The sequence below is a fragment of the Streptomyces sp. NPDC006385 genome (assembly GCF_040612485.1).
Taxonomy (GTDB): Bacteria; Actinomycetota; Actinomycetes; order Streptomycetales; family Streptomycetaceae; genus Streptomyces.
This window is the reverse complement of record NZ_JBEXQG010000073.1, coordinates 1-45,639: the sequence shown is the minus strand read 5'-3', so window position 1 is coordinate 45,639 and position 45,639 is coordinate 1. Positions and strand designations below refer to the sequence as shown.

Here is a 45,639-nt window from a genome sequence, read left to right as displayed (position 1 = left end):
CTGGCGTTGACTTTTGGCACGCTGTTGAGTTCTCAAGGAACGGACGCTTCCTTCGTACTCACCCTCTCGGGCTTTCCTCCGGGCGCTTCCCTTCGGTCTTGCGTTTCCGACTCTATCAGATCCTTTTCCGATCCGATTTTCCTCGGTGCTTTCCAGGTTCCCGCTCTCGCGTTTCCCTTTCCAGCGGCTCCGACTTTATCAGATCCTTTCGGGCCTGACTCCCCGTCAGCGGGGCTTGTCTTCGCGGCCGTTGGGCCGTTCCGACGAGTGAGACTTTAGCGGATTCCTCGCTCCCGACCTAATCGGGGGCTGCGCTCTTTCGAACGCGGATTCCTCATTACGCGAATACGCATGCCAATGAGACGACGGCAGACAGAACGACTGTCGTCGAATAGTGGTTGGTACTGCGGAATGGCTGTCCGGGGACCGACCGGAGTCGGTGCTCACGTCGGACAACTCGGAGAACAGTACGGATCGGTCCGGGGCGTGTCAACTCCGCACCGGACGACACCCTGGGGGCGTACCCTGGGTCGCATGACAACGCGTACGTGCACCCAGCTGTGGTGGGCCGCCTGACGGCGGCCGTACTCGCGTATGCACTCAACGGCCGCCGCCTCGGCGGCCGTTTTCGTATCTCCCTCCAGAGCTCCTGAGGGCGGCCGGCCGGGACGGCGGCCTCGACCAGGAGGTGGACAAGGGATGACTCGGGTTTTCAGCGGGGTCAAGCCGACGGGGCATCTGACGCTGGGGAACTACCTGGGGGCCATGCAGCGGTGGGCTGCCGTGGACCAGCACCAGGCCGACGCGTTGTTCTGCGTCGTCGATCTCCACGCGCTGACCGTGGACCACGACCCGGCGCGGGTGCGCCGGCTCAGTCGGCAGGCGGCGACGTTGCTGTTGGCGTCAGGGCTGGATCCGCAGTTGTGCACCGTCTTCGTCCAGAGCCATGTGGATGAGCACGCGCGGCTGTCGTATGTGCTGGAGTGCGTGGCCACGGACGGCGAGATGCGGCGGATGATCCAGTACAAGGAGAAGGCCGCGCGGGAGCGGGTGCGGGGCGGGAGCGTGCGGTTGTCGCTGCTGACGTATCCCGTGCTGATGGCGGCGGACATCCTGGCGTACGGGGCCGAGGAGGTGCCGGTCGGGGACGATCAGACGCAGCATGTGGAGCTCGCGCGGGATCTCGCGGTGCGGTTCAACCAGCGGTACGGGCATACGTTCGTGGTGCCGCGGGCCACGCCTCCGCAGATCGCGGCCCGGGTGATGAACCTCCAGGATCCGACGTCGAAGATGGGCAAGAGCGACGATTCGGGGCCGGGGATCGTCTATCTGCTCGATGAGCCGGACGTGGTGCGGAAGAAGGTCATGCGGGCCGTGACCGACAGCGGGCGGGAGGTCGTGTACGACCGGGAGGCGCGGCCGGGGCTGGCGAATCTGCTGGAGATCCTGGCGGCCTGCACGGGTGGGAACCCATCGGAGCTGAGCGGTGTATATGAGTCGTACGGCGCCTTGAAGAAGGACACCGCAGAGGCCGTGGTCGAGCTCCTCAGGCCCGTACAGGAGAGGCACAGGGAGCTGTGCGCGGATCCGGGCTATGTGGAGGGGGTGCTGCGGGATGGTGCGGAGAAGGCTCGGGCGATGGCCCGGCCGACCGTGGATGCCGCGTATCGGGCGATCGGGTTGCTGCCGGCGACTGCTGGTGCGGATATCGCGGTGACCGCTTAGGGGCGCCTGCTCAGGCGTGCGCTGGGCCGCCCCCGGGTGGGGGCGGCCGGGCGTCAGCTGTTGTTGCCGGAAGCCAGTTGGCGGCTACGGTCGCGGGCGGCTTCGAGAGCGGCGATGAGGGCGGCTCGTACGCCGTGGTTCTCGAGTTCGCGGATGGCGTTGATGGTGGTGCCGGCGGGGGACGTCACGTTCTCGCGGAGCTTGACGGGGTGTTCGCCGCTGTCGCGGAGCATCGTCGCTGCGCCGATCGCCGACTGGACGATGAGGTCGTGGGCCTTGTCGCGGGGCAGGCCGAGCAGGATGCCGGCGTCGGTCATGGCTTCGACCAGGTAGAAGAAGTACGCCGGGCCGGAGCCGGAGAGGGCGGTGCAGGCGTCCTGCTGGGACTCGGGGACGCGGAGTGTCTTGCCGACGGCGCCGAAGATCTCCTCGGCGTGGGCGAGGTCGGCTTCGCTGGCGTGGCTGCCGGCGGAGATGACGGACATGGCCTCGTCGACGAGGGCGGGGGTGTTCGTCATGACACGGACGACCGGGGTGCCGGCGGCGAGCCGGGCCTCGAAGAAGGAGGTGGGGATACCGGCGGCTCCGCTGATGACCAGGCGGTCGGCGGGGACGTGCGGGGCGAGTTCGTCGAGGAGGGTGCCCATGTCCTGCGGCTTGACCGTGAGGATCAGGGTGTCGGCGGTCTTGGCGGCTTCCGCGTTGGTGACCGGGGTGACTCCGTAGCGGGTGCGGAGTTCTTCGGCTCGTTCCGCGCGGCGGGCCGTCACCAGGAGGTCGGCCGGGGCCCAGCCGCCGCGGATCATTCCGCTGAGCAGGGCTTCACCGATCTTGCCGGTGCCGAGGACTGCGACTTTCTGGGTCATGGCTGGGGTGCCCTCCGGGGGTTGCGTCGTCCGGGTTCATCCTCGCACCCGGGGGCGTCTTTCGAGGCGGTGTGTCCGGTGGGCGGGACGAGGGGGGCGCTGGGGGCGGTCATGCCGTCCTGCGTCGCAGGGTCGCCGCGCCCAGGCCCAGGACGAGGAGGGCACAGCCCGCCACGATCAGGGCGTCGCGTACGAAGTTGGCGGTCATGTCGGTGTGCTTGAGGACTTCGTTCATGCCGTCGACCGCGTAGGACATGGGGAGGACGTTGGAGATGGCCTCGAGGGCGGGGTGCATGTTGTCGCGGGGAGTGAACAGGCCGCAGAGGAGGAGCTGGGGGAAGATCACGGCTGGCATGAACTGGACGGCCTGGAACTCGGAGGCCGCGAAGGCTGAGACGAAGAGGCCGAGAGCGGTGCCGAGCAGAGCGTCGAGCAGGGCCACGAGCAGCAGGAGCCAGGGGCTGCCGGTGACGTCCAGGCCGAGGAACCAGAGAGCGAGTCCGGTCGCCAGGGCGGACTGGATGACCGCGAGGGTGCCGAAGGCGAGGGCGTAACCGGCGATCAGGTCGGCCTTGCCCAGGGGCATCGCGAGGAGGCGTTCGAGGGTGCCCGAGGTGCGTTCGCGCAGGGTGGCGATGGAGGTGACCAGGAACATCGTGATCAGCGGGAAGATCCCGAGCAGGGAGGCGCCGATGTTGTCGAAGGTGCGCGGGCTGCCGTCGAAGACATAGCGCAGCAGGAACAGCATCACGCAGGGGATCAGGATCATCAGCGCGATGGTGCGCGGGTCGTGGCGGAGCTGACGCAGGACCCGGGCGGCGGTGGCGGTGGTGCGGGCGAGGTTCAGGGCGCCTGCGGGTGCGGGCCGGGGTGCCGTGGTCGTCCTCGTCGTGGTGGTCATCGCGTCGTCTCCTTCGCGCGGGCGGCCGCGGTCGCCTTGTCGACCAGGTGCAGGAAGGCTGCTTCGACCGTCTCGGCGTGCGTACGGGCGCGCAGGGCGTCCGGGGTGTCGTCGGCGAGGATCCGGCCCTCGCGCATGAGGAGGAGGCGGCGGCAGCGCTCGGCCTCGTCCATGACGTGGGAGGAGATGAGGAGGGTGGCGCCGCGGGAGGCGGCGATGTGGTGGAAGAGGTTCCAGAGATCGCGGCGCAGGACCGGGTCCAGGCCGACCGTCGGTTCGTCCAGGACGAGGAGTTCGGGGGTGCCGAGGAGGGCGACGGCCAGGGAGACGCGGCTGCGCTGGCCGCCGGAGAGGTTGCCGGCCAGGGCGTCGGCGTGGCTGGTGAGGTCGACGTCGGCGATGGCGCGGGTGACGTTCTCGTGGCGCCGGTCGGCGGCCGCGTGGCCGGGGTCGAGGATCGCGGCGAAGTAAGCGAGGTTCTGGCTGATCGTCAGGTCGTCGTAGACGGAGGGAGCTTGGGTGACGTAGCCGATGCGGGTGCGCAGGGTGGGGTGGCCGGCGGGGTGGCTGAGGACGTCGAGGGTGCCGGTGACCTTGGCCTGAGTGCCGACGATCGCTCGCATGAGAGTCGACTTGCCGCAGCCCGACGGGCCGAGGAGGCCGGTGATCTGGCCGCGCGGGACGGTGAAGTCGAGGTCGCGGAGTACGTGGCGGGTGCCGCGTATGACGTTCAGAGTCTGGGCTCGGACTGCGGGGGCGTCGGGGGGGTCGTCGGAGCGGACGGGAGAGTAATTCATCATGTGATGAATAATCCTCCGGTGGGTCCCGGCCGTCAAGCGCCGAGGTGGGCAGCCGGGCTGCCGTCAGGTCGGGTGGATCCACGGGAGGCTGGGGCGGCGGTGCGGGAGAACCGGTGCGGGGTGAAGGAGGTCAGGAGGTGGTGGCGACGAGGAGGTCCACGTCGTAGGTCTCTTCGACGATTCCGTCCGGGAAGGTGGTGAGGAGGAGTCGCCTCTCCTCAGTGAGGAAGGCGGCGCTCGCCTCCTTGCCGTGGACCAGGAAGATCGAGTGGCTGCCGATGTTCGCCAGGTGGGTGTCGATGGGGACGCGGCGGCTCCAGCGGACCTTGCGGCCGGTGAACGCGAGGCGGCCGGTGGGGGCGGCCAGGGCGGCTCGGGCGCCGTTGTCGTGCTGTTCGACGGCGGGGTCGACGCCGAAGCGGCGCTCGATACGGACCGCCTGCGCCGCGTGCCAGGGGATGTCGAGGGGAGTGGTGTTCCACCACAGGGCCAGCGCGCCGCCGGGGCGCAGCACGCGGAGGGCCTCGGGTGCCGAGTGGGCGGGGTCGGTCCAGTGCCAGGCCTGGGCATAGGTGACGAAGTCGGCGGAGGCGGTGGCGACGGGGAGGGCGTTGCCGTTGCCGCGGACGATCGGGATGTCGGGGTGAGTGCGGCGGAACTGGGCCGCCATGCCGTCGCCGGGTTCCACGGCCAGGACGTGGGCGCCGCGCCCGTGGAGGAGGGCGGTGGCTATGCCCGTGCCCGCGCCCACGTCGATGACGCGCGCGCCGGTGAGGGGGCGGCCGGCGAGGTCCTCGATGGCGTCGAAGAGGGCGGGTGGGTAGGAGGGCCGGTTCGCGGCGTACTGGGCTGCGGCGGCGTTGAAGGAACGGGCTCGGTCGGTGCGGGAAGGGGCCGTCATACGGCCATGGTGACCGGGGTGGGTGCGGTGTGCACCGGGTTTGGCGGGAGGTGGGGCCGGCGCGGCGGTCCGGCGTGCCCTGTGGACGCCCATCGCCGATCTCGTCGGGTGCCTGGCCTTCATGGCGGCGCACTCGGCGGGCTTCGACTGCTTCGGCTCAGCCGTGGCTCGGCTGCATGTCTCGTCGGGGGTGGAGGTGTCGGTGCGGTGGCTCCGCCCGGTGCGGGGGCGGGCGCTGGCTCCTACCGGAGCGGAGGCAAGGTGCGATGGCTCCGCCTCGCACGGAGAGGTAGACGCGGCGGCTCCCCCGGGCGCGGAAGCTGAGTCTGACAGCTCCCTCAGACACGGAGAGCCAGACAGGCAACTCCGCGAGGGGGGAGACCAGTTGCGGCGGCGCCCCAGCACGAGGGCCAGACCCGCCAGACCCCGCAAGTTCCCCAACACCCGGCGGCTGGTGCTCTGACCGCATCGGTTCGCCGGGGCGGTGTGACGGCCGGGGGTCTGCGGCGGTGGATGTCAGGCAGGTCAACAAGGTCGCGCCATGGCCTGTGAGTTCCCTGGTCTAGGGTCGCCCGCATGGCCGAGCCCTCCTTTCTGACCGCAGTCCGGGAGTCGTACGACACGGTCGCCGCCGAGTACGTCGAACGCGTCCCGCCTCCAGCGGAGATGGACCCGTTGTCCCGCGCGATGCTGGCGGGGTTTGCTGAACTCGTGCGGACGGCCGGTCTGGGACCAGTCGCAGACTTGGGGTGCGGCCCCGGCCGCATAACGGCGCACCTGGCCGGGCTGGGGGTGTCCGCCTTCGGCGTCGATCTGTCACCGAAGATGATCGGGCTGGCCCGCCGCGCCTATCCGGACCTGCGGTTCACCGAGGGCTCGATGACGGCCTTGGAGACGGGAGACGACGAACTCGGCGGCATCCTGGCCTGGTATTCCACCCACCACACGCCCCCGCAGTGGCTGCCGGCGGTGTTCGCTGAATTCCAGCGCACGCTCGCGCCCGGCGGCTTCCTGCTCTGGGGAGACTACGTCGGCAATGAACGGCTGCAGCCAACCCACGGCTATGGCCGTCCCGTGTCCTATGAGTCGCACCTTCTGCCCCTGGGCCACCTGGTCGGCCTGCTGGGCCAGGCCGGACTCGTCGTCACCGCGCGACTGGAGCAGGAGCCCGGCGGACGGGTGAACAGACCGCACGCCTGCCTCCTGGCCCGCAAGCCCGAAAGGCCCTGACGGGACGGGTTCCTGCGGCGAGGCCGCCCCAGCGGATGCCTTTCTCGCGGCGGACACGGGCGAGTTCACGACGTTGGGCGGCCGGGACGTCGGGATGGCGGGCGTTCTGGTTGCGCCAGTACGGGTAGCGGTGCAACGCGCGGGTCTGGACCGTGGGGTTGGGGTGGTTCGAGTTGGCGAGGGTGAAGTGCCGCAGCGGCCCGAAGTGCGCCTCGATCGGGTCGGCCCAGGACGCGTTCGTCGGCGTGAAGCAGAGCTGGACCTTGTTCCTGGCCGCCCACCGGCGGATCCCGCGGCGGGCGAGAAGGCGGCGCAGGGTCTCCCGTCCGATCCGGGTCGGATGGAGACGTTGCGCCGCAGGTGATCGGCGAGTTTCCGGATCGACCAGCGGGTGAAGGGCTTGCCGAGCCTGGTCGGGCGGGTGGTGGCCGTCTGGACAACGAGATCCTCGTCGTCATCGCTCAGCAGGCGGGGACGGCCTCCCGCCCACCGAGGGTCCGGGCAGGCCAGGCCGATCTCGTTGAACTTGTGGATCACGTCGCGGACGGTCCAACCGGCACAAGAGCCGTGAGCACCGACTCGGCGAACCCATGCGGTCACAGCACTGGACGCGGCGGCTCCTCCAGCGCGCGCGGCTACGTGTGGCGGCGCTTCTTTGCTGGGTTGCCTGTGCGGCGGGTGGTGCGGGACTCGTGTTGCTTGCGGGCCGCGTCGTATTCCTCGCGGTGGAGTTTCTCGCCGGGGGCCTCGGTGAGGGAGCGGAAGAAGTAGGCGAGGAGGGAGCCGACGAAGCCGATGGCGAGCAGGCCGCGGAGGCTGGCCTGGCGGTCGGGGTCGGGGCGCTTGGTGAAGCCGTCCCAGGTGTGGCGGAAGGCGAGGGCGCTGCACACCGCGAACATCACGACCATCAAGATCGTGACGAAGCCGCCGATGGCGGCGATCTGGATCCCCTCGTAGGCGAAGCGCAGGACCAGGCAGGAGGCGGCCGCGGTGGCGAGGGAGCCGACGGACACCGCGATGCGGCGGGCGGTGTAGCCGTTGTCGTGGTCGACCCAGGTCGTGCCGAAGAAGCGGAGGGGCTCGGGGCGGGGGCCCGTGGAGCCCGCGGGGGTGTCCGGAGTGCCGTTCTTCTCGCTCACACGTCGATTATGGCTCCGGGGTGGCCGCGGGCTCCGTAGGGGTTCCGGCGAACCTGGATCAGAGAGCGGTGCGCAAGGGGCAGCGGGAGCCGGCCTGGCCTGCGCTGCCGCTGTTCCCGTGCACCGTTCTGTGTTCCGCCGGTTCGGTCACGAGGAGCAGCGGGGGCGGATGTAGCCGTCGCTGCCGGTCTTCACGTAGGCGTCCGAGACGTACTCGCCGCTGGCGATGTTGTCCCAGATGTTCGACGCGCCGTACGGGCCCTCCACCCACGTGCCGGACCGCTGGCAGTAGATCGCGACCCGGGAGCCCTCGGGCAGGACCTTGACGATCGGGTAGCTGGTGCCGGGGCCGCTGCGGACGTTGAGTCGGACGCCCGGTGCGACCGGGTAGTAGGGCACGGACGCGGTCGTGGCCGCCGTCGTGACGGCCTCTTCCTCGCCGTCGGCCACTCTTTCGGCACGGTCAACAGACATGTAGATCCTCCCCCGTGAGCCCCACGACCATCGCGGGGCCCCATTGATTCCCCTAAATCACACCATGAAACAGATGTACTGAACTCGAACGCGGAGACTAGCAAGTCGCCTCTGTCCCGGACGAGTCTTCGACTAGGCTCCGTGCGTCGCGCGCGCGGACGAACAGCACGGGGGTGGTCCCATGGCGCCACAGCAGAACGCCGGAGCGGGCGCGGAAGCGGAACTTCCCGAGTACGCCGGTCACTACCGTCTGGAGTCGCGCCTGGGGTCCGGCGGCATGGGCGTCGTGCATCTGGCGCGGAGCACATCCGGCATGCAGCTCGCGGTGAAGGTCGTGCATGCCGAGTTCGCGAAGGATCCCGAGTTCAGGGGGCGGTTCCGGCAGGAGGTGGGAGCTGCTCGCAGGGTGAGCGGGGCCTTCACCGCGCCCGTCGTGGACGCCGATCCGGAGGCTGAACGGCCCTGGATGGCCACGCTGTTCATCCCCGGGCCGACGCTCTCCGACCAGGTGAAGCGGAACGGGCCCATGGAACCGGCCCGGTTGCGGCGGCTGATGGCCGGGCTGGCGGAGGCGCTGCGGGACATACACCGGGTCGGCGTTGTGCACCGGGACCTGAAGCCGAGCAATGTGCTGCTCGCCGAGGACGGACCGAAGGTCATCGACTTCGGCATTTCCCGGCCCAAGGACAGCGAGTTGCGGACCGAGACGGGGAAGTTGATCGGTACGCCGCCGTTCATGGCGCCGGAGCAGTTCCGTCGGCCCCGGGAGGTCGGACCGGCCGCGGACATCTTCGCACTCGGGTCCGTGATGGTGCATGCGGCCACGGGGCGAGGTCCCTTCGACTCCGACAGCCCGTACGTCGTCGCCTACCAGGTCGTCCACGACGAGCCCGATCTGACGGGCGTACCGGGGAATCTCGCGCCGCTGATCGGTCGGTGTCTCGCCAAGGAGCCCGAGGACCGTCCCACGCCGGACGAGCTGATGAGGGAGCTGCGCTCGGTCGCGGCCTCGTACGACACACAGGCGTTCATACCGGCGCAGCGGAGGGGGGACGCGCCGGAGCCGGAGCCGAGTCCCACCGAGCCGCGGCCGGAGCCGGCATCGGCGTCGGCGTCGGCGTCGGCGTCGGCGAGGGGGCGTCTTCTCAAGCGGGCCGTCCTCGTGGCCGCGGCCTTGGTTGTGGTCGTGGCCGGCGGAGTCGCCTCCGTGCGGCTCATGGGCGACGGCGAGGCGGCACGTCCGAACGGGAGCGACGCGCCCCGCTCCGCGCCGGGGCGGTTCAGCCCGTGGGCCGTCGAGCCGGCGCGGAAGGGGAACGGGAACGGCTTTCCCCGGTGCTCCTACGAGACGCGGCGGCTGCTGTGTGCACAGCCGGGGCTGGTCACCGCGCTCGATCCGGCAGACGGCAGGGTGCTGTGGCGGCATGCCCTCGGCCAGGGCGACTCCCCCGGCGCGCCGCCGGTTCTCTCGGGAGGACTGGCGCATGTGCTGACGCACGCCGGGAGGCGTCTGGAGGCGCTCGATCCGTCGTCGGGCGAGGCCCGGTGGACGCTGGACGTCTCCTCGTACCGTGGATTCCGGTACGCGGGCGGCATGCTGCTGCTGATCGGTGCGGACGGCCGGGTGACCGGCGTCGACAGCGCGTCGGGCGAGACGCGATGGGCTCGGCGGATACCCGGCCTGAGCGAGGGGTACGTCGTCTCGTTCGCCGAGAGCCCTTGGGTCTTCGTGGCGAGTACGTCCGCCGACGGGTCCCGGACGCGGGTCATGGCGGTCGATCCGAACACGGGGGACGTGCGCTGGGACGCACGGCTCGACGGCGCGCTGACACCCGTCGGCGCCTTTGACGGCGATGTCTTCTTCCTCTCGGGCGGCGGTGACTACGGCGAGGCGAAGGCCGTGGTCCGCTACACCCCGGAGTCCGGGGCCACCCGGCGTGTCGCCCTGCCCGTCCCGGTCAGTCAGGCGCAGGCCACCGTGCACGCGGGGGTGGTCCACCTGCTGGGCACCGGCGGGTCCCTGGTGGCGGTCGACACGCGCGCGGGGAAGCAGGTGTGGTCCGTGCAGACCAGTGTGAGCCAGGGCTCGGCGCCGGTGTCCGACGGTCGGCGCGTGTACTTCTTGGCCGCCGACGGACGGCTGCTCGCCGTCGACGCCGCCGAGGGAAAGCTGATCGGCCAGACACCACCACGGCTCAGCGCGAATTCCGCGGAGGCGACAGCGGCCTTGCCCGTACCGGGAATCGGCGACGGCGGCATCTACGCCACCGCCCCCGACGGAACCGTCTTCGCCGTGGACGCGGACACCCCGTCCGCCTGGTGACACACGAACTGGTGACACACGAAGGGGCCGCCCCCGAGGAGACGGCCCCCGCGCACCCTCGCGGGTGTCAGCCCAGCTTCGTCACGTCCCGCACCGCGCCCTTGTCCGCGCTGGTCGCCATCGCCGCGTAGGCCCGCAGCGCGGCCGAGACCTTGCGCTCACGGTTCTTCGGGGCGTACGCCCCGTTCAACGCCTGCTCGCGGCGCGCGAGTTCCGCCTCGTCGACGAGCAGCTCGATCGAGCGGTTCGGGATGTCGATGCGGATGCGGTCGCCGTCCTCGACGAGCGCGATCGTGCCGCCGGACGCCGCCTCGGGGGACGCGTGGCCGATGGACAGGCCCGAGGTGCCGCCGGAGAAGCGGCCGTCGGTGATCAATGCACAGGTCTTGCCGAGGCCGCGGCCCTTCAGGAAGGACGTCGGGTAGAGCATCTCCTGCATACCGGGGCCGCCCTTGGGACCCTCGTAGCGGATGACGACGACGTCTCCGTCGGTCACCTGCTTGTTGAGGATCTTCTCGACGGCCTCCTCCTGGGACTCGCAGACGACCGCCGGGCCCTCGAAGGTCCAGATCGACTCGTCGACGCCGGCCGTCTTCACCACGCAGCCGTCGACGGCCAGGTTGCCCTTGAGGACCGCGAGGCCGCCGTCCTTGGAGTACGCGTGCTCGACGCTGCGGATGCAGCCGCCCTCGGCGTCCTCGTCGAGGGCCTCCCAGCGCTCGGACTGCGAGAAGGCCTCCGCCGAGCGCACGCAGCCCGGGGCCGCGTGCCACAGCTCGACCGCCTCGGGCGAGGGCGAGCCGCCGCGCACGTCCCAGGTCTTCAGCCAGTCCGCCAGCGACGAGCTGTGGACGGCGTGCACGTCCTCGTTCAGCAGGCCGCCGCGGTGCAGCTCGCCCAGCAGGGCGGGGATGCCGCCGGCGCGGTGCACGTCCTCCATGTAGTACGTGCGGTCCTTGGCGACGTTGGGCGCGACCTTCGCCAGGCAGGGGACCCGGCGGCTGACGGCGTCGATCTGCTCCAGCCCGAAGGGGACGCCCGCCTCCTGGGCGGCGGCCAGCAGGTGCAGGATCGTGTTGGTGGAGCCGCCCATGGCGATGTCGAGGGCCATGGCGTTCTCGAAGGCCGCGAAGGTGGCGACGTTGCGCGGCAGGACCGTGTCGTCGTCCTGCTCGTAGTAGCGGCGGGTGATGTCCATGACCGTCCGGGCCGCCGCGACGTACAGCTGCTTGCGTGCCGTGTGGGTGGCGAGCACCGAGCCGTTGCCGGGCAGGGACAGGCCGATGGCCTCGGTCAGGCAGTTCATCGAGTTGGCGGTGAACATGCCGGAACAGGAGCCGCAGGTCGGACAGGCGTTCTCCTCGATACGGAGGATGTCCTCGTCCGAGATCTTGTCGTTCACGGCGTCGGAGATCGCGTCGACCAGGTCGAGGGTGCGGACCGTGCCGTCGACCAGCGTGGCGCGGCCGGACTCCATGGGGCCGCCGGAGACGAAGACCGTGGGGATGTTGAGGCGCAGGGCGGCGTTCAGCATGCCCGGGGTGATCTTGTCGCAGTTGGAGATGCAGATCAGGGCGTCGGCGCAGTGGGCCTCGACCATGTACTCCACGCTGTCCGCGATGAGGTCGCGGGAGGGGAGCGAGTACAGCATGCCGCCGTGCCCCATCGCGATGCCGTCGTCCACCGCGATGGTGTTGAACTCGCGCGGGATGCCGCCGGCCTCCCTGATCGCCTCGCTGACGATCCGGCCGACGGGCTGGAGGTGGGTGTGGCCGGGCACGAACTCGGTGAAGGAGTTCGCCACCGCGATGATCGGCTTCCGGCCGATGTCCGCACCAGGTACACCGGAGGCGCGCATAAGGGCGCGGGCGCCCGCCATGTTGCGGCCGTGGGTGACTGTGCGGGACCTCAGCTCGGGCATCGTCGCTCGCTCCTTCAGAGAACTGCGATCAGAGAGACTTCTGACTGCTAACGAGCGTACGCCGGTCATCCAGGGGTCGGGACGAGGTGTCCGGAATACGGGACGCACATCTCGTGGAGCAGGCGGGTGGCTCACTCGTCGACGGCGTACCGCCCCGTGAGGTGCCCCTGCACCACCGGCGCCACCCGGGCGATGATCCGCTCCACGTCCACCGACGCGATCGGCTCGATCCTGATGACGTACCGCATCATCGCGATGCCCACGAGCTGCGCGGCGGCCAGCTCGGCGCGCAGCTCCGCGTCCGGGGCGTCGATCTCGCCGGCGATGCGGCGCAGCAGCTGTGCGGAGACGAGGCGCCGGAAGACGGCGGCCGCGGCGTCGTTGTTGACCGCGGAGCGCACGATCGCGAGCAGCGGCTTGCGGGTCACCGGGTTCTCCCAGAGCCCGAAGACGGTGCGGGTCATGCGCTCGCCGACGACGTCGAGGGGGCCTTCCAGCACCGCGTCGCGCACCTTCAGGGCGGGCGCGAAGGCGACCTCCACGGCCGCCTCGAAGACCTGTTCCTTGGTGCCGAAGTAGTGGTGCACCAGGGCCGAGTCCACGCCGGCCGCCTTGGCGATGCCGCGCACGGACGTCTTGTCGTAGCCGCGCTCGGAGAACTCCTCGCGGGCCGCGTCGAGGATGCGGTCGCGGGTGGCGGCGGATTCCGTACGAGGGGGCCGGCCCCGGCGTCGGGAGCTCACCCCGCCCCCGTCAGAGGTGGTGTCGGTCACGGCCGGGGCACCTTCATCGCGGAGGCCAGGTGCAGCCGCGTGAAGGCGAGGGCCTCGGCGAGGTCGGCCTCGCGTTCGGCGCTGGACATCGCGCGGCGGGTGTTGACCTCGATGACGACGTGGCCGTCGAAGCCGGTCAGGGCGAGACGTTCCAGCACCTCGGCGCAGGGCTGGGTGCCGCGGCCCGGGACGAGGTGCTCGTCCTTGGCCGACCCCCGGCCGTCGGCGAGGTGCACATGCCCCAGCCGGTCCCCCATGCGGTCGACCATCTGGAGCGCGTCGGTCCGGGCGGTCGCCGTATGGCTGAGATCGATCGTGAAGTGACGGTAGTCGTCCTTCGTCACATCCCAGTCGGGGGCGTACGCGAGCATCTCGCGGTCGCGGTAGCGCCAGGGGTACATGTTCTCCACGGCGAACCGCACATCCGTCTCGTTGGCCATCCGCCAGATTCCGGCGACGAAGTCGCGGGCGTACTGGCGCTGCCAGCGGAACGGGGGATGGACGACGACCGTGGAGGCCCCCAGCTTCTCGGCGGCGGCCTGGGCGCGCTGGAGCTTGGTCCAGGGGTCGGTGGACCACACGCGCTGGGTGATCAGCAGGCAGGGGGCGTGCACGGCGAGGATCGGGATGCCGTGGTAGTCGCTGAGCCGGCGCAGCGCCTCCATGTCCTGGCTGACCGGGTCGGTCCACACCATGACCTCGACGCCGTCGTAGCCGAGGCGCGCGGCGATCTCGAAGGCCGTCGCCGTCGACTCCGGATAGACGGAGGCCGTCGACAGGGCGACCTTCGCATCCGGGATGCGCACCACTGGTTCTGCCACGGGGACAGAGTACGGGGCGGCGCGGGAGGCGCGGGAACCGATGGGCGGGGGCCCGTCGGGAGGGACGCGAACCGGTCAGGGGCGCGAACTGGGCAGACGCCGTGGGCCCGGAGCGGTTGCCCGCTGCGGCGGTGTGGCCGGGTTCACGCGGCTGCCGGACGCCCAACGCTTGCCTCGCCGCTCACGGGTCCATGGCGGGTCGGTTCTCACTCCTCCGACAGATGGTCCAGCTTCCGCAGGATCACGCCCTCCCGCAGGGCCCAGGGGCAGATCTCCAGGGCTTCCACGCCGAACAGGTCCATCGCCCCCTCGGCCACCAGCGCCCCGGCGAGCAGCTGGCCCGCGCGGCCCTCCGAGACGCCCGGGAGTTCCGCTCGCTGGGCGGCGGTCATGCCGGCCAGGCGGGGGACCCAGCCCTCCAGGGACTCCCGCTTCAGGTCGCGCTGGACGTACAGGCCCTCCGCGGAGCGGGCCGCGCCGGCCAGGCGGGCCAGCTGCTTGAAGGTCTTCGAGGTGGCGACCACGTGGTCGGGCGCCCCGAAGCGGCTGAACTCGCCGACCGTACGGGCGATCTCCGTGCGGACGTGCCGGCGCAGGGCGCGTATGTCCTCGGGGTCCGGCGGATCACCCGGCAGCCATCCGGCCGTGAGGCGCCCCGCGCCCAGCGGCAGCGACACCGCCGCGTCCGGCTCCTCGTCTATGCCGTACGCGATCTCCAGGGAGCCGCCGCCGATGTCCAGCACCAGCAGCTTCCCGGCCGACCACCCGAACCAGCGCCGGGCGGCGAGGAAGGTCAGCCGGGCCTCCTCCGCACCGGTGAGGACCTGCAGCTCGACGCCGGTTTCCTCCTTCACGCGCGCGAGGACGTCGTCGGCGTTGCTCGCCTCGCGCACCGCGGACGTCGCGAACGGCAGTACTTCCTCGACACCCTTGTCCTCGGCGGCCTGCAACGCCTCATGGACGACGCCGACCAGTTTGTCGACGCCCTCGGGGCCGATGGCCCCGCTGTCGTCGAGGAGTTGGGCAAGGCGCAGTTCCACCTTGTGCGAGTGCGCGGGCAGCGGGCGCGCGCCGGGGTGTGCATCGACCACCAGCAGATGCACCGTGTTCGAACCCACGTCGAGGACACCGAGTCTCATGTACGGAACGCTACTGCCACCTGGGCGGTCCTCCGTCCTCGAAGCCGCAGGTACGGACGCCGTACCCTGGTCCCGTGCCAAAGACGAAAAAGGCGAAGAACGACAAGGCGGCCAAATCCCCCAAGGGTTCTTCGCAGGCGAAGGCGGCAACCGATCCGAAGAAGTCGACGAACGGCTCCCCGGAGCCCGACGAGAAGGGGCTCGACTTCGCGCGGGCGTGGGTGGAGTTCCCTGATCCGGCGGACGACGAGCAGGTGTTCCGCTGCGATCTGACATGGCTGACCTCCCGGTGGAACTGCGTCTTCGGCAGCGGCTGCCAGGGCATCCAGGCGGGTCGTGCGGACGACGGCTGCTGCTCGCTGGGCGCGCACTTCTCCGACGAGGACGACGAGAAGCGGGTCGCCGGGCATGTGGCGAGACTCACGCCGGAGATCTGGCAGCACCACGACGAGGGCATGGCGCACGGTTGGGTCTCGGAGGACGAGGACGGCGACCGCCAGACCCGCCCCTACAACGGCTCGTGCATCTTCCAGAACCGCCCCGGTTTCGCGGGGGGCGCGGGCTGCTCGCTGCACATCCTCGCCCTGAAGGAGGGCCGCGAGCCGCTGGAGACCAAGCCGGACGTGTGCTGGCAGCTGCCCGTCCGGCGCACGTACGACTGGATCGACCGGCCCGACGACACCCGCGTGCTCCAGGTGTCGATCGGCGAGTACGACCGCCGCGGCTGGGGCCCGGGCGGCCACGACCTGCACTGGTGGTGCACGTCGGCGACCTCGGCGCACGGCGCGGGTGAGCCGGTGTACGTGTCCTACCGGGCGGAGCTGACCGAGCTGATGGGCAAGGCGGGCTACGACCGTCTGGCCGAGCTGTGCGAGGAGCGGCTGGCGTCGCGGCTGCCGTTGCTGGCACCGCATCCGGCGGATCCCGTCGACTAGGTGCCGGACGCCGCGCGGCAGGCGCCACTTTCGCAACCGGCCCTGGGGCCGGGCCGGCTTTCCTCGCCGCCCGGCGTTCTACGACCCCGACGGGCTCGGATCGCCGCTGTCGCCGGACGGCGGTGGCGGCGGCGCCGAGTCCGTCGAAGCGGACGGGCCGGACGGGCCGGGCGACGACGGGTCGCCGGCCGAGGGGGACGGATCGGACGACGAGGGCGGTGGATCGCTGGGCGTGGGCTCGGACGGCGCCGGGGTCGTCGGCGTCGGGGCCGGCCCGGAGGACGGCGGCGGGTCGCTGGGCGTCCCGGGGTCGGTGGGGTGGCTGGGGTCGGTGGGGTACGGGTCCGGGTCGTGACCCGGGTCGGACGGGCTGGGGGCGGTGCCGTAGCCCTCGATGGTGACGACGGCGCCGGCGGGTGAGACCGCCAACCGCGCGCTCCAGTACCCGGACGGCTCGCGCAGATGGTCGACGTACACCTTGATCGTCAACGACTCGCCGGGGGCCAGCGTTCCCGCCGACTGGCTGAGATAGAGCCAGTGCGCCCCGGTCGTCGCGGACCAGCGCACCGGCGCGCGCCCCGTCGCCGTCAGGGTGACGAGCGTGGTGTCGCCGCTGCCGCCGGCCGACACCTCCAGTTGCCCGGCGCCCTTCGCGCCCGCCCCGCCGACGCTGACGACCTCCACCGAGACATCCGCCTCACCGCGGCTGCCGAAACGGTCCCCCCGACGGGGGCTCGCGTTGCCGGCGTTCTCGTAGCCGCCGTCCGTCGCCTCGCCGTCGAGGCTGCCCGGACCGTGCGCCTCGCTCGCGCTGGCCGAGTGCCCGTCGACGTCCTCGCCGGTCGGAGTGGACCGGTAGGCGGCCCAGAGGGCGAGGACCGGGGCGGCGACGACGGTGGCGACGACGGTCGTGGTGACGGCACGCGCGCGTAGCCGGTCCCTGCGGGCGGCGCGGTCCTTCGGGTCCATCGGGAAGCCGCGCCGGTCGAAGCGCGGCAGGGCGGCGCCCCGCGCGCGCGAGTGGTGCGCCAGGGCCGTGTGCACGGCCGCGCGGGGCGCCTCCAGGACGGGGAGCTCGGCGGGGGTGACGGTCGCGCCGGGCCAGCGGCCGGGGATCGCGCGCTCGGCGGTGCGGCGGCAGCGGGGGCAGTCGTCGACGTGCCGGACGAGCTCGCGGCGCAGGGTCGTGCCCAGCACGAGCTGGTTGTCGCCGGTGAGCCGCGCGACGCTCGGGCAGGCGCCGGTCTCGACGACGGCGAGGGCCGCGCGCGTGCGCTCGACCTCGCAGGCGGCGGAGGCAAGCAGTTCGCGGGTCGCGGCCGGGTCCATGCCGAGGACGGCGGCGACTTCGTGGGCGGCGAGGTGGTGGCGTACGGCGAGTTCGAGGGCCTCGCGCTGTTCCGGGGTGGTGCCGGCGGCCTCCGGCCAGGCGAGCAGGGCGAGTTCGCGCCGCCGTTGCTCCTGGATCTCCTCGGAGAGGGACGACCGGGCGGCCTGCGGCCCCGTCTGCCGATGGGCGCCGGGCCGGCCCGCCGCATGGCTGCTCTGACGTTTCTGCCTGGCCTCGGCCAGCTTGCGCAGACACGCCCAGCGGGCCAGCGCGTACAGCCAGGGCCGCCGGTCCGCGGCGGTCTCCGGCACCCGCTGCCCACGCCGCTCGGCGAGCGCGAGGGCGTCGCCGAGGGCGGCGGTCGCCAAGTCGTGGTCGCACAGCACGGACAGGCAGTAGGTGAACAGCCCGTCCAGATACGGCTCGTAGCGCGCGGGCAGCCGCTGCGCCACCGTGCGCGCCGCGGCACGATCACGCGCCTCCCGCTGCGCTCGATGGGCGCCGGCGGCGCGGGTCGAGGTTTCCGGACTCCTGCTCATCATTGGTGGACCGTAGGGGGCCTGAGGTGGCGCCTTCTTCCCCCTTGAGCTCTTTTAATCCATACGGGTGAAACGATCCCTCAATAGGGGACAGGAGCGCCGTTTTCCGTGGCTTGTCCATGACGAGCCGGGTGACGGAGCGGCACGTCGGGGCAGCCCGGCGGCACCCGGAAACGGCGCTGACCGCGCAGCCGCACGGCGTTGTCAGTGGGCTCGGTTACGGTTCATCGCATGGCTGCCCGTACCAAGACCACGAAGGACCGCCCGTCCTACCGCTGCACGGAGTGCGGCTGGCAGACGGCCAAGTGGCTCGGCCGCTGCCCCGAGTGCCAGGCATGGGGGACGGTCGAGGAGTACGGCGCGCCCGCGGTCCGTACGACGGCGCCGGGCCGGGTGACGACGTCCGCGCTGCCCATCGGGCAGGTCGACGGGCGGCAGGCGGCCGCGCGGTCCACCGGCGTGCCCGAGCTGGACCGGGTGCTCGGCGGCGGGCTCGTGCCCGGAGCCGTCGTCCTCGTCGCGGGCGAGCCCGGCGTCGGCAAGTCCACGCTGCTGCTGGACGTGGCGGCCAAGTCGGCGAGCGACGAGCACCGCACGCTCTATGTCACCGGTGAGGAGTCGGCGAGCCAGGTCCGGCTGCGCGCCGACCGCATCGGCGCCATCGACGACCACCTGTATCTCGCCGCCGAGACCGATCTGGCCGCCGTCCTCGGCCACTTGGACGCGCTGAAGCCGTCGCTGCTCATCCTCGACTCCGTGCAGACCGTGGCCTCCCCGGAGATCGACGGCGCCCCCGGCGGCATGGCCCAGGTCCGTGAGGTGGCCGGCGCTCTGATCCGGGCGTCCAAGGAGCGCGGCATGTCCACGCTCCTTGTGGGACACGTCACGAAGGACGGTGCCATCGCCGGACCCCGTCTGCTCGAACACCTCGTGGACGTGGTGCTCCACTTCGAGGGCGACCGGCACGCGCGCCTGAGGCTCGTACGAGGCGTCAAGAACCGCTACGGCACGACGGACGAGGTCGGCTGCTTCGAACTGCACGACGAGGGCATCACGGGCCTCGCCGACCCGAGCGGACTTTTCCTGACACGACGGGCCGAACCGGTCCCCGGCACCTGTCTGACGGTCACCCTGGAGGGCCGCCGTCCCCTGGTGGCCGAGGTGCAGGCGCTCACCGTCGACTCGCAGATCCCCTCGCCCCGCCGCACGACGTCCGGCCTGGAGACCTCGCGCGTGTCGATGATGCTGGCCGTCCTGGAGCAGCGCGGACGGATCAGCGCGCTGGGCAAGCGGGACATCTACTCCGCGACGGTCGGCGGGGTGAAGCTCTCGGAGCCCGCGGCCGACCTCGCCGTCGCCCTCGCCCTGGCCTCCGCCGCCAGCGACACACCCCTGCCCAAGAACCTCGTCGCGATCGGCGAGGTGGGCCTCGCGGGCGAGGTCAGACGGGTCACGGGCGTGCAGCGCAGGCTCGCCGAGGCGCACCGGCTGGGCTTCACGCACGCGCTCGTGCCGGGCGACCCGGGCAAGGTCCCTTCCGGCATGAAGGTGCTGGAAGTGGCCGACATAGGGGACGCCCTGCGGGTCCTTCCGCGCTCGCGTCGCCGAGAGGCCCCGCGGGACGAGGAGGACCGCCGGTAGACTTTGCCCTGGTCTCGCCCGTCCGTACGAACCGAGTGTGCGAAACGGGAGCGCCTCGAACCTGCGACCGGAGGAGTGCAGTGGCAGCCAACGACCGGGCAGCAGCTCCCGGAAAGTCCGGTGGGAGCTCCGGTGCCGATGGCCTGATGCGCGCCTCACTGAGCGCCGTGGCACCCGGCACGGCCCTGCGCGACGGCTTGGAACGGATCCTCCGCGGCAATACCGGCGGACTCATCGTGCTCGGCTCCGACAAGACCGTCGAGGCGATGTGCACGGGCGGTTTTGTCCTGGATGTCGAGTTCACGGCGACGCGGCTGCGGGAGCTGTGCAAGCTCGACGGCGGCATCGTGCTGTCCTCCGACCTGTCCAAGATCCTGCGCGCGGGCGTCCAGCTCGTCCCGGACCCGACGATCCCCACGGAGGAGACGGGCACCCGGCACCGTACGGCGGACCGGGTCAGCAAGCAGGTCGGCTTCCCGGTCGTCTCGGTCTCCCAGTCGATGCGGCTCATCGCGCTCTACGTCGACGGCCAGCGCCGCGTCCTGGAGGACTCCGCGGCGATCCTCTCCCGCGCCAACCAGGCCCTGGCGACCCTGGAGCGCTACAAGCTCCGCCTCGACGAGGTCGCGGGAACGTTGTCAGCCCTGGAGATCGAGGACCTGGTGACGGTCCGCGACGTCTCGGCGGTGGCCCAGCGGCTGGAGATGGTGCGCCGGATCGCGACCGAGATCGCGGAGTACGTGGTGGAGCTGGGCACGGACGGCCGCCTTCTGGCGCTCCAGCTCGACGAGTTGATCGCGGGCGTGGAGCCCGAGCGCGAGCTCGTCGTGCGCGACTACGTCCCCGAGCCCACCGCCAAGCGGTCCCGCACGGTCGACGAGGCGCTGTACGAGCTGGACGCCCTCACCCACGCCGAGCTCCTGGAACTCCCCACGGTCGCGAGGGCGTTGGGCTACACCGGCTCCCCGGAGGCGCTGGACTCGGCGGTCTCCCCGCGCGGCTTCCGTCTGCTGGCCAAGGTGCCGCGGCTGCCGGGCGCGATCATCGACCGTCTGGTGGAGCACTTCGGCGGCCTGCAGAAGCTGCTCGCCGCCAGCGTGGACGACCTCCAGACGGTGGACGGCGTCGGCGAGGCCCGGGCGCGCAGCGTGCGCGAAGGGCTGTCACGGCTGGCGGAGAGCTCGATTCTGGAGCGGTACGTCTGAGCCGTGGACCCCGGGCGACCGCACCCGGCTGAGCCAGGGGCAACCGCTCCCGGCCACCGCCCACGGCGTGGCACCGCACCGCGACTAGTCGTTCTCCAGCACGAACGACGTCTGCGCCGTCGCGAACCCCGGTGCCTTCGCCTCCACCAGATACGTCCCCGCCGGGGCCGACCCCGCGGAAGGCGTCGCGCACTGCGGAGCGCTCGCGGTGCGGGCCCACTTCACCGTGTACGTGATGCTGGACTTGGCGGGCACCCGGTACACCAGGCTGCCGGAGACCTCGGGGCAGTCGGCGGAGGACCAGAAGGCGTCCTGGGCTCCCGCCTGGGTGATGGTCACCACGGCGTTCTTCGGGCCCAGATCGATCTTGCAGTCGTAGGCGGAGGAGTTCGTCGCGGTCAGCAGCAGGGCGGGCGTCCGGCCGGGCTCGTACGCGTTGTGCAGGCTTTTCACCGTCAACTTCGCCTGCCCCGAGATGCAGTTGGGCAAGGTGGAGCCGGCGGCGAGCGTGTCGTCCACGCCGACGCCGCTGCCCGAGCCGCCACCCGCGGCTCCGCTGCCCAGGCCACCGGACCCACCGGAGTCCCCGGACCCCGTGCCGGATCCGCCGCCGTCCCCGGAGCCCGAGCCCGAGCCACCGGAGTCCCCACCGGCGGTCGACTCCTCGCGGCCGCCCGGCGCCTGACTGATCGCCGGCCCCGAACCCGACGGGCCCGGTGTGATCGTCGAGGGGGCGGGATTCTTGCCGTCGGATCCGTCGGCGTTGTTCTTGCCGCCTCCGCCGCCCGAAGCGAACACCCAGGTGACCAGCAACGCCAACAGGGCGACCACAGACAGCAGTACGGCCCTCCGTCGCCAGTAGATGGTGGAGGGAAGCGGCCCGACCGGATTGCGCAGAGATCCCACGGCGCAAACTGTACGAGAGATCGGTGCGTTCCCTGGCTCCACCCGCCGCCGAGAGCCACAACTTTTCCGGATCATCATCCCGGAAACCGTCCGGCGGCGACCGCGGCACCCCTGTCTTCCGTCAGGCGCGGCACCTGACGATCGCAGGATGTGACGGTATCGGCCCGCCGCCTACGGTCCGTGACCATGGACTTCGAGGACGCCGAGCTCTATCGGGACATCACCGGCTTCGCCCACGACACCCCAACGTGGGTACAGCACACCGCCGAGACGGGGACGGATGCCGGACTGCTGCTGTTCGCCGCGCTGTTCGTCATCACCTGGTGGCGGGCCAGGCGGGGCACACCCCGGGCATTCGCGATCGCGGCCCTTGCACCTGTGGCCACGGGCCTGGCGTACCTGTGCAGTGAGCTCCTCAAGTCCGTGGTCACACAGGAGCGTCCGTGCCGGGCGGTGCCGGGAGCGACGGCCGCGCTCAGCAGTTGCCCGCCGCCCGGCGACTGGTCCTTCCCCAGCAACCACGCCACCATCGCGGGCGCGGCGGCCGTCGCCCTGGCCCTGACCGGACGCGCGCTGCTCTGGCTGACGGCGCCGTCGGCCCTCCTCCTGGCCTTCTCCCGCGTCTTCGTCGGCGTCCACTACCCGCACGACGTCGTCGCCGGCCTCGCCCTCGGCGCGCTGGTCGCCATGTCGGCCGTACGACTGGCCGCCCACCCGGCGACCCGGCTGGTGGAGGCGATGCGTACGGCGTCGGCGCCGGCGTTCGTACGGTGGCTGACCGGGCAGGGCGAGTCCCGGTCGCCGTACCGCCCGTGAACAGCCGCCGAACCGCGCGGCTACCGCACCAGCCCCGCCTCGTACGCCACGATCGCCGCCTGCACCCGGTTGCGCACCCCCAACCGGTCGAGCACCGCGCTCACATATGCCTTCACCGTGCCCTCGACGAGATGCAGCCGGGCGGCGATCTCCGGGTTGGACAGGCCCGCGCCGACCAGCCCGAGCACCTCGCGCTCACGGGGGCTGAGCCCGGCCACGCGCGCGCGTGCGGTGGCCTCGCGGCCGAGTCGTCCGCCGCTGCCGCCCAGTCCGTCGATGACGTACCGCGCCACCTTCGGCGACAGGAAGGCCGCGCCGCCCGCCACCGCCCGTACGCCCGCGATCAGTTCGTAGGGGTCCCCCGACTTCAGCAGGAAGCCGGTGGCGCCGCCGCCGAGGGCACGGGCCACGTACTCCTGTTCGGAGAAGGTGGTGAGCATCGCCACGGCCGTGCCGGGGGCGGTCCGTACGATCTCCTCCGCCGCGGCGAGTCCGTCCAGGCGGGGCATGCGGATGTCCAGCAGGGCCACGTCCGGCCGGTGCGCCCGGGCCAGCTCGACCGCCTCGCGCCCGTCGCCCGCCTCGGCGACGACCTCGGTCTCACCGCCGCTCGCCAGGATGGCACGCACCCCGGCCCGCACCATCGCCTCGTCGTCGGCCAGCAGTACGCGGATCACCACACGGACTCCTCATCCATGGCAGGGCGTGGGGAAAGACCGGCTCGGGGGATCACGTCCTTGGTGACCAGCCGCCCCTCGTCGTCGAAGCAGAGCCTGAAGTGGTCGACGGAGACGAGGAGTTCGCCGCTCGCGCGGTAGTAGCGGCAGTCACCGCCCTGCGCGGGCGGCGCGGGCGCGCGCTCCACGGGCGCGTCCCGCACCGTGCGGTCCGGCAGGAGGCGAGCGATGTCGGCGGCCGTGGCCCCGAGCCGCAACTCGGCGTACGCCGCGGGCGGCAGCACCGAGTGGGTCTCCGTGTACGCGTACCAGGCGAACCCTCCGCCCACGAGCACGACGCCCGCTCCGGCGGCGGCCGCGAAGGCGTGGGCGATGCGGCGGCGGGCGTGGGTGAAGGGGGCGTACGGGTCAGGGGCGGGCCCCGCGGCCGTGGCGACAGCCTGCTCGGGGACGTGGGCCCGCACACGGAAGCCGCCCGCGTACGGCCCGGCCTCGAAGTCACCGCCGACCGCGGTGACGGCGGCGCGGAGGGACGGAAGACCCGAGCCGCCGGAAGACGGGCCGTCCGCCGTGCCGGACTCGGCGCACCACCCCGTCGGCGCGACCGGCGCCACACCACCGGGCACGGAGCCCCGCCCGCTGGTCACCGTGACCCTCGTGCCCTCGTCGTCCCTGGTCGCGGCCACGGTGACCTCGGCGCCCGGCGCATGCCGGGCCGCGTTGGTCAGCGCCTCGCGGACCACCCGGTACAGGATCCGCTCGGCGACCCCGCCGCCCAGCCGCCGCGCCGCCGTGCCGTCCGCGCCCGGCTCCCACCGCACCGGCAGCCCGGACTCGGCGGCGCGGGCCACGAGTTGCTCCACGCTCTCCCCCGGCGGCGTCAGCGGGAGCGGCTCGTCGTCCTCGCGCAGGACGCCGATGATGCGCTGGAGCCGCTCGGTGGCGTCGGCGGCGGCCGCGCGCAGGTCGGCGGCGGCGGCGCGGTGGCGGTCCGGGAGGTCCGGGGCCACTTGGAGGGCGCCCGCGCGCAGGGCGATCAGGCTCAGTTCGTGGCCCAGACAGTCGTGCATGTCCTGGGCGATCCTGGCCCGCTCGCGCAGCCGGGCGCGCTCCTCGGCGATGCGCCGCTCGCCCTCCAGACGCGCGGCCCGCGTCCAGCCGGCCTCGGCCAGCCGCCGGTTCTGCCGCCAGTAGCGGCCACCGAGCCAGGGGAAGACGCAGCCGAAGATCAGCGTGCCCGTCAGCACCACCCATTCCGGCGCCGGATCGACCCCGAGGAGCGCGATCCGCGCCGTACCGAGACAGCCGACGGCCCCGAAGACGACCGCCGCCGGGCGCACCCCTTGCGCGCGCAGACCGAGCAGCAGCGCGAAGACGCCGAGCGCCGGGCCATAGGAGACGGTGAACAGGGCGGGGGCGGCGGCCAGGCTGAGTACGGCCGTCAGCCCGAACGCCGCCGACGGACGCCACCGGGCCACGGCGACCGCGGCGGCGAGCACGACGAGCCCGGCCGACTGCTGCCACAGGGCTCGCGGTTCGTTCATCCCGAGCCGGTCGGCCGTGACCGCGGGCAACGCGAGGACGGCCCACAGGAGGCAGGCCCGCCATATGCGAGGACGTTCCATCCGTCCGACGCTACAAGCGGGGGGCGGGGTGCGACTGCTGCCGATCGTCAGGTGCGGTGCGCTCTTTGAGGCACGTCCGGGAACTCGGCCCACCACACTTGCGCAGCCACAAACGCACCGGCACCGCCGCCTACCCACCCGACCGCCCCCGACGTGGCAGGATCGGAAGGTCATGACTGCGCCCACGAAATCCCCGCACAGCCATTCCGCCGACGCCGGCTCCGGCGCCCCCCTGGCTCAGCCCCTGCAAGAAACCGTCATCGACTGGTTCGACGAGAACGCCCGCGACCTCCCCTGGCGGCGCCCCGAAGCCGGCCCCTGGGGTGTGATGGTCAGCGAGTTCATGCTGCAGCAGACGCCCGTGAACCGCGTCCTGCCCGTCTACGAACAGTGGCTGTCCCGCTGGCCCCGCCCCGCCGACCTGGCCAAGGACGCTCCCGGCGAGGCCGTGCGCGCCTGGGGCCGGCTCGGCTACCCGCGCCGCGCGCTGCGGCTGCACGGTGCCGCCGTGGCCATAGCGGAACGGCACGGCGGAGACGTACCGACCGACCACGCCCAGCTCCTCGCCCTGCCCGGCATCGGCGAGTACACGGCCGCGGCGGTCGCCTCCTTCGCCTACGGTCAGCGGCACCCCGTCCTGGACACCAACGTCCGCCGGGTCTTCGCCCGCGCCGTCACCGGCGTCCAGTACCCGCCGAACGCCACCACGGCCGCCGAACGCAAGCTCGCCCGCGCCCTGCTGCCCGAGAACGAGCGCACCGCCGCGCGCTGGGCGGCGGCCTCCATGGAGCTCGGCGCGCTGGTGTGCACCGCCAAGAACGAGTCGTGCCACCGCTGCCCGATCGCCGCCCAGTGCGCCTGGCGGCTGGCCGGGAAGCCGGAGCACGACGGGCCGCCTCGCCGCGGGCAGACGTACGCCGGAACCGACCGTCAGGTGCGCGGCAAGCTGCTCGCCGTGCTGCGGGAGGCCCACGCGCCCGTTCCGCAGGCGGCCCTCGACCGGGTGTGGCACGAGCCGGTGCAGCGGGCCCGCGCCCTGGACGGTCTGGTCGCGGACGGGCTGGTGGAGCCGCTGCCCGGTGGGACGTACCGGCTGCCGCTGACCTGACGCACAGTCACATCACAGCCCGGGAGTCTCTGCAACACCGAGCACACAGCCACCGCACGGCCATCACACGGCCAAATCGCCCCATAGCCACACCAAGCAGTCGGGCGTTTTGCCCCTTTCCTTCTTCCGTTACACAACCGACGGACAGCCGAGCGCTAGCCGCAGGCTGCTTCGGACAGGCCCGTGACAACGCCTCCGTAGCTTCATTCCCGTACCCGGCAAGCGGGGACGGCTACGAAGCACAGGCAGTGGAACCGACGGCGGACAAGCCGGTCGGGAACGGGGAACCGGGAGGCGGTCAGCATGGCGCAGGGAGAGGTGCTCGAGTTCGAGGAGTACGTCCGCACCCGGCAGGACGCGCTGCTGCGCAGCGCCCGCCGACTGGTCCCGGACCCGGTGGACGCCCAGGACCTGCTGCAGACGGCGCTGGTGCGGACGTACCACCGCTGGGACGGCATAGCGGACAAGCGGCTCGCGGACGCCTACCTGCGCCGGGTGATGATCAACACCCGGACCGAGTGGTGGCGGGCCCGCAAGCTGGAGGAGGTGCCGACCGAGCAGCTCCCGGACGCCTCGGTCGACGACTCCACCGAGCAGCACGCGGACCGCGCCCTGCTGATGGACATCATGAAGGTGCTGGCTCCCAAGCAGCGCAGCGTCGTGGTGCTGCGACACTGGGAGCAGATGTCCACGGAGGAGACGGCCGCCGCCCTCGGCATGTCGGCCGGAACGGTCAAGAGCACGCTGCACCGGGCGCTCGCCCGGCTCCGCGAGGAGCTGGAGAGCCGCGATCTGGACGCACGCGCGCTGGAGCGTGAGGAGCGGGAGCGTTGCGCGGCCTAGGCACGACGGCGGGCGGCACCGGGCACACGGACGGCGGTGACAGGGGCGCCGACGGGGGTGCCGACGACATCGGCCCCGGCTCACCCGGACCCGCACATGTCCGGGGAACCCTCCAGGCGGCGTTCACGGCGATGGCCGTGGTCGTCGCCCTCGCCCTTTTCGTCTCCGGGTGCGCCACCGGCGGCACCGGCGCCCGTGACGAGGGTCCGGCACGCGCCGATGCGGCGGGCGGCTCGGCCGCCTCGTCGTCCCTCGCGCCCACGCCCTCGCCCTCCGCCACGCCGGTACCGGACCCGAAGGAGGCCGTCCGCCTGGTCAAGGCGGACCCCGCGGTCTCCGCGCAGGTCAAGCGCGAGCTGAAGCCGTGCGTGTCCGACCAGTACCCCATCGACGTGTCGTACGGCGATCTCACGGGCGGACCGGCGGACGACATCGTGGTCAACGTCCTGTCCTGCGGCGACGCGGTCGGCGTGGCCTCGTACGTGTACCGCGAGCAGAGCGGCGCGTACCACAATGTCTTCAAGACGGAGGAACCGCCGGTCTACGCGGAGATCGACCGTGGCCTCCTGGTGGTGACCAAGCAGGTGTACGCGAAGGACGACGCGCTGTCGAACCCGTCCAGCGAGTACGTGGTCTCCTACCTGTGGACGTCCGGCCGCTTCGTCCGCAAGTACAGCACGCGCACCGACTACGGCAACCTCGGCGGAGGGGGCGCGTCGGCGACGCCCGACGGCTGAGGGCCGCCCGCCCCGGCGGCAGTGAACGCGTCGCCCGGTCCACGCGTCCCTGAAGTGGACGGGCACGACGCACCCCACAGAAACACACGGCACACGAGGACTGAGAGCACCGGGATGGCAGACCAGACCCACGTCCTGTTCGTCGAGGACGACGACGTCATCCGTGAGGCCACCCAGCTCGCGCTGGAGCGGGACGGCTTCGCGGTCACCGCCATGCCCGACGGGCTGTCGGGCCTTGAGGCGTTCCGGGCGAACCGGCCCGACATCGCGTTGCTGGACGTGATGGTCCCGGGCCTGGACGGGGTCAGCCTGTGCCGCCGTATCCGTGACGAGTCGACCGTGCCGGTGATCATGCTCTCGGCGCGCGCGGACTCCATCGACGTGGTGCTGGGTCTGGAGGCGGGCGCGGACGACTACGTGACCAAGCCGTTCGACGGTGCGGTGCTGGTCGCGCGGATCCGCGCCGTGCTGCGCCGCTTCGGCCACGCGAGCGGCGCCGACCGGGCGGACGAGGCGGAGTCGGCCGCCACCGGCGGGATGCTGGCCTTCGGCGATCTGGAGATCGACACCGAGGGCATGGAGGTGCGCAGGGCGGGGCAGCCGGTGGCGCTCACGCCGACCGAGATGCGGCTGCTGCTGGAGTTCTCCTCCGCTCCGGGCACGGTGCTGTCGCGGGACAAGCTGCTGGAGCGGGTGTGGGACTACGGCTGGGGCGGGGACACCCGGGTCGTCGACGTCCATGTGCAGCGGCTGCGGCAGAAGATCGGCCAGGACCGCATCGAGACGGTCCGTGGCTTCGGCTACAAGTTGAAGGCCTGAGCGGGGCGGTCGTGCGGGGGATGTTCAGACGCCCGGCTGCGTCCGGCGCGGTGGGTACGGAACTCACCGACCCGGCGGACATGGCGGGGCACGGACCAGGTATCCGTACGGGAGCGGGCGCGGGCGGTGGTGCGGGTGGTCATACGGGCACTTCCGTGCTGGGCGGCCGTGCGGGCACCGGCGTGAGCAGGCGCACGGGCCGCCGCGCCCACAGCCGGGTGGCCATTCGTACGGGCCTGAGGTGGAAGCTGAGCGCGGCGATCGCGCTGGTCGGCGCGCTCGTGGCGATCGTGCTGAGCCTCGTCGTGCACAACCAGGCCCGGGTCTCGATGCTGGACAGCGCGCGCGACCTCGCGGACGAGCGCGTCCAGATCGCCCAGCGCAACTACGAGCAGTCCAAGCGGCTGAACTTCCCGAACGCCGCGATCGACGACCCCGAGCTGCCGGCGGCGCTGCGGGAGAAGGCCGAGCAGGGCCGGCGGGCGACGTACGTGACCGACACGCCGAGCGGCGCGCCCGACATCTGGGCGGCCGTACCGCTCAACAACGGCAAGGTCCTGTCGCTGCGCACCGGCTGGACCGACCGCAGTGAGCACATCCTCAACCGCCTCGACCAGGCCATGATCATCGGGTCCATCTCGGTCGTCCTCGGCGGCAGCGCGCTCGGTGTGCTCATCGGCGGGCAGCTCTCGCGCCGGCTGCGCAAGGCGGCGGCCGCGGCGAACCAGGTCGCGAGCGGCGAGCCGGACGTGCGGGTGCGGGACGCCATCGGGGGTGTCGTCCGGGACGAGACCGATGATCTGGCGAGCGCGGTGGACGCGATGGCGGACGCGCTTCAGCAGCGGCTGGAGGCGGAGCGGCGGGTCACGGCGGACATCGCGCACGAGCTGCGCACGCCGGTGACCGGTCTGCTGACGGCGGCCGAGCTGCTGCCGCCGGGCCGGCCCACCGAACTGGTGCTGGACCGGGCGAAGGCCATGCGCACGCTCGTCGAGGACGTCCTTGAGGTGGCCCGGCTGGACAGCGCCTCGGAGCGGGCCGAGTTGCAGGACATCATGCTGGGCGAGTTCGTCAGCCGGCGGGTCGCGGCGAAGGATCCCGAGATCGAGGTGCGGGTCGTGCACGAGTCGGAGGTGACGACCGACCCGCGGCGCCTGGAGCGGGTGCTGTTCAACCTGCTGGCGAACGCGGCACGCCACGGCCGGCCGCCGATCGAGGTGACGGTCGAGGGCCGGGTCATCCGGGTCCGCGACCACGGTCCCGGTTTCCCGGAGGACCTGCTCGCCGAGGGTCCCAGCCGCTTCCGCACCGGCAGCAGCGACCGCGCGGGCCACGGGCACGGCCTCGGTCTGACGATCGCGGCAGGTCAGGCGCGGGTCCTGGGTGCCCGGCTGACCTTCCGCAACGTACGCCACGCGGGCGCCCCGGATCATGTGCCCGCGGAGGGCGCGGTGGCCGTCCTCTGGCTCCCGGAGCACGCGCCGACGAACACGGGGAGCTACCCGATGCTGCCGTAGCGCGGGAGCTCACCGACGGCTCACCCGAACGACTTGGAGAAGTCGAGCTCCTCGCTCCGCTCGGTCAGCGAGTACCAGTTGCCGTTGTCGTCGCGGAAGATCGCCTCGATCCCGTACGGCCGCTCCTGCGGCTCCTGGATGAACTCCACCCCGCGCGCCCTGAAGGTCTCGTAGTCCCCCCGGCAGTCGTCGGTCCGGAACGCGCCCGCTCCGATGACGCCCTTGCCGACCAGCGTCTTCAGTGCCTCGGAGGACTCGGGGTCGAGGCCCGGCCCGTCGAGGCTCATCAGGGCCAGCTCCACCTCCGGCTGGTCCTTGGCGCCGACGGTGACCCAGCGCATGTCGCCCATGGACAGGTCGTTGCGCACCTCGAAGTCGAGTTTCTCGGTGAAGAAGGCCTTCGTGCGCTGCTGGTCGAAGGTCCATACGGTGGTGATGCCCAGGCCCTTGATCATGGCTCTGCTCTCCTGTCGGAGGGTGTCGGTTCCTGCTCGTCACCGTAGGCGGGGCCGGGCTCGGGGCGCTTCTTCAAAGTTGCGGTGGGGAAGCCGCCGGCCCACAGCATCGCGTAGCACCCGGGGATGAGGGCCGCCCCGCGGCCGACGTGCCTGCTCCGGTACTCGCTCGGTGTCAGCCCGGTGCGCGCCTTGAAGCGGGCGGAGAAGGTGCCGAGGCTGCTGAAGCCGACCAGGTGGCAGATCTCGGTGACCGAGAGATCGGCGCTGCGCAGGAGTTCCTCGGCGCGCTCGATGCGGCGGTGGGTCAGGTACTGGCCGGGCGTCTCGCCGTACGCCTCCTTGAAGACCCGGATGAAGTGATGGCGCGAGTAGCCGGCATGGGCGGCCACCGCCTCCAGGTCCAGCTCCGGGTCGGCCCAGTCACGGTCCATGGCGTCCTTCGCCAGCCGCAGGAGCCGCGTCTTGTCCATGGTGCCGATGGTGGCACGCGGCACTGACATCGGCGTACGGCGAAGGCCCCCGGGCGGACACCGCCGGGGGCCTTCTCCTCGGTCAGCGGGTCGGACGTCGCTCGGACGCCGCTCGGACGCCGCCCGACAGGTCAGACGGCCTCGACCACGGGCGTCGGAGTCGGGGCGTCCTGCGTCTCCGCCTTCGGCCCCGCCCCCCTCAGCGGGACCTCCTTCACGAAGACGGCCGCCACCAGCGCCACGACCGCCACGACGGCCCCGAGCAGGAACGCCGAGTGCGTGCCGGCCGACACCGCTTGCTGATACGCCTCGCGGACGGCCTCCGGCAGCTTCGCCAGGCCCGACGCGTCCAGCTGGGCCGACTGCTCGGTCGCCTTCGCCCCCAGCGCTCCGGCGCGCTCGGCCATGACGTCCTGCACCCGGCTGTTGAACAGCGCGCCCATGACGGCGACGCCGAACGAGGAGCCGAGCGTGCGGAAGAGAGTGGTGGACGAGGACGCGACGCCCATGTCCTTCATCTCGACGCTGTTCTGCGCGACCAGCATCGTGATCTGCATCAGGCAGCCCATGCCCAAGCCGACGACGGCCATGTACACACCGGAGGTGAGCCGGCTGGTGTCGGTGTCCATCAGCGACAGCAGGTACAGACCGGCGACCATCAGCACACTGCCGACGACCGGGAACACCTTGTACCGCCCGGTGTTCGTGGTCACCCGCCCCGCCACCATCGACGTCACGAGCATCGCGCCCAGCATCGGCAGGAGCAGCAGCCCGGAGTTGGTCGCGGACGCGCCCTGCACCGACTGCTGGTAGAGCGGCAGGAACAGCGTCGCGCCGAACATCACGAAGCCGGTGATGAAGCCGATGACGGACATCAGGGTGAAGTTGCGGCTGCGGAAGATGTGCAGCGGCAGGACCGGCTCGGCCGCCTTGGTCTGCCAGATCACGAACCCGACCAGCGCCGCGACGCCGATGCCGGTGAGCTCCATGATGCGCGCGGACGTCCAGGCGTACTCCGTACCGCCCCACGTGGTGACCAGGACGATGGCCGTGATGCCCACGGTCAGCAGTGCCGCGCCCGGATAGTCGATGCGTGCCTGGGCCCGCTTCTTCGGCAGGTGCAGGACGGCGCTGATCGCGGTGAGCGCCACGACGCCGAGCGGCAGGTTGATGTAGAACGCCCAGCGCCAGCCCCAGTGGTCGGTGATGGTGCCGCCGAGCAGCGGCCCGCCGATCATCGCGAGCGCCATCACGCCGGCCATCATGCCCTGGTACTTGCCCCGCTCCCGCGGCGGTATCAGGTCCCCGATGATCGCCATGACGCCGACCATCAGACCACCGGCGCCGAGCCCCTGAACCGCCCGGAACGCGATGAGCTGCCCCATGTCCTGGGCCATGCCGCTCAGCGCGGACCCGATCAGGAACAGCACGATCGACGACATGAAGACGCCCTTGCGCCCGTACATGTCACCGAGCTTGCCCCACAGCGGAGTGGAGGCCGCGGTGGCCAGGGTGTACGCCGTCACGACCCATGACAGATGTTCCAGCCCGCCCAGCTCGCCCACGATCGTCGGCATCGCCGTGCCCACGATCATGTTGTCGAGCATCGCGAGCATCATCGTGATCATGAGCGCGAGCAGCACGACTCTGACGCTCCTGGGCTGCTTTCCGGCCTGTTCGGCCGTCCCTGTCCCGACTGCCTTCGTGTCCGCCATGGTTCCCACTCCCCCGGCTACTTACTTGCCGCCCGGCTAGCTGTCTACACTAGGGAAAAGTAGAGGCGTAACTAGCCGGGCGTCAAGTAAGTTTTTGGGAAAGCCGAGGACGTACGAGGATGGGTGGCACCATGGACGGCACCAAGCAGCGGCGCCGCGGGAACACCCGCCAGCGCATCCAGGACGTGGCCCTCGAACTCTTCGCCGAGCAGGGCTACGAGAAGACCTCCCTGCGCGAGATCGCCGAGCGCCTGGAGGTCACGAAAGCGGCCCTGTACTACCACTTCAAGACCAAGGAAGAGATCATCGTCAGCCTCTTCGAGGACCTGACGCAGCCGATCGAGGATCTCATCGAGTGGGGCAGACGGCAGCCGCAGTCACTCGAGACCAAGCAGGAGATCGTACGCCGCTACGGCCAGGCCCTGACCGACGCGGCACCGCTGTTCCGCTTCATGCAGGAGAACCAGGCGACGGTCCGCGAGCTGAGCATCGGCGAGATGTTCAAGAGCCGCATGCTCAGCATGCGGGACATCATCGTCGACCCGGACGCCGATCTCGTCGACCAGGTCCGCTGCGTCAGCGCCCTGTTCACGATGCACGCCGGGATGTTCCTGCTGCAGGACCTCGAAGGCGACCCCGAGGACAAGCGCAAGGCCGTCCTTGAGGTCGCCACGGATCTGATCACCCGGTCGCACAGGGGCGACTGACGGTCCGGCGTCTCAGATCTTCAGGCCCTTGGCCCGCAGGAAGGCCACGGGGTCGACCGCGGTGCCGTAGTTGGCGGTCGTACGGATCTCGAAGTGCAGGTGCGGCCCGCTGGAGTTACCGGTGTTGCCGGACCGGCCTATCTCCTGGCCGGTCTTGACGACCTGGCCGACCTTCACGCCGATGCGCGAGAGGTGGGCGTACTGGGAGTAGGTCCCGTTGCCGTGCTTGATGACGATGGCGTTGCCGTACGCGGGACCGTCACCGGCGCCGTTGCCGCCGGCCTTGACGACGGTGCCGCCGTGCGCGGCCAGGACCGGGGTGCCGCTCGGGACGGCGAAGTCCTGCCCGCTGTGGGTGGACTGCCACCTGGCGCCGTTCTGCGCGAAGCTGGCGGTCTTCGTGTACTTCTTCACCGGGCTCACCCAGGACGCGGCCTTCTTGGCGGCGGCCTTCTTCACGGCGGCGCTCTGCGCCTGCACGGCGGTGGAGACACCGGTGGCGGCGTTCATCTCGGCGGCGACCGCACCCCCGGCGCCCAGCACGACCGAGGCCCCCAGGCCGGCGGCCAGGACAGCGGCACGGGTGCGGAACGAGGACGTACGGGACGGACGGAACGTGAAGCGCGGGGACATACGAAACCTCATGGGGATGACGACAGAGAAAACCACCCGACGCACAGGCGGTCGCCGGATGGCCATCCCTTGGTAACCCGCGCACCCCCGAAGCCCAAAACCCCTCAGCTACGACAGAAGCTAGTACTCCGTCATAAAAATCGCTGCATCTTGACAGAGCGCCCAATACGGACGAACCAGTACTGATACCGAAATCCACCGTCAGTTTTCGAGGCGTACGCCCCTTTTGTCCGTCTACCCGTTTCCACTATTCCCGCTAGTAACGGACAAATCGCCTGTGCGGCATGTCACCGCCGTACGCAATCGAGAGACCTCGGAATGTGACGGGGGCTACGCCGCCCACCCCGCCTTTCGGTAACAAATCCCGGCCCAACTATGTGAGCCACGCCTCAAGTTGAGCTACCGTCCGGTAACCCGCTGGTTCCCCGCGGGTCATCCTTGCGCACGAACATGCACGCGACAAACCAGCGCACGTGACGTGAGAGGACCCCCCACATGACGCTTCGCCCCTGGGCGCGCAGAATCGCGGCCGGCACCGTCTCCGCGACCGCTCTCGTGGCCCTCGCGGTCCCCGCCGAGGCCGCCACGACCACAACCGGCACCTCCACGGCCACCACGACGGCCGTGGCACAGGACGTCGACTACGACACCTGGCAGAAGGACTGCCAGGCGGTGATGGACCAGGCGCTGCCCTATCTGAAGCAGCGGATCGCGAACTCCGGGCCGGGTGAGAAGCAGGCGATCGTCCTCGACATCGACAACACCACCCTGGAGACGGACTTCGGCTTCAGCTACCCGCAGCCGGCCAACGAGCCGGTCCTGGAGGTCGCCGAGTACGCCCAGGAGCACGGCGTCTCCCTGTTCTTCGTGACCGCCCGCCCGGGCATCATCTCCTCGGTCACCGACTACAACCTCAAGCACGTCGGCTATCGGGTGTCCGGGCTGTACGTGCGCAACTTCCTCGACCTCTTCAAGAACGTCGCCGAGTACAAGACGGCCCAGCGCGTCGACATCGAGTCGAAGGGCTACACGATCATCGCGAACATCGGCAACAGCGCCACCGACCTCTCGGGTGGCCACGCCGAGAAGACGTTCAAGCTGCCGGACTACGACGGGCAGTTGTCGTAGTCCGTCCGCTCCAAAGGCATGCGAAAGGGGCCGGTGCGGACAAGCACCGGCCCCTTTCTTCGGCTCAACCCGCTGAGGGTCAGGCCTCCTTGCTCAGGTTCGGCCCGCCCGGGCCGGCCGCCTGCTCGATCGGCGGGACGTCCGGCAGGGCCGACTTCTCCTCACCGCGGAAGGTGAAGGTCTTGGTCTCGCCCTCGCCCTCGGTGTCGACGACCACGATGTGACCGGGGCGCAGCTCGCCGAAGAGGATCTTCTCCGACAGCGAGTCCTCGATCTCGCGCTGGATCGTGCGACGCAGCGGACGCGCACCCAGCACCGGGTCGTAACCCTTCTTGGACAGCAGCTCCTTGGCGGACTGGGAGAGCTCGATGCCCATGTCCCGGTCCTTCAGGCGCTCGTCCACCTTGCCGATCATCAGGTCGACGATCCGCAGGATGTCGTCCTGGGTCAGCTGCGGGAAGACGACCACGTCGTCGACGCGGTTGAGGAACTCGGGCCGGAAGTGCTGCTTGAGCTCGTCCGAGACCTTGTTCTTCATGCGCTCGTAGTTGGTCTTCGTGTCGCCCGAGGCCGCGAAGCCCAGGTTGAAGCCCTTGGAGATGTCCCGGGTGCCGAGGTTGGTCGTCATGATGATGACCGTGTTCTTGAAGTCCACGACCCGGCCCTGGGAGTCGGTCAGGCGACCGTCCTCCAGGATCTGCAGCAGCGAGTTGAAGATGTCCGGGTGGGCCTTCTCGACCTCGTCGAAGAGGACGACGGAGAACGGCTTGCGGCGGACCTTCTCGGTCAGCTGGCCGCCCTCTTCGTAGCCCACGTAGCCGGGGGGCGAACCGAACAGACGCGACACCGTGTGCTTCTCGCTGAACTCCGACATGTCGAGGGAGATCAGCGCGTCCTCGTCACCGAAGAGGAACTCGGCGAGCGCCTTGGACAGCTCGGTCTTACCGACACCGGACGGGCCGGCGAAGATGAACGAACCACCGGGGCGCTTCGGGTCCTTCAGACCGGCACGCGTACGGCGGATCGCCTTCGACAGCGCCTTGACGGCGTCGTTCTGGCCGATGACCCGCTTGTGGAGCTCGTCCTCCATGCGCAGCAGACGCGAGGACTCCTCCTCGGTCAGCTTGAAGACCGGGATGCCGGTGGCGGTCGCGAGGACCTCGGCGATCAGCTCGCCGTCGACCTCGGCGACGACGTCCATGTCGCCGGCCTTCCACTCCTTCTCCCGCTTGGCCTTGGCGGCCAGGAGCTGCTTCTCCTTGTCGCGGAGGGAGGCGGCCTTCTCGAAGTCCTGCGAGTCGATCGCGGACTCCTTGTCGCGGCGGACACCGGCGATCTTCTCGTCGAACTCGCGCAGGTCCGGCGGCGCGGTCATCCGGCGGATGCGCATCCTCGAACCGGCCTCGTCGATCAGGTCGATCGCCTTGTCCGGCAGGAAGCGGTCCGAGATGTACCGGTCGGCCAGGGTGGCGGCCTGGACCAGCGCCTCGTCGGTGATGGAGACCCGGTGGTGGGCCTCGTACCGGTCGCGCAGACCCTTGAGGATCTCGATCGTGTGCGGCAGGGACGGCTCGGCGACCTGGATGGGCTGGAAGCGGCGCTCCAGGGCCGCGTCCTTCTCCAGGTGCTTGCGGTACTCGTCCAGCGTGGTCGCACCGATGGTCTGCAGCTCACCGCGGGCCAGCATCGGCTTGAGGATGCTCGCCGCGTCGATGGCGCCCTCGGCGGCACCCGCACCGACCAGCGTGTGGAGCTCGTCGATGAACAGGATGATGTCGCCGCGGGTGCGGATCTCCTTGAGCACCTTCTTCAGGCGCTCCTCGAAGTCACCGCGGTAGCGGGAGCCGGCGACCAGCGCGCCGAGGTCCAGGGTGTAGAGGTGCTTGTCCTTGAGGGTCTCGGGCACCTCGCCCTTGACGATGGCCTGGGCGAGGCCCTCGACGACGGCCGTCTTGCCGACGCCGGGCTCACCGATCAGGACCGGGTTGTTCTTCGTACGGCGGGACAGCACCTGCATGACCCGCTCGATCTCCTTCTCGCGCCCGATGACCGGGTCGAGCTTGGACTCACGAGCGGCCTGGGTGAGGTTCCGGCCGAACTGGTCGAGGACCAGGGACGTCGAGGGCGTGCCCTCGGCAGGCCCGCCGGCGGCGGCGGTCTCCTTGCCCTGGTAGCCGGAGAGCAGCTGGATGACCTGCTGCCGCACCCGGTTGAGATCTGCGCCCAGCTTGACCAGGACCTGGGCGGCGACGCCCTCGCCCTCGCGGATCAGGCCGAGCAGGATGTGCTCCGTGCCGATGTAGTTGTGGCCCAGCTGAAGGGCCTCGCGGAGCGACAGCTCCAGGACCTTCTTGGCACGGGGGGTGAAGGGGATGTGCCCGGACGGGGCCTGCTGGCCCTGACCGATGATCTCCTCCACCTGCTGGCGGACCGCCTCGAGCGAAATCCCGAGGCTCTCAAGGGCCTTGGCGGCGACACCCTCACCCTCGTGGATCAGGCCCAGGAGGATGTGCTCGGTGCCGATGTAGTTGTGGTTGAGCATCCGGGCTTCTTCCTGAGCCAGGACGACAACCCGCCGCGCGCGGTCGGTGAACCTCTCGAACATCGTTAATCGCTCCTCAGAGCGGTCAGGCAGTGGGGGGAACTTCCCCTCCCTGTCCTTCCGCAGCTTAGTCCCGCAAGCGGGGACCGCTCATTCCAACTGCCGACACCGTCGATGGCCTCCTGACCCCGCTAACGCCGACATCTGCTCCAACCCGATGGTGCGAGACGATGTTCCCGCAGGCCAGGCAGTTACCCCCGCCATCAGTACGCCGATGGCGAACGCGAGACGGCCTGTACTGCGTGTCGCCCCCTCCCACTAGGGATGTCTTACCCGCTGGGACTGACACTCCATGCCGCGCCCCCCGGTTCCCTCCGCTACGGGCGAACAACCTTGCGCCTCCCCGCACCCCCCGTACGCCCCCTTATCAGCACTCCACGTGTCCATTAGGACACTCAGCGTAACCCGCACGCTCTTTCGGCGGTTGCACTTGGCATGGCTGGCACCTGCCCCACGCTCATTACGGATCCCGTCACGGATCCAGTCGCGGATCTCGCCACAGAGTTCGCCACGATTCCCCTCCCTCGTCGGCCGCTCGATCCGAGCGATCAGGTCCGCCGGTGGTACGAGAACGAACTGGGCTGGCCGGTGGTGCCCGGGGCGCCGGGGTCGCCGGTGCGCCTTCGGGTGGGCGTGCGCTTCGACGTCCTGGACGTCCCGGCCGAGGCGGGGCACACGGCACTGCGCCATCTGACGCCGGGCTCCCCGGTGGCCGTCCGGGGCGACCGGATGCGGCTGCTCGTGGCCGCGGGCAGCGCAGGGGAGGTGCCCGGGGTGCTGGACTGGCTGGAGTGGGGGACGCTGCCCCTGGATCTGACGGCGCTCGGCGAGGGCGACCTCATGGAGGCGCCGCTGCCGCCCGGGCAGGGTACGGTGCCGTCCGGGCAGGGGACGGTGCCGTCCGGGCAGGGGACGGTCATGGCCGTACCGCACGGCCCTGGTCCGCAGGGGCCCGGCGGGGTGCGGCCGCTTCCCCTGGGCCGCTCCGCCGCCGTGCAGGGGGCCGCCGTGTGGCTGCGACCCCCCGAGCCTGGGGGCGAGGTCGAGGCCTCGCTGCCGACGCTGTCGGCCCTCGGGGGCGGTGGGGGCGCCCCCGATCTCGTACGGGTTCTGGGCACGGTGGCGACGCACTGCCACCGCCTGCGACTGCGACGCGCGTGCGCGCAGCCGTCGGCCTGTCCGTAGAGCCGGCTGTGCCTTGAGCCTCGGATCAGGCGTTGGCCTTCTCGTATGCCTCACGAATGGACGCCGGGACGCGGCCGCGGTCGTTGACCTCGTATCCGTTCTCCTTCGCCCACGCGCGGATCTGCGCGGTGTCCTGGCTGCCGCCGGAAGTGGCGCGCGCCTTTCCGCGACCACCCGAAGCGCGGCCTCCGGTACGACGACCGCCCTTCACGTAAGGCTCGAGAAGGCCACGGAGCTTGTCCGCATTGGCAGTCGTGAGATCGATCTCGTACGTCTTGCCGTCCAGCGCGAACGTCACGGTCTCGTCCGCCTCGCCGCCGTCGAGGTCGTCGACAAGAAGGACCTGAACCTTCTGTGCCACCGGATTTCCTTTCATCGATATCTTGAGGGCCGGGGGTCTGCGGCGTCCGCCGTTTCACCGTCCCCTGTTATATGCAGTACTGCAGTACGTCGGAAAGCAAACCGCTTTTGCTGGAAAAACACAAACCCTCGGGAGAGACCCACAGGCCGACCCCGGCCCGGAAACATGCGCGTTTCGGACATAGGGCACCCGGGCAGGGCCGTCCGCCGGAATAGGGGCTGACGATCACAGATGCAGAAGCATCCGGCTGTTGCCCAAGGTGTTCGGTTTCACTCGTTCGAGACCGAGGAACTCCGCCACGCCCTCGTCATAGGAACGCAGCAGCTCCGCGTAGACATCGGTGTCAACGGGTGTCTCGCCGATCTCGACGAAGCCGTGCTTGCCGAAGAAGTCCACTTCGAAGGTCAGGCAGAAAACGCGGCGAACGCCGAGCCAGCGCGCGGTGTGCAGCAACTTCTCCAGCAACTGATGACCGACGCCGGCGCCCTTCAGACCGGGCTTCACGGCGAGAGTGCGGACTTCCGCCAGGTCTTCCCACATCACGTGCAGCGCGCCGCAGCCGACGACCTCGCCGTTGTCGTCGCGTTCCGCGACCCAGAACTCCTGGATGTCCTCGTAAAGCGTGACCGTGGCTTTGTCGAGCAGGATGCGGCGCTGGACGTACTCGTCGAGGAGACGACGCACCGCGGCGACATCGCTGGTGCGGGCCCGACGGACGGTGATGGCTTTTGCGTGCACTTCTGGGCTCTCCGCCGCGGGGTTCTCGGCCGAGTGTCTCTCTGCTGACATGAGCGGACGCTATCGCCCGCCGGGCTCCTGCGCCGAGCCGGGGTTCTCGGGGCGGGTATCGGGGCGGGTATCCGGGGGCGTATCGGCGGCGGTATCGGCGGTGCCGGTATCGACGGTGTTGGTATCGGTGCCGCCGGTATCGGTGCCTGTTGCCCGGCGGGTATCGGGCGGTTCCGCTGGTTCGGGGGTTTGCGGGCCCTGGGCGATGCGTACGGCGTCTCGCAGGGCCTGGCGCTGTTCCTCGCTCATCATGCCGAAGAAGGCGACGAGTGCGGCGGCGGGGTTGTCGCTCTGCGACCAGGCGTCGTTCATCAGTGCGGCCGCGTAGGCGGCTCGCGTGGAGACCGCCTCATATCGATAGGCCCGGCCTTCCGCTTCGCGGCGTACCCAGCCCTTCTGATGGAGATTGTCCAAAACGGTCATCACGGTGGTGTACGCGATGGACCGTTCCTGCTGGAGATCTTCCAGGACTTCTCGAACGGTCACCGGGCGGTTCCACTTCCACACCCGCGTCATGACCGCGTCTTCGAGTTCTCCCAAGGGGCGAGGCACAGTTCAGAACAATAGTGGGAGATCCGGGTGCTGGCGTACCGGACGTGCGTTTTTTATGACTGAACAGGGCAAAAGGGGCGTTCGGTCGAGAAGCGTCGGGCCGTCGGCGGAGACCGAAAGGCTCAGGCGTCCGGGTTCACGGAGGCCTGGCGGGTGCCCTCCGCGCGTGCGAGGGCGGCGTCCACGGCCGCGTCCTCCTTGGCCTTGTTGGCTCCGCCCTGGGTCTTCACGATCACCCTGATCACGCCGATGAAGAACACGGCCATGACGGCCGGCGGGAGGAGTGCGGAGACGTAGTCCATGCGTCCAGGGTAGCCAGGGGGTGGGAGGCGGCGGGCGTGGGGTTGCGGGGGTTGTCGGGGGGTGGCCGGGGCCGGGTGTTTCAGTGGCGACGCGCTGCGATGCCTCGCGCCGCCGCCCGGCCGCCGTCAGCCTGCCGCGAGCTGCTGGGGAGGGTTCGCGGGCGGAGCGGTCGGTTTGCGGCGGGGGAAGACCTCGCCGGGGGTGGGGATGGGGCGTGCCGGCTTCGGAGCGGCGGGGGTGGGCTCGGGGCCGGGGCCGGGTTTGGGGGCGGCCGGTTTTTCGGCGGGCTTCTTGCGGGGTGGCTTGGTGGGGTCCTGGCCTGCGTCCTGGGCGGGGAGGGCGACCGGGGTGCCGGGTGATGCGTCGGAGAGGCCGCCGGGGAGGGCGTGGAGGTGGGTGCGGGACGCGGGGATGGCCGGCGTGGCGAGGGGGGCCGGGTGGGCGGTGCCGTGCGCGAGACGGGCCCGTACGTCCTCTTCGGCGAGTGTCCGGCAGCGGCGGAGGAGGGTGGCTCCGGTGGGGTTGCCATGCAGGGACCGGAGGGCGGCCAGGTCGTCGGGGTCCGGGGTGTACCCGGCGGCGAGGGCCTCCTCGAGGAGCGTGAGGTAGCCGGCTGCGGCACCGGGGAGGGCGGCGCGGTAGCGGGCGAGGTCGGCCACCAAGAAAGCGCGCAGCCGGGCGCCCTCGCGCATCGCCTCGTCGAGCGACTCGGCGAGGCGGCGACAGTCCTGGGCGTCCTCGGCCGAGGAGGGGCTGGAGTGAAGGGCAAGGGCGAGAGCGCGGCGGAGCACGCGCAGTTCCTCCGCGCCGAACGCCATGCCGCCGCGGGATCCGTGTGGCGTGGGCATGCGCCGACGATACGCGCTAATCAGACAAACGCGGCATAGCGGGGTGGGTGTGGCGTGGGGAGCCACTCGGGTGGGGGCGGGTGCCTCCGGCGGTTGGGCGGGGGTGCCCGCGGCGGCCCGCGGGTGTCCGGTGGGGGCGCGTTGATGCCTGCGGCGCCTGTGCGGGTTCGGTGGGGGTGCGGGCAGCGCCTGCGGGTGGGTTGTGGGTCGGGGTCGGGGACGTGCCGGGGGTGTCCCCCGTCCCGCCGTGGGCGACTGCGGCGGGAAGGGGGTTCGCCTCACTTCACGGCGGCTCGGCCGATGGGGTCACATGCGGGAGACGTTTCGTTCGTACACCAGGCGTAGGCCGATGAGGGTCAGCCACGGCTCGTGTTCGTCGATGACCGAGGATTCGCCCAGGACCATGGGGGCCAGGCCGCCCGTCGCGATGACGGTGACGTCTTCGGGGTCGTCCGCCAGTTCACGGGCCATGCGGTTGACCACGCCGTCCACCTGGCCGGCGAAGCCGTAGACGATGCCGGACTGCATGGCCTCGACGGTGTTCTTGCCGATGACGCTGCGGGGGCGGGCCACCTCGATCTTGCGGAGTTGGGCGCCGCGTACGCCCAGGGCCTCGACCGAGATCTCGATGCCGGGGGCGATGACGCCGCCGATGTACTCGCCGCGCGCGCTCACCGCGTCGAACGTCGTCGCCGTCCCGAAGTCGACGACGATGGCCGGGCCGCCGTAGAGGTCGACCGCCGCCACCGAGTTGATGATGCGGTCGGCGCCGACCTCCTTGGGGTTGTCCGTGAGGATCGGTACGCCCGTCTTCACGCCCGGTTCGACGAGGACCGCGGGGACGTCGCCGTAGTAGCGGCGGGTCACCTCGCGCAGTTCGTGCAGGACCGAGGGGACCGTCGCGCAGATGGCGATGCCGTCGATGCCGTCGCCCAGTTCGTCACCCAGGAGGGGGTGCATGCCCATCAGGCCCTGGAGCAGGACCGCCAGTTCGTCGGCGGTGCGGCGGGCGTCCGTGGAGATACGCCAGTGTTCGACGATGTCCTCGCCGTCGAACAGGCCGAGGACGGTGTGGGTGTTGCCTACGTCGATGGTGAGGAGCATGCCCGTTCCTACTCCGCCGCTCGCAGGTCCAGGCCGATGTCCAGGATCGGCGAGGAGTGGGTGAGGGCGCCTACGGCCAGGTAGTCGACGCCCGTGTCGGCGTACGCCCTGGCGTTGTCGAGGGTCAGGCGGCCCGATGCTTCGAGGGCCGCTCGGCCGTGCACGATCGCCACCGCCTCCTCGCACTCGCCCGGCGTGAAGTTGTCCAGGAGGATCAGGTCCGCGCCCGCGTCCACCACCTCGCGGAGCTGGTGGAGGGTGTCCACCTCGACCTCGATGGGGAGGTCGGGGAAGGCTTCGCGGACCGCCTTGAACGCCTGGGCCACGCCGCCCGCGGCCACTACGTGGTTGTCCTTCACCAGGGCCGCGTCGGAGAGGGACATGCGGTGGTTCACTCCGCCTCCGCAGCGCACCGCGTACTTCTCCAGCGCGCGCAGGCCCGGCGTCGTCTTGCGGGTGTCGCGGACCTTCGCCTTCGTGCCGTCCAGTACGTCCGCCCACGCGCGCGTGGCCGTCGCGATGCCCGACAGGCGGCACAGGATGTTCAGCGCGCTGCGTTCGGCCGTGAGGAGGTCTCGGGTGCGGGTGGTGATCGAGAGGAGCTTGTGGCCCTCCGACACGCGGTCGCCGTCCTCCACGTGGCGTTCCACCTCGAACTCGTCCTCGCAGACGATCGAGACGACCGCTTCGGCGACCCTGAGGCCCGCCACCACGCCCGCCTCACGCGCGACGAAGTCGGCGGTGGCGACCGCGTCCTCGGGGATGGTCGCGACCGTCGTCACGTCCACACCGTGGGCCAGGTCCTCCTGGATGGCCACATGGGCGATGTCCTCGATCTCCACGGGGTCGAGCCCCGCGTCGGCGAGGAGCTGGGCGAGCGCGGGGTCGAGGCCGCACTCCAGGTACGCCTCACCGTCGGTGTCCGCACCGCAGGCGCACTCGTCGCCGCAGCCTCCGGTCGAGGCGAGGGGAAGGTCGGGGCTGGTCACTTCTGTCACTGCTCCTGGGGCCGGGTCGGGGAGAAGTCTGCGGTGTCGGTGGTGTGCACGGCCAGTGTGCGGTCGGGGTTCAGGCGTACGACGATGTGGCGGCGCCAGGTCGTGTCGTCACGGTCCGGGCGGTCCTCGCGCCAGTGGCAGCCGCGCGTCTCGTTGCGGATCTCCGCCGCGGCCACCAGGACACGTGCCACGCACAGGAGGTTGGTGGCCTCCCAGGTGTCGACGCCGGGCTCGGCCGTCTTGCCGTTCTCGGCGAGCGCGTCGCGGGCGTCGGTGTGCAGCCGCTGGAGCTGCTCGGCGGCCTTGGCGAGGGAGTCGGCGGAGCGCAGCACGCCGGCGCCGTCCGTCATGATCCGCTGGATCGCGAACCGGGCCTCGGGCGTGAGCAGGGGGTGCTCGGGGGTCTCGGGGTAGGGCACCGGGTGCGGCACGCGCGCGTGGAGGCCGTCGGCCGCGCGGGCCTCGGCGATGTCGACCGCGATGCGCTCGGCATAGACCAGCCCTTCGAGGAGCGAGTTGGAGGCCAGGCGGTTGGCGCCGTGCACGCCCGTGCAGGCCACCTCACCGCACGCGTACAGGCCGGGGACGGTCGTACGGCCGTGGGAGTCGGTGCGCACCCCGCCGGAGGCGTAGTGGGCGGCCGGGGCGATCGGGATGGGGTCGTGGACCGGGTCGATGCCGTGGGCGCGGCAGGCGGCGAGGATCGTCGGGAAGCGGTGCTCCCACATGTCGGCGCCGAAGTGGCGGGCGTCGAGGAACATGTGCTCGGCGTCCTTCTCCTGCATGCGCCGCATGATGCCCTTGGCGACGATGTCCCGGGGGGCCAGTTCGGCGAGTTCGTGCTGTCCGACCATGAAGCGCACGCCGTCGGCGTCGACCAGGTGGGCGCCCTCGCCGCGCACCGCCTCGGAGACCAGGGGCTGCTGGCCCTCCGCGTCCGGGCCGAGGAAGAGGACGGTGGGGTGGAACTGGACGAATTCCAGGTCGCTGACCTCGGCGCCCGCGCGCAGGGCGAGGGCGACGCCGTCGCCCGTCGACACCGACGGGTTCGTCGTCGCCGAGAAGACCTGGCCCATGCCGCCGGTCGCGAGGACCACCGCGGGGGCGTGGACCGCCCCTACGCCGTCGTGCTGGCCCTCGCCCATGACGTGCAGGGTGACGCCCGCCGTACGGCCCTCGGCGTCCGTCAGGAGGTCGAGGACGAGCGCGTTCTCGATCGTGCGCAGCCCACGCGCGCGTACCGCCTCGACGAGGGCGCGGGAGATCTCCGCGCCGGTCGCGTCGCCGCCCGCGTGGGCGATACGGCGGCGGTGGTGGCCGCCCTCGCGAGTGAGTTCCAGACCGCCTTCCTCGGACTCGTCGAAGTGCGCGCCCGTCGCGATGAGCCGCCGTACGGCGTCGGGGCCTTCGGTGACGAGGAGGCGGACCGCTTCCTCGTCGCACAGGCCGGCGCCCGCGACCAGGGTGTCGTCCAGGTGCTGTTCGGGGCTGTCGCCCTCGCCGAGGGCCGCGGCGATGCCGCCCTGGGCCCAGCGGGTGGAGCCGTCGTCGAGGCGGGCCTTGGTGACGACGACCGTCGTCAGGCCGGCGGCCTCGCAGCGCAGGGCGGCGGTGAGGCCGGCGACGCCGGAGCCGACGACCACGACGTCCGCGGAGATGGACCACCCGGGCGCGGGCGCGTGCAGTCGTATGCCTGTGCTGGTCACGAGGCGGCTCCGAAGGTGAGGGGGAGGTTGTCGATCAGCCGGGTCGTCCCGACCCGGGCGGCGACGGCGAGGACGGCCTCGCCGGTGTAGTCGTCCTCGAGTTCGGTGATCTCCGTGAAGTCCGCGGGGTCGACGAGCGCGAGGTAGTCCAGTTCGAGCGGCGGGTCGAGGCGGGCGGCCTCGTCGAGGACCAGGCGGGCGGCGGCGCGGACGGCCGCCGTGGCGCCGGGGACGGCCTTGGCGACGGCGTGCGCGTCGGCCGCCGCCCGGGATTCCCCTATGGCGCTGAGCGCCTCCGCACGCGCGCGCGTGACGAGGTGCGGATCGCCGAGGTGGCCCGCATGTTCGAGAAGGGCTGGTAGAACGGGC

Annotated in this window: 43 protein-coding genes and 1 pseudogene; 15 read left to right on the top strand and 29 right to left on the bottom strand. The window is 71.1% G+C overall.

Going from position 1 to position 45,639, the window contains the following annotated elements:
* Positions 1–699 precede the first annotated feature (699 nt).
* The gene (trpS, locus tag ABZ078_RS36565) at positions 700–1,725 is read left to right on the top strand and encodes a tryptophan--tRNA ligase (protein WP_356582619.1); all 1,026 of its coding nucleotides are present in this window, start codon (positions 700–702) and stop codon (positions 1,723–1,725) included.
* A 53-nt stretch (positions 1,726–1,778) separates the two neighbouring features.
* Here trpS and proC read toward each other — a convergent pair whose 3' ends face one another.
* The 4 genes from proC to ABZ078_RS36545 form a co-directional block, all read right to left on the bottom strand.
* Positions 1,779–2,591 carry a pyrroline-5-carboxylate reductase gene (proC, locus tag ABZ078_RS36560; RefSeq protein WP_356582617.1) on the bottom strand — a complete coding sequence of 271 codons (813 nt, stop codon included), beginning with the start codon at positions 2,589–2,591 and terminating at the stop codon, positions 1,779–1,781.
* A 109-nt stretch (positions 2,592–2,700) separates the two neighbouring features.
* The gene (locus ABZ078_RS36555; RefSeq protein ID WP_356582615.1) at positions 2,701–3,492 is read right to left on the bottom strand and encodes an ABC transporter permease; all 792 of its coding nucleotides are present in this window, start codon (positions 3,490–3,492) and stop codon (positions 2,701–2,703) included.
* Positions 3,489–4,292 (bottom strand): ABC transporter ATP-binding protein, encoded by an 804-nt coding sequence (locus tag ABZ078_RS36550; protein ID WP_356582614.1) that lies wholly within the window; start codon positions 4,290–4,292, stop codon positions 3,489–3,491. Before ABZ078_RS36550 ends, ABZ078_RS36555 begins: the two co-directional genes overlap by 4 nt.
* Positions 4,293–4,422: 130 nt before the next feature.
* Positions 4,423–5,193, bottom strand: coding sequence for a methyltransferase domain-containing protein (locus ABZ078_RS36545; RefSeq protein ID WP_356582612.1), 771 nt, complete (start codon positions 5,191–5,193; stop codon positions 4,423–4,425).
* A 576-nt stretch (positions 5,194–5,769) separates the two neighbouring features.
* Here ABZ078_RS36545 and ABZ078_RS36540 point away from each other — a divergent pair.
* Complete coding sequence (locus tag ABZ078_RS36540; protein WP_356582610.1) at positions 5,770–6,423, top strand: methyltransferase domain-containing protein; 654 nt, start codon at positions 5,770–5,772, stop codon at positions 6,421–6,423.
* Between the two features lie 22 nt (positions 6,424–6,445).
* Here the strand turns inward: ABZ078_RS36540 and ABZ078_RS36535 are convergent.
* From ABZ078_RS36535 to ABZ078_RS36525, 3 genes and pseudogenes are all read right to left on the bottom strand, one after another.
* Positions 6,446–7,023: pseudogene (locus ABZ078_RS36535) on the bottom strand (helix-turn-helix domain-containing protein); the annotation flags it as partial.
* Between the two features lie 35 nt (positions 7,024–7,058).
* Positions 7,059–7,562 (bottom strand): EamA/RhaT family transporter, encoded by a 504-nt coding sequence (locus tag ABZ078_RS36530; RefSeq protein ID WP_356582608.1) that lies wholly within the window; start codon positions 7,560–7,562, stop codon positions 7,059–7,061.
* Positions 7,563–7,709: 147 nt separating this feature from the next.
* Complete coding sequence (locus tag ABZ078_RS36525) at positions 7,710–8,036, bottom strand: SH3 domain-containing protein (RefSeq protein ID WP_356582606.1); 327 nt, start codon at positions 8,034–8,036, stop codon at positions 7,710–7,712.
* A gap of 181 nt (positions 8,037–8,217) precedes the next feature.
* Between ABZ078_RS36525 and ABZ078_RS36520 the strand changes: the two genes are divergently transcribed.
* Positions 8,218–10,359: a serine/threonine-protein kinase gene (locus tag ABZ078_RS36520; RefSeq protein WP_356582604.1), complete on the top strand. Its 2,142-nt coding sequence runs from the start codon at positions 8,218–8,220 to the stop codon at positions 10,357–10,359.
* A gap of 67 nt (positions 10,360–10,426) precedes the next feature.
* On the opposite strand, the gene ilvD is transcribed toward ABZ078_RS36520, so the two are convergent.
* The 4 genes from ilvD to ABZ078_RS36500 all read right to left on the bottom strand — a co-directional run bounded on the left by ilvD (position 10,427) and on the right by ABZ078_RS36500 (position 15,013).
* Positions 10,427–12,280, bottom strand: coding sequence for a dihydroxy-acid dehydratase (gene ilvD / locus ABZ078_RS36515; protein WP_356582602.1), 1,854 nt, complete (start codon positions 12,278–12,280; stop codon positions 10,427–10,429).
* A 131-nt stretch (positions 12,281–12,411) separates the two neighbouring features.
* Entirely contained in the window at positions 12,412–13,053 is a 642-nt protein-coding gene (locus tag ABZ078_RS36510; RefSeq protein WP_356582600.1) for a TetR family transcriptional regulator, read from the bottom strand.
* A complete protein-coding gene (locus ABZ078_RS36505; RefSeq protein ID WP_356582598.1) occupies positions 13,050–13,874 on the bottom strand; it encodes a sugar phosphate isomerase/epimerase in 825 nt (274 codons plus the stop codon). The genes ABZ078_RS36510 and ABZ078_RS36505 overlap by 4 nt, the downstream gene beginning before the upstream one ends.
* A gap of 206 nt (positions 13,875–14,080) precedes the next feature.
* Positions 14,081–15,013, bottom strand: coding sequence for a Ppx/GppA phosphatase family protein (locus ABZ078_RS36500; RefSeq protein ID WP_356582596.1), 933 nt, complete (start codon positions 15,011–15,013; stop codon positions 14,081–14,083).
* A 74-nt stretch (positions 15,014–15,087) separates the two neighbouring features.
* Between ABZ078_RS36500 and ABZ078_RS36495 the strand changes: the two genes are divergently transcribed.
* Positions 15,088–15,948, top strand: a complete 861-nt coding sequence (locus tag ABZ078_RS36495; protein WP_356582594.1) for a hypothetical protein — start codon at positions 15,088–15,090, stop codon at positions 15,946–15,948.
* Positions 15,949–16,026: 78 nt separating this feature from the next.
* On the opposite strand, the gene ABZ078_RS36490 is transcribed toward ABZ078_RS36495, so the two are convergent.
* Entirely contained in the window at positions 16,027–17,820 is a 1,794-nt protein-coding gene (locus ABZ078_RS36490; RefSeq protein ID WP_356582593.1) for a hypothetical protein, read from the bottom strand.
* Positions 17,821–18,048: 228 nt separating this feature from the next.
* Here ABZ078_RS36490 and radA point away from each other — a divergent pair, with 228 nt between their 5' ends.
* Positions 18,049–19,458, top strand: a complete 1,410-nt coding sequence (gene radA / locus ABZ078_RS36485) for a DNA repair protein RadA (protein WP_356582591.1) — start codon at positions 18,049–18,051, stop codon at positions 19,456–19,458.
* Between the two features lie 80 nt (positions 19,459–19,538).
* A complete protein-coding gene (disA, locus tag ABZ078_RS36480) occupies positions 19,539–20,663 on the top strand; it encodes a DNA integrity scanning diadenylate cyclase DisA (RefSeq protein WP_234765811.1) in 1,125 nt (374 codons plus the stop codon).
* Positions 20,664–20,747: 84 nt separating this feature from the next.
* On the opposite strand, the gene ABZ078_RS36475 is transcribed toward disA, so the two are convergent.
* Complete coding sequence (locus tag ABZ078_RS36475; protein ID WP_356582589.1) at positions 20,748–21,569, bottom strand: hypothetical protein; 822 nt, start codon at positions 21,567–21,569, stop codon at positions 20,748–20,750.
* A gap of 186 nt (positions 21,570–21,755) precedes the next feature.
* Here ABZ078_RS36475 and ABZ078_RS36470 point away from each other — a divergent pair, with 186 nt between their 5' ends.
* Positions 21,756–22,385 carry a phosphatase PAP2 family protein gene (locus ABZ078_RS36470; RefSeq protein WP_356582587.1) on the top strand — a complete coding sequence of 210 codons (630 nt, stop codon included), beginning with the start codon at positions 21,756–21,758 and terminating at the stop codon, positions 22,383–22,385.
* A gap of 20 nt (positions 22,386–22,405) precedes the next feature.
* Here ABZ078_RS36470 and ABZ078_RS36465 read toward each other — a convergent pair whose 3' ends face one another.
* Positions 22,406–23,062, bottom strand: a complete 657-nt coding sequence (locus ABZ078_RS36465; RefSeq protein ID WP_356582627.1) for a response regulator transcription factor — start codon at positions 23,060–23,062, stop codon at positions 22,406–22,408.
* Positions 23,059–24,687: a histidine kinase gene (locus ABZ078_RS36460; protein ID WP_356582585.1), complete on the bottom strand. Its 1,629-nt coding sequence runs from the start codon at positions 24,685–24,687 to the stop codon at positions 23,059–23,061. Before ABZ078_RS36460 ends, ABZ078_RS36465 begins: the two co-directional genes overlap by 4 nt.
* A gap of 172 nt (positions 24,688–24,859) precedes the next feature.
* Here ABZ078_RS36460 and ABZ078_RS36455 point away from each other — a divergent pair, with 172 nt between their 5' ends.
* From ABZ078_RS36455 to cseC, 5 genes are all read left to right on the top strand, one after another.
* A complete protein-coding gene (locus ABZ078_RS36455) occupies positions 24,860–25,795 on the top strand; it encodes an A/G-specific adenine glycosylase (RefSeq protein ID WP_356582583.1) in 936 nt (311 codons plus the stop codon).
* Between the two features lie 303 nt (positions 25,796–26,098).
* Positions 26,099–26,638, top strand: a complete 540-nt coding sequence (locus ABZ078_RS36450; RefSeq protein ID WP_003999062.1) for a SigE family RNA polymerase sigma factor — start codon at positions 26,099–26,101, stop codon at positions 26,636–26,638.
* 131 nt (positions 26,639–26,769) lie between these two features.
* The gene (locus tag ABZ078_RS36445) at positions 26,770–27,375 is read left to right on the top strand and encodes a hypothetical protein (RefSeq protein ID WP_356582625.1); all 606 of its coding nucleotides are present in this window, start codon (positions 26,770–26,772) and stop codon (positions 27,373–27,375) included.
* A gap of 114 nt (positions 27,376–27,489) precedes the next feature.
* The gene (gene cseB, locus ABZ078_RS36440; RefSeq protein ID WP_356582581.1) at positions 27,490–28,194 is read left to right on the top strand and encodes a two-component system response regulator CseB; all 705 of its coding nucleotides are present in this window, start codon (positions 27,490–27,492) and stop codon (positions 28,192–28,194) included.
* A gap of 80 nt (positions 28,195–28,274) precedes the next feature.
* Positions 28,275–29,711: a two-component system sensor histidine kinase CseC gene (cseC, locus tag ABZ078_RS36435; RefSeq protein ID WP_356582623.1), complete on the top strand. Its 1,437-nt coding sequence runs from the start codon at positions 28,275–28,277 to the stop codon at positions 29,709–29,711.
* Between the two features lie 20 nt (positions 29,712–29,731).
* Here cseC and ABZ078_RS36430 read toward each other — a convergent pair whose 3' ends face one another.
* The 3 genes from ABZ078_RS36430 to ABZ078_RS36420 form a co-directional block, all read right to left on the bottom strand.
* Positions 29,732–30,166 carry a VOC family protein gene (locus ABZ078_RS36430; RefSeq protein ID WP_356582579.1) on the bottom strand — a complete coding sequence of 145 codons (435 nt, stop codon included), beginning with the start codon at positions 30,164–30,166 and terminating at the stop codon, positions 29,732–29,734.
* Complete coding sequence (locus tag ABZ078_RS36425) at positions 30,163–30,639, bottom strand: helix-turn-helix transcriptional regulator (protein WP_356582577.1); 477 nt, start codon at positions 30,637–30,639, stop codon at positions 30,163–30,165. The genes ABZ078_RS36430 and ABZ078_RS36425 overlap by 4 nt, the downstream gene beginning before the upstream one ends.
* Positions 30,640–30,770: 131 nt before the next feature.
* Positions 30,771–32,354: an MDR family MFS transporter gene (locus ABZ078_RS36420; protein ID WP_356582575.1), complete on the bottom strand. Its 1,584-nt coding sequence runs from the start codon at positions 32,352–32,354 to the stop codon at positions 30,771–30,773.
* A 119-nt stretch (positions 32,355–32,473) separates the two neighbouring features.
* Here ABZ078_RS36420 and ABZ078_RS36415 point away from each other — a divergent pair, with 119 nt between their 5' ends.
* Positions 32,474–33,061, top strand: coding sequence for a helix-turn-helix domain-containing protein (locus tag ABZ078_RS36415; RefSeq protein WP_356582573.1), 588 nt, complete (start codon positions 32,474–32,476; stop codon positions 33,059–33,061).
* A gap of 12 nt (positions 33,062–33,073) precedes the next feature.
* On the opposite strand, the gene ABZ078_RS36410 is transcribed toward ABZ078_RS36415, so the two are convergent.
* Positions 33,074–33,694, bottom strand: a complete 621-nt coding sequence (locus ABZ078_RS36410; protein WP_356582571.1) for a M23 family metallopeptidase — start codon at positions 33,692–33,694, stop codon at positions 33,074–33,076.
* Between the two features lie 495 nt (positions 33,695–34,189).
* Here ABZ078_RS36410 and ABZ078_RS36405 point away from each other — a divergent pair, with 495 nt between their 5' ends.
* Entirely contained in the window at positions 34,190–34,822 is a 633-nt protein-coding gene (locus ABZ078_RS36405) for an HAD family acid phosphatase (RefSeq protein WP_356582569.1), read from the top strand.
* Between the two features lie 79 nt (positions 34,823–34,901).
* On the opposite strand, the gene ABZ078_RS36400 is transcribed toward ABZ078_RS36405, so the two are convergent.
* Positions 34,902–37,427 (bottom strand): ATP-dependent Clp protease ATP-binding subunit, encoded by a 2,526-nt coding sequence (locus ABZ078_RS36400; protein ID WP_356582567.1) that lies wholly within the window; start codon positions 37,425–37,427, stop codon positions 34,902–34,904.
* 432 nt (positions 37,428–37,859) lie between these two features.
* On the opposite strand from ABZ078_RS36400, the gene ABZ078_RS36395 reads away from it, so the two are divergent.
* Positions 37,860–38,609 carry an SCO3374 family protein gene (locus ABZ078_RS36395; RefSeq protein ID WP_356582565.1) on the top strand — a complete coding sequence of 250 codons (750 nt, stop codon included), beginning with the start codon at positions 37,860–37,862 and terminating at the stop codon, positions 38,607–38,609.
* A 25-nt stretch (positions 38,610–38,634) separates the two neighbouring features.
* Here ABZ078_RS36395 and ABZ078_RS36390 read toward each other — a convergent pair whose 3' ends face one another.
* The 9 genes from ABZ078_RS36390 to ABZ078_RS36350 form a co-directional block, all read right to left on the bottom strand.
* Entirely contained in the window at positions 38,635–38,970 is a 336-nt protein-coding gene (locus ABZ078_RS36390; protein ID WP_356582563.1) for an Lsr2 family protein, read from the bottom strand.
* A 225-nt stretch (positions 38,971–39,195) separates the two neighbouring features.
* Complete coding sequence (locus ABZ078_RS36385; protein ID WP_356582561.1) at positions 39,196–39,759, bottom strand: amino-acid N-acetyltransferase; 564 nt, start codon at positions 39,757–39,759, stop codon at positions 39,196–39,198.
* Between the two features lie 9 nt (positions 39,760–39,768).
* Complete coding sequence (locus ABZ078_RS36380) at positions 39,769–40,311, bottom strand: BlaI/MecI/CopY family transcriptional regulator (protein ID WP_356582560.1); 543 nt, start codon at positions 40,309–40,311, stop codon at positions 39,769–39,771.
* A gap of 122 nt (positions 40,312–40,433) precedes the next feature.
* Positions 40,434–40,613 carry a hypothetical protein gene (locus ABZ078_RS36375; protein WP_356582558.1) on the bottom strand — a complete coding sequence of 60 codons (180 nt, stop codon included), beginning with the start codon at positions 40,611–40,613 and terminating at the stop codon, positions 40,434–40,436.
* A gap of 126 nt (positions 40,614–40,739) precedes the next feature.
* On the bottom strand, positions 40,740–41,432 hold the full coding sequence (locus ABZ078_RS36370) for a hypothetical protein (protein WP_356582621.1): 693 nt from the start codon (positions 41,430–41,432) through the stop codon (positions 40,740–40,742).
* A gap of 336 nt (positions 41,433–41,768) precedes the next feature.
* Positions 41,769–42,566 (bottom strand): type III pantothenate kinase, encoded by a 798-nt coding sequence (locus ABZ078_RS36365; RefSeq protein WP_356582556.1) that lies wholly within the window; start codon positions 42,564–42,566, stop codon positions 41,769–41,771.
* Positions 42,567–42,574: 8 nt separating this feature from the next.
* Entirely contained in the window at positions 42,575–43,555 is a 981-nt protein-coding gene (gene nadC / locus ABZ078_RS36360; RefSeq protein ID WP_356582554.1) for a carboxylating nicotinate-nucleotide diphosphorylase, read from the bottom strand.
* Positions 43,556–43,560: 5 nt separating this feature from the next.
* Positions 43,561–45,270 carry an L-aspartate oxidase gene (locus ABZ078_RS36355; RefSeq protein ID WP_356582553.1) on the bottom strand — a complete coding sequence of 570 codons (1,710 nt, stop codon included), beginning with the start codon at positions 45,268–45,270 and terminating at the stop codon, positions 43,561–43,563.
* Positions 45,267–45,639 (bottom strand): pantoate--beta-alanine ligase (locus ABZ078_RS36350; RefSeq protein ID WP_356582551.1); only part of this gene is annotated, 373 nt, incomplete at its 5' end. The genes ABZ078_RS36355 and ABZ078_RS36350, both read right to left, overlap by 4 nt.

Bases quoted from the DNA above. Each gene is read 5' to 3' on its own strand.
- trpS (WP_356582619.1), top strand. From the start codon at position 700: ATGACTCGGGTTTTCAGCGGGGTCAAGCCGACGGGGCATCTGACGCTG.
- proC (WP_356582617.1), bottom strand. From the start codon at position 2,591: ATGACCCAGAAAGTCGCAGTCCTCGGCACCGGCAAGATCGGTGAAGCC.
- ABZ078_RS36555 (WP_356582615.1), bottom strand. From the start codon at position 3,492: ATGACCACCACGACGAGGACGACCACGGCACCCCGGCCCGCACCCGCA.
- ABZ078_RS36550 (WP_356582614.1), bottom strand. From the start codon at position 4,292: ATGATGAATTACTCTCCCGTCCGCTCCGACGACCCCCCCGACGCCCCC.
- ABZ078_RS36545 (WP_356582612.1), bottom strand. From the start codon at position 5,193: ATGACGGCCCCTTCCCGCACCGACCGAGCCCGTTCCTTCAACGCCGCC.
- ABZ078_RS36540 (WP_356582610.1), top strand. From the start codon at position 5,770: ATGGCCGAGCCCTCCTTTCTGACCGCAGTCCGGGAGTCGTACGACACG.
- ABZ078_RS36525 (WP_356582606.1), bottom strand. From the start codon at position 8,036: ATGTCTGTTGACCGTGCCGAAAGAGTGGCCGACGGCGAGGAAGAGGCC.
- ABZ078_RS36520 (WP_356582604.1), top strand. From the start codon at position 8,218: ATGGCGCCACAGCAGAACGCCGGAGCGGGCGCGGAAGCGGAACTTCCC.
- ilvD (WP_356582602.1), bottom strand. From the start codon at position 12,280: ATGCCCGAGCTGAGGTCCCGCACAGTCACCCACGGCCGCAACATGGCG.
- ABZ078_RS36500 (WP_356582596.1), bottom strand. From the start codon at position 15,013: ATGAGACTCGGTGTCCTCGACGTGGGTTCGAACACGGTGCATCTGCTG.
- ABZ078_RS36490 (WP_356582593.1), bottom strand. From the start codon at position 17,820: ATGATGAGCAGGAGTCCGGAAACCTCGACCCGCGCCGCCGGCGCCCAT.
- radA (WP_356582591.1), top strand. From the start codon at position 18,049: ATGGCTGCCCGTACCAAGACCACGAAGGACCGCCCGTCCTACCGCTGC.
- ABZ078_RS36470 (WP_356582587.1), top strand. From the start codon at position 21,756: ATGGACTTCGAGGACGCCGAGCTCTATCGGGACATCACCGGCTTCGCC.
- ABZ078_RS36460 (WP_356582585.1), bottom strand. From the start codon at position 24,687: ATGGAACGTCCTCGCATATGGCGGGCCTGCCTCCTGTGGGCCGTCCTC.
- ABZ078_RS36455 (WP_356582583.1), top strand. From the start codon at position 24,860: ATGACTGCGCCCACGAAATCCCCGCACAGCCATTCCGCCGACGCCGGC.
- ABZ078_RS36450 (WP_003999062.1), top strand. From the start codon at position 26,099: ATGGCGCAGGGAGAGGTGCTCGAGTTCGAGGAGTACGTCCGCACCCGG.
- ABZ078_RS36445 (WP_356582625.1), top strand. From the start codon at position 26,770: ATGGCCGTGGTCGTCGCCCTCGCCCTTTTCGTCTCCGGGTGCGCCACC.
- cseB (WP_356582581.1), top strand. From the start codon at position 27,490: ATGGCAGACCAGACCCACGTCCTGTTCGTCGAGGACGACGACGTCATC.
- cseC (WP_356582623.1), top strand. From the start codon at position 28,275: ATGGCGGGGCACGGACCAGGTATCCGTACGGGAGCGGGCGCGGGCGGT.
- ABZ078_RS36430 (WP_356582579.1), bottom strand. From the start codon at position 30,166: ATGATCAAGGGCCTGGGCATCACCACCGTATGGACCTTCGACCAGCAG.
- ABZ078_RS36425 (WP_356582577.1), bottom strand. From the start codon at position 30,639: ATGGACAAGACGCGGCTCCTGCGGCTGGCGAAGGACGCCATGGACCGT.
- ABZ078_RS36420 (WP_356582575.1), bottom strand. From the start codon at position 32,354: ATGGCGGACACGAAGGCAGTCGGGACAGGGACGGCCGAACAGGCCGGA.
- ABZ078_RS36415 (WP_356582573.1), top strand. From the start codon at position 32,474: ATGGGTGGCACCATGGACGGCACCAAGCAGCGGCGCCGCGGGAACACC.
- ABZ078_RS36410 (WP_356582571.1), bottom strand. From the start codon at position 33,694: ATGTCCCCGCGCTTCACGTTCCGTCCGTCCCGTACGTCCTCGTTCCGC.
- ABZ078_RS36405 (WP_356582569.1), top strand. From the start codon at position 34,190: ATGACGCTTCGCCCCTGGGCGCGCAGAATCGCGGCCGGCACCGTCTCC.
- ABZ078_RS36400 (WP_356582567.1), bottom strand. From the start codon at position 37,427: ATGTTCGAGAGGTTCACCGACCGCGCGCGGCGGGTTGTCGTCCTGGCT.
- ABZ078_RS36395 (WP_356582565.1), top strand. From the start codon at position 37,860: ATGGCTGGCACCTGCCCCACGCTCATTACGGATCCCGTCACGGATCCA.
- ABZ078_RS36385 (WP_356582561.1), bottom strand. From the start codon at position 39,759: ATGTCAGCAGAGAGACACTCGGCCGAGAACCCCGCGGCGGAGAGCCCA.
- ABZ078_RS36375 (WP_356582558.1), bottom strand. From the start codon at position 40,613: ATGGACTACGTCTCCGCACTCCTCCCGCCGGCCGTCATGGCCGTGTTC.
- ABZ078_RS36370 (WP_356582621.1), bottom strand. From the start codon at position 41,432: ATGGCGTTCGGCGCGGAGGAACTGCGCGTGCTCCGCCGCGCTCTCGCC.
- ABZ078_RS36365 (WP_356582556.1), bottom strand. From the start codon at position 42,566: ATGCTCCTCACCATCGACGTAGGCAACACCCACACCGTCCTCGGCCTG.